General features: G+C 67.4%; 49 protein-coding genes (1 of these 49 running past the window's edge). 19 read left to right on the plus strand and 30 right to left on the minus strand.

Annotated features, from left to right (window positions below):
• Window positions 1–194, minus strand: a 194-nt coding sequence (locus tag ACXJKR_RS00005; RefSeq protein ID WP_457319681.1) for an NAD(P)H-dependent oxidoreductase, incomplete at its 3' end; no start/stop codon positions are given.
• 116 nt (window positions 195–310) lie between these two features.
• On the opposite strand from ACXJKR_RS00005, the gene ACXJKR_RS00010 reads away from it, so the two are divergent.
• Complete coding sequence (locus tag ACXJKR_RS00010) at window positions 311–1,225, plus strand: LysR family transcriptional regulator (RefSeq protein WP_056205262.1); 915 nt, start codon at window positions 311–313, stop codon at window positions 1,223–1,225.
• Here ACXJKR_RS00010 and ACXJKR_RS00015 read toward each other — a convergent pair.
• The 3 genes from ACXJKR_RS00015 to ACXJKR_RS00025 form a co-directional block, all read right to left on the minus strand.
• Complete coding sequence (locus ACXJKR_RS00015; RefSeq protein ID WP_056204665.1) at window positions 1,187–2,212, minus strand: SGNH/GDSL hydrolase family protein; 1,026 nt, start codon at window positions 2,210–2,212, stop codon at window positions 1,187–1,189. The two genes, ACXJKR_RS00010 and ACXJKR_RS00015, sit on opposite strands and share 39 nt — an antisense overlap.
• Before the next feature lie 99 nt (window positions 2,213–2,311).
• Window positions 2,312–3,073, minus strand: coding sequence for a TonB family protein (locus ACXJKR_RS00020; RefSeq protein WP_457319683.1), 762 nt, complete (start codon window positions 3,071–3,073; stop codon window positions 2,312–2,314).
• Between the two features lie 154 nt (window positions 3,074–3,227).
• Complete coding sequence (locus tag ACXJKR_RS00025) at window positions 3,228–3,629, minus strand: MerR family transcriptional regulator (protein ID WP_056204659.1); 402 nt, start codon at window positions 3,627–3,629, stop codon at window positions 3,228–3,230.
• Between the two features lie 40 nt (window positions 3,630–3,669).
• Between ACXJKR_RS00025 and ACXJKR_RS00030 the strand changes: the two genes are divergently transcribed.
• On the plus strand, window positions 3,670–4,728 hold the full coding sequence (locus ACXJKR_RS00030) for an MBL fold metallo-hydrolase (protein WP_457319685.1): 1,059 nt from the start codon (window positions 3,670–3,672) through the stop codon (window positions 4,726–4,728).
• A 335-nt stretch (window positions 4,729–5,063) separates the two neighbouring features.
• Here ACXJKR_RS00030 and ACXJKR_RS00035 read toward each other — a convergent pair whose 3' ends face one another.
• The 7 genes from ACXJKR_RS00035 to ACXJKR_RS00065 form a co-directional block, all read right to left on the minus strand.
• Window positions 5,064–5,873: a M48 family metallopeptidase gene (locus ACXJKR_RS00035; protein ID WP_457319687.1), complete on the minus strand. Its 810-nt coding sequence runs from the start codon at window positions 5,871–5,873 to the stop codon at window positions 5,064–5,066.
• 5 nt (window positions 5,874–5,878) lie between these two features.
• Window positions 5,879–6,679, minus strand: a complete 801-nt coding sequence (locus tag ACXJKR_RS00040) for a lysophospholipid acyltransferase family protein (protein ID WP_457319689.1) — start codon at window positions 6,677–6,679, stop codon at window positions 5,879–5,881.
• A gap of 141 nt (window positions 6,680–6,820) precedes the next feature.
• A complete protein-coding gene (gmhB, locus tag ACXJKR_RS00045; protein ID WP_235532115.1) occupies window positions 6,821–7,465 on the minus strand; it encodes a D-glycero-beta-D-manno-heptose 1,7-bisphosphate 7-phosphatase in 645 nt (214 codons plus the stop codon).
• Window positions 7,466–7,472: 7 nt separating this feature from the next.
• Window positions 7,473–9,602: a glycine--tRNA ligase subunit beta gene (gene glyS, locus ACXJKR_RS00050; protein WP_457319691.1), complete on the minus strand. Its 2,130-nt coding sequence runs from the start codon at window positions 9,600–9,602 to the stop codon at window positions 7,473–7,475.
• A complete protein-coding gene (gene glyQ, locus ACXJKR_RS00055) occupies window positions 9,602–10,534 on the minus strand; it encodes a glycine--tRNA ligase subunit alpha (RefSeq protein WP_056204643.1) in 933 nt (310 codons plus the stop codon). The genes glyS and glyQ overlap by 1 nt, the downstream gene beginning before the upstream one ends.
• 29 nt (window positions 10,535–10,563) lie before the next feature.
• Complete coding sequence (gene lnt / locus ACXJKR_RS00060; RefSeq protein ID WP_457319693.1) at window positions 10,564–12,006, minus strand: apolipoprotein N-acyltransferase; 1,443 nt, start codon at window positions 12,004–12,006, stop codon at window positions 10,564–10,566.
• Window positions 12,003–12,884 (minus strand): HlyC/CorC family transporter, encoded by an 882-nt coding sequence (locus tag ACXJKR_RS00065; RefSeq protein WP_056204638.1) that lies wholly within the window; start codon window positions 12,882–12,884, stop codon window positions 12,003–12,005. The genes lnt and ACXJKR_RS00065 overlap by 4 nt, the downstream gene beginning before the upstream one ends.
• 114 nt (window positions 12,885–12,998) lie before the next feature.
• Between ACXJKR_RS00065 and ACXJKR_RS00070 the strand changes: the two genes are divergently transcribed.
• From ACXJKR_RS00070 to hslU, 5 genes are all read left to right on the plus strand, one after another.
• Window positions 12,999–14,051, plus strand: a complete 1,053-nt coding sequence (locus ACXJKR_RS00070; RefSeq protein ID WP_056204635.1) for a CobW family GTP-binding protein — start codon at window positions 12,999–13,001, stop codon at window positions 14,049–14,051.
• Between the two features lie 157 nt (window positions 14,052–14,208).
• Entirely contained in the window at window positions 14,209–14,844 is a 636-nt protein-coding gene (dksA, locus tag ACXJKR_RS00075) for an RNA polymerase-binding protein DksA (protein ID WP_235532114.1), read from the plus strand.
• A gap of 168 nt (window positions 14,845–15,012) precedes the next feature.
• Window positions 15,013–16,770, plus strand: coding sequence for a hypothetical protein (locus ACXJKR_RS00080; protein ID WP_457319696.1), 1,758 nt, complete (start codon window positions 15,013–15,015; stop codon window positions 16,768–16,770).
• Window positions 16,771–16,827: 57 nt separating this feature from the next.
• A complete protein-coding gene (gene hslV, locus ACXJKR_RS00085) occupies window positions 16,828–17,391 on the plus strand; it encodes an ATP-dependent protease subunit HslV (protein ID WP_057296634.1) in 564 nt (187 codons plus the stop codon).
• Window positions 17,388–18,713 carry an ATP-dependent protease ATPase subunit HslU gene (gene hslU / locus ACXJKR_RS00090; protein ID WP_457319698.1) on the plus strand — a complete coding sequence of 442 codons (1,326 nt, stop codon included), beginning with the start codon at window positions 17,388–17,390 and terminating at the stop codon, window positions 18,711–18,713. The genes hslV and hslU overlap by 4 nt, the downstream gene beginning before the upstream one ends.
• Before the next feature lie 5 nt (window positions 18,714–18,718).
• On the opposite strand, the gene ACXJKR_RS00095 is transcribed toward hslU, so the two are convergent.
• Window positions 18,719–19,348 carry a helix-turn-helix transcriptional regulator gene (locus ACXJKR_RS00095; RefSeq protein ID WP_457319700.1) on the minus strand — a complete coding sequence of 210 codons (630 nt, stop codon included), beginning with the start codon at window positions 19,346–19,348 and terminating at the stop codon, window positions 18,719–18,721.
• A gap of 205 nt (window positions 19,349–19,553) precedes the next feature.
• Between ACXJKR_RS00095 and ACXJKR_RS00100 the strand changes: the two genes are divergently transcribed.
• Complete coding sequence (locus ACXJKR_RS00100; RefSeq protein ID WP_457319702.1) at window positions 19,554–20,282, plus strand: response regulator; 729 nt, start codon at window positions 19,554–19,556, stop codon at window positions 20,280–20,282.
• Here the strand turns inward: ACXJKR_RS00100 and ACXJKR_RS00105 are convergent.
• Both ACXJKR_RS00105 and ACXJKR_RS00110 read right to left on the minus strand, forming a co-directional pair.
• Window positions 20,228–22,543: a hybrid sensor histidine kinase/response regulator gene (locus ACXJKR_RS00105; RefSeq protein WP_457319704.1), complete on the minus strand. Its 2,316-nt coding sequence runs from the start codon at window positions 22,541–22,543 to the stop codon at window positions 20,228–20,230. The two genes, ACXJKR_RS00100 and ACXJKR_RS00105, sit on opposite strands and share 55 nt — an antisense overlap.
• Window positions 22,544–22,563: 20 nt before the next feature.
• Window positions 22,564–23,490 (minus strand): ABC transporter substrate binding protein, encoded by a 927-nt coding sequence (locus ACXJKR_RS00110; protein ID WP_457319706.1) that lies wholly within the window; start codon window positions 23,488–23,490, stop codon window positions 22,564–22,566.
• 463 nt (window positions 23,491–23,953) lie between these two features.
• Between ACXJKR_RS00110 and ACXJKR_RS00115 the strand changes: the two genes are divergently transcribed.
• A complete protein-coding gene (locus ACXJKR_RS00115) occupies window positions 23,954–24,637 on the plus strand; it encodes a phosphatase PAP2 family protein (protein ID WP_457319707.1) in 684 nt (227 codons plus the stop codon).
• A 312-nt stretch (window positions 24,638–24,949) separates the two neighbouring features.
• Here ACXJKR_RS00115 and ACXJKR_RS00120 read toward each other — a convergent pair whose 3' ends face one another.
• Window positions 24,950–25,714, minus strand: a complete 765-nt coding sequence (locus tag ACXJKR_RS00120; protein WP_457319709.1) for a type III pantothenate kinase — start codon at window positions 25,712–25,714, stop codon at window positions 24,950–24,952.
• Between the two features lie 118 nt (window positions 25,715–25,832).
• On the opposite strand from ACXJKR_RS00120, the gene ACXJKR_RS00125 reads away from it, so the two are divergent.
• Window positions 25,833–27,383 carry a methyl-accepting chemotaxis protein gene (locus ACXJKR_RS00125; protein WP_457319711.1) on the plus strand — a complete coding sequence of 517 codons (1,551 nt, stop codon included), beginning with the start codon at window positions 25,833–25,835 and terminating at the stop codon, window positions 27,381–27,383.
• Window positions 27,384–27,605: 222 nt separating this feature from the next.
• Here the strand turns inward: ACXJKR_RS00125 and ACXJKR_RS00130 are convergent, their stop codons facing one another.
• Window positions 27,606–28,088 (minus strand): GreA/GreB family elongation factor, encoded by a 483-nt coding sequence (locus ACXJKR_RS00130; RefSeq protein WP_457319712.1) that lies wholly within the window; start codon window positions 28,086–28,088, stop codon window positions 27,606–27,608.
• A 223-nt stretch (window positions 28,089–28,311) separates the two neighbouring features.
• On the opposite strand from ACXJKR_RS00130, the gene ACXJKR_RS00135 reads away from it, so the two are divergent.
• The gene (locus tag ACXJKR_RS00135) at window positions 28,312–29,001 is read left to right on the plus strand and encodes a glutathione S-transferase (protein WP_457319714.1); all 690 of its coding nucleotides are present in this window, start codon (window positions 28,312–28,314) and stop codon (window positions 28,999–29,001) included.
• 128 nt (window positions 29,002–29,129) lie between these two features.
• Here the strand turns inward: ACXJKR_RS00135 and ACXJKR_RS00140 are convergent, their stop codons facing one another.
• The 8 genes from ACXJKR_RS00140 to nirB form a co-directional block, all read right to left on the minus strand.
• Window positions 29,130–32,006 carry a TIM-barrel domain-containing protein gene (locus tag ACXJKR_RS00140; protein ID WP_457319716.1) on the minus strand — a complete coding sequence of 959 codons (2,877 nt, stop codon included), beginning with the start codon at window positions 32,004–32,006 and terminating at the stop codon, window positions 29,130–29,132.
• A 5-nt stretch (window positions 32,007–32,011) separates the two neighbouring features.
• Complete coding sequence (locus ACXJKR_RS00145; RefSeq protein ID WP_457319718.1) at window positions 32,012–34,402, minus strand: glycoside hydrolase family 3 N-terminal domain-containing protein; 2,391 nt, start codon at window positions 34,400–34,402, stop codon at window positions 32,012–32,014.
• 499 nt (window positions 34,403–34,901) lie between these two features.
• Window positions 34,902–35,651: a uroporphyrinogen-III C-methyltransferase gene (gene cobA / locus ACXJKR_RS00150; protein ID WP_457319719.1), complete on the minus strand. Its 750-nt coding sequence runs from the start codon at window positions 35,649–35,651 to the stop codon at window positions 34,902–34,904.
• A complete protein-coding gene (locus ACXJKR_RS00155) occupies window positions 35,648–38,389 on the minus strand; it encodes a nitrate reductase (protein WP_457319721.1) in 2,742 nt (913 codons plus the stop codon). Before ACXJKR_RS00155 ends, cobA begins: the two co-directional genes overlap by 4 nt.
• 2 nt (window positions 38,390–38,391) lie before the next feature.
• Window positions 38,392–38,535: a hypothetical protein gene (locus ACXJKR_RS00160; RefSeq protein ID WP_457319723.1), complete on the minus strand. Its 144-nt coding sequence runs from the start codon at window positions 38,533–38,535 to the stop codon at window positions 38,392–38,394.
• 29 nt (window positions 38,536–38,564) lie between these two features.
• Window positions 38,565–38,948 (minus strand): nitrite reductase small subunit NirD, encoded by a 384-nt coding sequence (gene nirD, locus ACXJKR_RS00165; RefSeq protein ID WP_056204572.1) that lies wholly within the window; start codon window positions 38,946–38,948, stop codon window positions 38,565–38,567.
• Window positions 38,949–39,203: 255 nt separating this feature from the next.
• The gene (locus ACXJKR_RS00170; protein WP_457319725.1) at window positions 39,204–39,977 is read right to left on the minus strand and encodes a type IV pili methyl-accepting chemotaxis transducer N-terminal domain-containing protein; all 774 of its coding nucleotides are present in this window, start codon (window positions 39,975–39,977) and stop codon (window positions 39,204–39,206) included.
• Complete coding sequence (nirB, locus tag ACXJKR_RS00175) at window positions 39,977–42,427, minus strand: nitrite reductase large subunit NirB (RefSeq protein ID WP_457319727.1); 2,451 nt, start codon at window positions 42,425–42,427, stop codon at window positions 39,977–39,979. Before nirB ends, ACXJKR_RS00170 begins: the two co-directional genes overlap by 1 nt.
• A 340-nt stretch (window positions 42,428–42,767) precedes the next feature.
• Here nirB and ACXJKR_RS00180 point away from each other — a divergent pair, with 340 nt between their 5' ends.
• Entirely contained in the window at window positions 42,768–44,516 is a 1,749-nt protein-coding gene (locus tag ACXJKR_RS00180) for a bifunctional protein-serine/threonine kinase/phosphatase (RefSeq protein WP_457319728.1), read from the plus strand.
• A gap of 55 nt (window positions 44,517–44,571) precedes the next feature.
• Here ACXJKR_RS00180 and ACXJKR_RS00185 read toward each other — a convergent pair whose 3' ends face one another.
• Both ACXJKR_RS00185 and ACXJKR_RS00190 read right to left on the minus strand, forming a co-directional pair.
• Window positions 44,572–45,036, minus strand: a complete 465-nt coding sequence (locus ACXJKR_RS00185) for a hypothetical protein (RefSeq protein ID WP_457319730.1) — start codon at window positions 45,034–45,036, stop codon at window positions 44,572–44,574.
• Window positions 45,037–45,096: 60 nt separating this feature from the next.
• Window positions 45,097–46,356, minus strand: a complete 1,260-nt coding sequence (locus ACXJKR_RS00190) for an MFS transporter (RefSeq protein ID WP_056204558.1) — start codon at window positions 46,354–46,356, stop codon at window positions 45,097–45,099.
• A 195-nt stretch (window positions 46,357–46,551) separates the two neighbouring features.
• Here ACXJKR_RS00190 and ACXJKR_RS00195 point away from each other — a divergent pair, with 195 nt between their 5' ends.
• The 4 genes from ACXJKR_RS00195 (at window position 46,552) to ACXJKR_RS00210 (ending at window position 51,314) form a co-directional block, all read left to right on the plus strand.
• Window positions 46,552–47,808: an ANTAR domain-containing response regulator gene (locus ACXJKR_RS00195; RefSeq protein ID WP_457319733.1), complete on the plus strand. Its 1,257-nt coding sequence runs from the start codon at window positions 46,552–46,554 to the stop codon at window positions 47,806–47,808.
• Window positions 47,809–48,495: 687 nt separating this feature from the next.
• On the plus strand, window positions 48,496–49,401 hold the full coding sequence (locus tag ACXJKR_RS00200) for an intradiol ring-cleavage dioxygenase (protein WP_457319735.1): 906 nt from the start codon (window positions 48,496–48,498) through the stop codon (window positions 49,399–49,401).
• Between the two features lie 84 nt (window positions 49,402–49,485).
• On the plus strand, window positions 49,486–50,193 hold the full coding sequence (locus ACXJKR_RS00205) for a response regulator (RefSeq protein ID WP_457319737.1): 708 nt from the start codon (window positions 49,486–49,488) through the stop codon (window positions 50,191–50,193).
• The gene (locus ACXJKR_RS00210; RefSeq protein WP_457319739.1) at window positions 50,187–51,314 is read left to right on the plus strand and encodes an ATP-binding protein; all 1,128 of its coding nucleotides are present in this window, start codon (window positions 50,187–50,189) and stop codon (window positions 51,312–51,314) included. Before ACXJKR_RS00205 ends, ACXJKR_RS00210 begins: the two co-directional genes overlap by 7 nt.
• On the opposite strand, the gene ACXJKR_RS00215 is transcribed toward ACXJKR_RS00210, so the two are convergent.
• Entirely contained in the window at window positions 51,311–52,207 is an 897-nt protein-coding gene (locus ACXJKR_RS00215; RefSeq protein ID WP_457319741.1) for an AraC family transcriptional regulator, read from the minus strand. The two genes, ACXJKR_RS00210 and ACXJKR_RS00215, sit on opposite strands and share 4 nt — an antisense overlap.
• 97 nt (window positions 52,208–52,304) lie before the next feature.
• Here ACXJKR_RS00215 and ACXJKR_RS00220 point away from each other — a divergent pair, with 97 nt between their 5' ends.
• Window positions 52,305–53,048, plus strand: a complete 744-nt coding sequence (locus ACXJKR_RS00220; RefSeq protein ID WP_457319743.1) for an SDR family oxidoreductase — start codon at window positions 52,305–52,307, stop codon at window positions 53,046–53,048.
• 4 nt (window positions 53,049–53,052) lie between these two features.
• Here the strand turns inward: ACXJKR_RS00220 and ACXJKR_RS00225 are convergent, their stop codons facing one another.
• Entirely contained in the window at window positions 53,053–53,541 is a 489-nt protein-coding gene (locus ACXJKR_RS00225; RefSeq protein WP_457319745.1) for a cupin domain-containing protein, read from the minus strand.
• Between the two features lie 76 nt (window positions 53,542–53,617).
• On the opposite strand from ACXJKR_RS00225, the gene pdxR reads away from it, so the two are divergent.
• Both pdxR and ACXJKR_RS00235 read left to right on the plus strand, forming a co-directional pair.
• Entirely contained in the window at window positions 53,618–55,063 is a 1,446-nt protein-coding gene (pdxR, locus tag ACXJKR_RS00230) for a MocR-like pyridoxine biosynthesis transcription factor PdxR (protein ID WP_457319746.1), read from the plus strand.
• A gap of 74 nt (window positions 55,064–55,137) precedes the next feature.
• Window positions 55,138–55,932, plus strand: a complete 795-nt coding sequence (locus ACXJKR_RS00235) for a hypothetical protein (RefSeq protein WP_457319748.1) — start codon at window positions 55,138–55,140, stop codon at window positions 55,930–55,932.
• A gap of 654 nt (window positions 55,933–56,586) precedes the next feature.
• Here the strand turns inward: ACXJKR_RS00235 and ACXJKR_RS00240 are convergent.
• Window positions 56,587–57,384, minus strand: a complete 798-nt coding sequence (locus ACXJKR_RS00240; RefSeq protein ID WP_457319750.1) for an ABC transporter ATP-binding protein — start codon at window positions 57,382–57,384, stop codon at window positions 56,587–56,589.
• A 4-nt stretch (window positions 57,385–57,388) separates the two neighbouring features.
• Window positions 57,389–57,671, minus strand: partial view of a nitrate ABC transporter permease gene (gene ntrB, locus ACXJKR_RS00245; RefSeq protein ID WP_457319752.1) — the final stretch only. 623 nt of this gene lie beyond the right edge of the window; 283 of the gene's 906 nt are visible here — the last part of the coding sequence; its start codon lies beyond the right edge, outside the window; its stop codon occupies window positions 57,389–57,391.

Raw genomic sequence — 57,671 nt, forward strand, 5'->3', positions numbered from 1 at the left:
GGCGTGAACAGGGCGCCCAGCGCGGCTTCGTCGAGCACAGGTTGGGGTGTCAGCGTCAGATCGCGCACGGTGGTCGTGGCGCCAGGGTTGGCGGCGCGCAGGCCGGCGGTCAGTTCGCTGGCCAGGCGGGTGGAGACCGAGCCTTGGTCATCGGTGGCACGACGGGCGCTGGCGTTGATTTGCAGGATGTTCATTCGGGAGCTCCTGAAGGGGCGGTTGCGATGGAATGAACTCTAGGATTAGCCAATCGACTCCAGAAGACGACGATTTGCATAAGATTGTTCTACCAGTGGATCAATGGGGCCAAAAGATGGAATCAGACGCCGACGACCTGCTGCTGTTTGCCCGCGTCATGGAGGCTGGCAGCTTCAGCCGCGCCGCCGAGCGGGTGCACTGGCCCAAGAGCACGGTGTCGCGGCGCATCGGCGCGCTGGAGACCCGGCTGGGCGAGAAGCTGCTGCAGCGCACGACGCGCAAGTTGACACTGACCGACTTCGGCGCCGGCGTGCTGGAGCACGCGCGAGCAGTCGCTTCAGAGGTGGATGGCGCGCTGGCGCTGGCCCTGCACCGCCAGCAAAAACCCAGCGGCCGGTTGCGCGTCAGCATGCCGGCGGACTTCGCCCAGGAGGTGGCGGCCGGCATGCTGGCCGAATTCGCGCTGGCCTACCCGGAGGTGCAGCTGGAGCTGGACCTGACGCCGCGGCGCGTGGACCTGATCGGCGAGGGCTTCGACCTTGCCATCCGCATGGGATCGATGGACGAGGACAGCCAGCTCGCTGCGCGCAAGCTGGCGACGACGCATTGGGGCCTGTACGCGTCACCGGGCTACCTGGAGCGGGTCGGCGAGCCGTTGTTGCCGCAGGCCTTGGACACCATGCATGGGCTGATGCTGCTGACCCGCCACGGCGAGCCCGTGCCCTGGCGGCTGCAGCGCGAGGGGGCCGAGCCCCACCTCGCCCGGCCGGCGCAGCGCACGTTGGCCAATGCGCCCAGCCTGCTGGCTCAGCTGGCGCAAAGCGGCGTTGGCATCGCCGGCATTGACCGCCTCATCGTCAGGGATGCGCTGGCGCTGGGCCGGCTGCAGCGCCTGCTGCCGGACTGGCACCTGCCGGGCTCGAGCTGCTGGGCGGTGTTCCCGGAGCGCCGGCTGATGCCGTTGCGCACCCGGGTGTTTCTGGAGGCGATGTCAGCCCTGCTGGACAACTGCCCGGCGCCGGGCCCTTGAGCCCGCCAGCGCCACGACGACGAGGCCAACGGCCAGCAGCGCGGCCATGTCGGGCTCAGGCACGGCCACCGCGAACACGGCTGCAGCGAGCTGCTGGTGCGCCAGGGTCGTGGGGTGGATGCCGTCCCAGAACAGCGCGGTGCTGAGATCGCAGCTGCTGGTGGTTGCTGCGCAGGCATTGGTCCAGTTGCTGAAGCCCAGCTGCGAGGCATTGTCCACGGCGCTCGTCATGAAGCCGTACATGTCGAAGACCTGTGCGCCGCTGCCAGCCAGCGCGCCGGTGAGGGCGGTGTCCATGGCGAAGCTCAGCGCCGAGGCCTGGCCGCTGGCGCCCATCGCGTTGGCCAGCGGCGTGAGGCCGAAGTTGGGCGTGTTCAGCACCAGCACATGCTGGGCGCCGGCGAGCTTGAGGCTGCCAACGATGCCGGCCATGTCGGCGGCGTAGCTGGCCACTGTCGCGGCAGCCGTGGCGTCAGCGTCGGCACCCATGGCGATCGCTTCCAATGCGACACGGATGTTATTGCCGCCGCCGGCCACCACGTAAAGAGCGTTCGGATCGGCGAGGTTGCCGGTGGCGCCCAGATACATGCCAAGCTGGGTTTGCATGCTGTACGGGAAGCCCGGCAACTGCGGAATCTCGCCACCGTTCAGACTGGTCTGTGCACCACCGAAGGCGAAGTTATTGCCGCCGGCCAGTGAGGGCGATAGCGCCACGCCGAGCGATTGCGCGAAGTACTGCGTCCAGACCCAGCCATTGGAATACGTGCCCGCCGTCGACGGGATCTTGCTGTAGTAGCCGTCGCCCGGAATGTTGACGGGCGGCAGCCCACCGGGGCCCTGAGACAGCAGCAAAGCGTTGTTGCCGCTGTCGGACAGGCTGTCGCCGAAAACGACGAGTCCGGAATACGGGCCGGTGGCCGAGGCTGCGAAGGCGGCAGCACAAAGACCAATGCCCGCGAGCATGCGGGCGAGCAGACGGATGGACATGGAAACTCCCTGATTTGTGGCCGCAGGACTTCTAACGGCTCGACAACAGCATCTCCGCCCGTTGGCTCAGCGTCAACCCGGGGACGCCCGAGACTGAAATCAGTCGGTGTCGCTCTTGAAGGCGACTTCGACAGCGGCCTCGCGGGCCTTGCGGATGGGAGCGAAGCGCCATTGCTTGACGGCCTCGACGGCCGCCGTGCCCAACCGCGAATGGCTGGCCTTGATGACCGAGGCCTGCTGGACCGCGCCGTCGGGCCCGACCGTGAACTGCACCTGGGCAAAACCGTTGCGGAAGGTGCTCTGCTGCTGCATCTGGCGCGGGATGGCCGGTTCGACCTTGGCCAGCAGTTTCAGCGGCTCCTCGGCCTCTTCCTCGGCCGGCTTGGGCGGCGGCTCCGCGGCCCGTGCCGCGGCGGCCATCGGGGCAGCGGGGGCGGGCGTCGGCGCCGCAGAGGCGAGCAGCACGGGCGTGCGCTCAACTTCAGGTTCAGGCTCGGGCGCCGCCTGCGGCGCGGTAGCAACGGTGGTCGGGGGCGCAACAGCTGTGGCAGCGGTCGGTGCGGGTGCCGTGCCGGGCGTTGGGGCAGGCGCGGGCCGGGGCGCGGCCGCCACGGGAGCCGGAGCCGGCTTGCGCGGCGCGGCGGCTGGCGCCGGCGCTGGTGCGGGCGCCTGACGGTTGGCGCCCTTGTCGGCGTTGAGCTTGATCCAGTGGAAGACGGCGTCGGCCGCCTTCTGCGCACGCTCGAGGCTCTCGGCCTTGGGTGCTTCTTGTTGGGCGCTGGCCGCTTGGGCCAGCATCAGCAGGGCGCCCGCGATGGCGGGCAGGGCAAGCGCCAGGGTACGGCGCGGTCCGAGTGTCATGACAGCTCCACAAAGACATTTCGGCCGGTGGCAAATGCCACCTCGGTCGAGGGGCGGACTCTAGTCAGACTGTGGGATGGCGTCAGCGGGGTTTGTCCCGCATGCGACGCAATTTGAAGCCGCTCCCGGCAAAGCGTCACGCTTGGCCGATGGTTCAAGACCCCAGCAAGGCGCGGCAACGCTTCTCGTGCTGCTGGATCTCGGCCAGCGTGACTTCGATGTCGTGGCGCTGCTGTTCGAGCTGCTGGCGGTGCTGCGCCAGGATGGTGAGGAAGGCCCGCAACTGGGGCGCGGCGCTGGCCTGGCTGTCATACATGTCGACGAGCTGCTTGATCTCCTGCAGGGCCAGGCCCAGGCGTTTGCCGCGCAGCGTGAGCTTCAGCCGGGTGCGGTCGCGCGGCGTGTAGACGCGGTTGCGGCCCTTGCGGCCAGGCTCCAGCAGGCCCATGTCCTCGTAGAAGCGGATCGCACGCGGCGTGATGTCGAACTCGGCGGCGAGTTCAGTGATCGTGTAGGTCGTTTCGGTCGCGGCGGGGACAGGTCGGCGGGAGGGCATGGCTACACTCAATTGACGTAAACGTCAGTCTAGAGCGGTCATGGCCAATCCACGCGAATCCGAACTGCATTACCCCCTGGGCGATACCCTGCCCCAACCCGGCGAGGCGCTGGACCTGGCACCCGGCGTGCGCTGGGTGCGCATGGGCCTGCCCTTTGCGCTGGACCACATCAACCTGTGGCTGCTGCGTGACCGTCTCGATGGTCGCGAGGGCTGGACCATCGTCGACTGCGGCATCGCCAGCGACGACACACGCGCCAACTGGGAGCAGGTGTTTGCCGCGCACCTGGACGGTTTGCCCGTGCTGCGTGTCATTGCGACGCACTTCCACCCTGACCACCTCGGGCTCGGGCACTGGCTGACCGAGAAATGGAACTGCCGGTTGTGGATGAGCGCGACCGACTACAACCTCGCCCGCCTGGCCAGTGGCTCGACGGTGGGCATGGGCGGCGCTTCGGCAGCGGCCTTCTTTGGCAGCCATGGCCTGACCGACCCGGAGTCGCTGGAGAAGATCCGCGCCCGTGCCGACTACTACCCCAAGATGGTGCCGGTCGTGCCGGCCAGCTACCGGCGGCTGATGGATGGCAGCGAGATCGACATCGGCGGGCGCACCTGGCGCTGCATCGCCGGCTACGGCCACGCGCCCGAGCACATCAGCCTGTTCTGCGAAGAAGCCAAGCTGCTGATCAGTGGCGACATGGTGCTGCCGCGCATTTCGACGAATGTTTCCGTCGTCGACGTCGAGCCCGAGGCCGACCCGCTGACGCTCTATCTGGACTCACTCAAGCGCTACCTGGAACTGCCGGCCGACACGCTGGTGCTGCCCTCGCACGGCAAGCCCTTCACCGGCCTGCATGAGCGCATCGACCAGTTGCAGGAGCACCATGACGAGCGCCTCGCCGAGGTCATCGCCGCCTGCCGCGCCGAACCGACGCATGCGGCCGGCCTGCTGCCCGTGCTGTTCAAACGCAAGCTCGACCTGCACCAGACGACGTTCGCGATGGGCGAGGCGATCGCTCACCTGCACGCGTTGTGGCTCAAGGGCGAGCTGAAGCGCGAACTGGGCGCCGACGGCGTCTACCGCTTCTTGCCCGGCTGACGCCAGCGCCAAAGAGAAACGCCGCCGACGATCAAGATCGTGCGGCGGCGGTCCGGCTTAGCGCGGTACCTTCACTCCCTCCGGCTGGGCCGGCTGCGGGTACCTGTGTGACAGCGTCAGACGAAGTGTTGCGCTTTGTGAAGGCGGCAGGGTGACCGTGGCTCGGTAGTATTCACATGCAAGCCATTGCGGCGTCTTTCGGGCCGAGTGCCGGGCCGCCCCAAGCCGGCCCGCCTTGGCGATGTGCTTGCAGCTCAATGCTGCAAGCATCGCCGTCCCCCAGGGGGACCGGCCAGGTTGGCCGGCGTTCAGCCGGGCCAGACTGGACGAGGGGCCTACTGAACCACGATGGATTCCTCGCGCAGTGCATCGCGCGAGCGCTCGAAATCGGGCAGCACCGAGCGCACCGTGTCCCAGAACGCCGGGCTGTGGTTCATCTCGCGCAGATGGGCCAGTTCATGGGCGACGACGTAGTCGATGATGGCCGGCGCGAAATGGATGAGGCGCCAGTTCAGGCGTATGGAGCCGTCGGCGCTGGCGCTGCCCCAGCGCGTCTGCGCCGAGGACAGTCGCAGCGACTTCATGGCCACGCCGAGCTGGTCGGCGAACTGGCGGCAGCGCGGCAGGAAGTCCTCGCGCGCGCGGGCCTGCAGCCAGGACTGGGCCAGGTCGCGGATCTGCTCTGCCGAGGCGCCCAAGGGCAAGGGCAGGCGCAATTGGCGCGCGGCGGCATCCCACACCACCTCGCGCTCGGCAGGTGCCAGCACCAGCGTCAACGCTTCGCCGAGATAGGGCAGGCGGCCGCCGTCCAGCCACTCGATGCGCGACGCCTGGATGCGCTGCTGGCGTTCGCGCTGCTCGACGAGCTTGCGCAGGATCCAATCGCCCTTGTGATGCAGGGCGCGTTCGATCTCGTTGATGGGCACCCAGCGCGGTGCGCTGACGCGCAGGCCCTGCGGCCCGACGACGAAGCCGATCGAGCGCCGGCGCGCCCGCTTGAGTTCATAGCCGATGCGATGCTGGCCCAGCAGCAGCTCACGCCGCGCGCGCGGCGCGCCGGGCTCGGCTGGCGTGATCTCCGGCTCCACGTCGAACAGTGACAGCTGGCTGTCCTGCAGGAGTGGGGCCGGGCGCTTGGCGGGCATGGTGATCAGCGTTGGTTCGCCGCCGCGTCGCCGGCGACGCCGGCGGACGGAGGGTTGGCATAGGCCTCGGGGTCGAGGCGGCGCATCTCGGATTCGATCCAGTCCTTGACCTCGTTCATCAGCTCGGCTGGCGAGCGGCCTTCGGGTCGGATCTGCCGGCCGATGGAGATGTCCACCACGCCCGGACGCAGCAGGAAGCTCTTGCGTGGCCAGCAGCGCGCCGCCGTCGCGGCGATGGGCACGACGGGCAGGCCGGCCTCGATGGCCAGGCGGGTGCCGCCGGTCTTGTAGTCGCCGACCTGGCCGCGCGGGATGCGCGTGCCTTCGGGGAACATGATGACCCAGTTGCCCTGGCCACCGAGGCGTTTGCCCTGGCTGAGCACCTTGTTCCAGGCCTCCGTGCGGCGGCCACGGTCGATGTGGATCATGTCCATGCGCGCCATCGCCCAGCCGAAGAAGGGCACGTAGAGCAGTTCGCGCTTGAAGACATAGGCCAGCGGATGGCTGAGCAGGGCCGGGTAGGCAAAGGTCTCCCACGTGCTCTGGTGCTTGGACAGCAGCACGACGCCGGCGCGGCGGTCCGAAGCCGACGGCAGGTTCTCCATGCCCTGGATGCGCCAGCGGATGCCACAGATGAGGCGCGCGCTCCAGATGGCGACCTTGAGCCAGCCGGCACAAGCCCAGTAGACCGGGTCGCCGCGGCGGAAGATGGACAGGATGACGACACCGGTCGCCCAGGGGATGACGGTGACGACGAGAACCAGGACAAAGATCAGCGAGCGGATAGCGCTCAATAGCGTTGCCATCAGGACTTCCGAATCAATAGGTGCGCAACGGTGGCGCCAGAGTGCATGGCCAAGCGGATGCCGCAGAACCGGCTTTGCCGGGCTGCTGGCATCGCCCCCTTGAGGGGGCCGGCGAAGCCGGTAGGGGGTGGGCTCATCACTTCAGTTCAGGTCTCCGGCCTGGGTGTCGGGGGTCAGAACCTGGCCGCGCTGCACGGCAACGCGGCGGCGCTCCTCCTGGATGATGGCTTCGGCAAAGCTCATCAGGTCGTCGTGCACGCGGGCCGTGGGCACCTGCACGAGCAGGTTGGCGAGCTCGTTGGTGCCGAGGCTGCCGAAGGGGCCGGTCAGCACGAGGTGGGGCATGCAGCCGGCGTTCTGCGCCGTCAGCAGGTCGGTCAGCGACGCGCCGACCATGTGGATGGTGGCGAGCGCAACGTCGAAGCGCTCGCCGATCTGCTGGATGAGGCCGGGCAGGGGCTTGCGGCAGTCGCAGCCTTCTTCGGGCGTGTGCGGGCAGAAGAACGCCGCGTCCAGGCGCCCGCCCTTTTCGGCCAGCAACTGGTTCAGGCGGATGTGCACGGCATTCAGCGAGGCCATGTCCAGCAGGCCGCGGCCAATGCCGGCCTGGTTGGTCGCCAGCACCGTGTGCCAGCCGGCGTGATTCAGGCGCGCGACGGCCTCCAGCGCCCCCGGCAGCGGGTCGAGTTCCTCCGGCGCCTTGACGTGGTCGTCGCGGTAGCGGTTGATCGTGCCGTCCCGCCCGAGGATGACGAGCTTCATGCCGTGGGCGTGGTCGGCGCGCATGGAGGCTTTAGGCAAGGCGCGACAGGTCGGCGACCCGGTTCATGGCGGCGTGCAGGCGGCCCAGCAGGGCCAGCCGGTTGGCGCGGAGCAGCGGGTCCTCGGCGTTGACCATCACGTCGTCGAAGAAGGCGTCGACCGGGCCCTTGAGCGCGGCCAGGGCCTTCAACGAACCGGTGTAGTCATGCTGCTCGAACAGCAGGTCGGCAGTGGGTTGGACTTCGGCAATCGCGGCGGCCAGGGCCTGCTCGGCGGCTTCCTTCAGCAGCGCATCGTTGATGGCGTGGGGCAGTTCGCCTTCGACCTTCTTCAGGATGTTGCCGACGCGCTTGTTGGCAGCCGCGAGCGACGCCGCTTCGGCCAGGGCGGCAAAGGCACGCACGGCTTCGAGACGGCGCGGCACGTCACCCAGGCGAGCGGGGTTCAGCGCCAGCACGGCGTCGACTTCCTGGGCGCTGTAACCCTGGTCACGCAAGCTGACCGCGAGGCGGTCGGCAAAGAAGGAAAGCAGCGCCTCACGTGGGTTCTCGATGAGCTCGCCGAAGGCCGGCACGGCCGCGTCGATCAGCGCCGGCAGGTCCAGCGGCAGGTTCTTCTCGACGAGGATGCGGATGACGCCCAGCGCATGGCGGCGCAGTGCGAACGGGTCCTTGTCGCCGGTGGGCAGTTGGCCGATGCCGAACAGGCCCACCAGCGTCTCCAGCTTGTCGGCCAGCGCCACGACGGTGCCGGTATGGTTGCGTGGCAGCGCGTCGCCGGCGAAGCGCGGTTTGTAGTGGTCCTCGATGGCGATGGCGACGCCGTCGCGCAGGCCTTCGTGGCGGGCGTAGTAGCCGCCCATGATGCCCTGCAGCTCAGGGAATTCGCCGACCATGTCGGTCAGCAGGTCGCACTTGGCGAGCTGGCTGGCCTGCTGCACCTTGCTGTCCAGCACCTTGAACTCGTCGTCGGCGTCGACCGTGTAGGGCAGGGTCGCCATGCTCAGCTGGTTGACGATGGCATGCGCGATCGACCTGACGCGCTCGGCGCGCTCGCCCTGGCTGCCCAGCTTGCCGTGGTACACGACCTTGGCCAGGCCCGGCAGGCGGTCTTCGAGCTTCTTCTTGCGGTCCTGGTCGAAGAAGAACTTGGCGTCGGCCAGGCGCGGGCGCACGACGCGCTCGTTGCCCTGCACGACGGCGCCGGCGTCGGCGGGCGCGATGTTGCTGACGACCAGGAAGTGGCGGGTCAGCTTGCCGTGAGAGTCCAGCAGCGGGAAGTACTTCTGGTTGGCCTTCATCGTCAGGATGAGGCACTCCTGCGGCACGGCCAGGAACTCGGCCTCGAACGCACAGGTCAGCACATTGGGGCGCTCGACGAGGGCGGTGACTTCGTCGAGCAGGGCCGCGTCATCGATGGGCGTGAGGCTCAGCGCATCGGCCGCACCCTTGAGTTGGCGCGCGATCTCGGCGCGGCGCTCGGCAAAACCGGCGATGACGGCGCCCTGGTCACGCAGTTGCGTGGCATAGCTGTCGGCCGATTCAATGCTGACCGTGGGCTGGGCGGCTTCAAAGCGATGGCCGCAGGTCGTGCGGCCGGCAGTCAGGCCCAGGGCCTGGACGGGCACGATCTCGCTGCCGTGCAGCGCGACGAGGCCATGGGCCGGGCGCACGAACTTCACGTCGGTCCAGCCGTCTTCGAGCTGATAGCTCATGACCTTGGGGATGGGCAGCTTGGCGAGGGTTTCATCCAGCGCCTTCTGCAGGCCCTGCGCGAGCGTGGCGCCGGCTTGCATGCTGTCCCAGAACAACGCCTCGGCCTTGCCGTCGGGCAAGCGCTTGAGTTGCGGCACGACTTCGGGGCCGGCGCCGATGGAGGCCAGCTTCTTCAGCAGCGCGGGCGTGGCCTGGCCATCAGCGGTGAGGGCGACGGCGACCGGCATCAGCTTCTGCTGCACGGCCTTGTCGGCGGCCTTGGCGGCGACGTTGGCCACATGCACGCCGAGGCGGCGCGGCGACGCGAACGACGTGACGGCGGCGTCCGCAGCGGCGAGGCCCTGGGCCTTCAGGCTGTCGGCCAACACGCTGGCGAAGGACTCGCCGAGCTTCTTCAGCGCCTTGGGCGGCAGCTCTTCGACAAACAGTTCAACGAGCAGATTCATCAAGCGGCCGCCTTCTTGCTGTTCTTCAGTTCGATCTGCGCGACGACTTCATCCGCCCAGGCCTTGGGGGCCATCGGGAAGCCGAGGCGCGCGCGGCTGTCCAGATAGCTCTGCGCAACGGCGCGGGCCAGGTTGCGGATGCGGCCGATGTAGGCCGCGCGCTCGGTCACGCTGATGGCGCCGCGGGCATCCAGCAGATTGAAGCTGTGGGCGGCCTTCAGCAGCTGCTCGTAGGCGGGCAGGGCTAGCTTCTCGACCATCAGCTCCTGGCTCTTCCTTTCATGCGCGGCAAAGGCCGACAGCAGGAAGTCCACATCGCTGTGCTCGAAGTTGTAGGTCGACTGCTCCACCTCGTTCTGGTGGAACACGTCGCCATAAGTCAGGCCGTCGGTGTAGACCAGGTCATAGACCGATTCCTTGCCCTGCAAGTACATCGCCAGGCGCTCCAGGCCGTAGGTGATCTCGCCGGTGATGGGCTTGCAGTCGATGCCGCCGACCTGCTGGAAATAGGTGAACTGCGTGACCTCCATGCCGTTCAGCCACACCTCCCAACCCAGGCCCCAGCAGCCGAGCGTCGGGTTCTCCCAGTCGTCCTCGACGAAGCGTACGTCGTTCTTCTTCAGGTCGAAGCCCAGCGCCTCCAGCGAGCCGAGATAGAGCTCCAGGATGTTGGCCGGCGCGGGCTTCAGGACGACCTGGTACTGGTAGTAATGCTGCAGCCGATTCGGGTTGTCGCCGTAGCGGCCGTCCTTGGGGCGGCGGCTGGGCTGCACATACCCGGCCTTCCAGGGCTCGGGGCCGAGGGCGCGCAGGAAGGTGGCGGTGTGGCTGGTGCCGGCGCCAACTTCCATGTCGTAGGGCTGGAGCAGGGCGCAGCCTTGCTTGGACCAATAGTCCTGCAAGGTCAGGATGATTTGCTGGAAGGTCAGCATGAGGCGAGGGGGAGAGGGGGTGGCCGATTCTATGAGGCCGCCCTGCGCACGCCCGCCAGGGCCAACAGGGACAAAAGCCAGAGCGGCCAAAGCCCCAGCGCGGCCAGCCAGCGGGCATAGGGCGTGGAGCCGCTGCGGCCGTCGACTTCGACCTCCAGCACGCCGCGCTGCAGGGCGGGCAGCCGGGCGGTGATGTGGCCGTGATGATCAACAAGGGCAGTGGCGCCAGTGTTGGTCGAGCGCGCGACGGGGCGCTGGAACTCGAGGGCGCGCATCTGCGAGAACTGCAGATGCTGGTCCTGGATCATGACGGTGCCGAACCAGGCCAGGTTGCTGACGTTGACGAAGGCGGTCGCCGCGTCGGGCCCGACGGCGCTCTGCACGAAGTCCTCGCCGAACAGATCCTCGTAGCAGATCAGCGGCCGCAGCCTCTGGCCGGCGACGGCCCAGGGGCGCTGGTGGTCGCCGCGGGCCTGGTCGTCCAGCGGGATGTTCATGGCATGCACGAACCAGCCAAAGCCCGGCGGGATGAACTCGCCGAAAGGCAGCAGATGGCGCTTGCCGTAGTGGTAGTCGCTGCCCAGGGCGACGACGGAATTGACGAAGCCCTCGTCGGCATTGCCGAGGAAGGCGCCGAGCAGTGCGGGGCGTTCGGGGCGGGCCAGGCGCACGAGGGTGGCGCGGTCCAGTTCGGCCAGCGGCAGCGGCACGACGGACTCGGGTGTGATGACGACCTGGCCGCGCGCCGACTCGATGAGCCGGGCCAGCAACTCCAGATTGGCGGCGAAGCGGGCCGGGTCGAACTTCTGGTCCTGCGGGATGCTGGGCTGGACCAGGGAGAGGGCCAGGCGGCCCGTGGAGGTCGTGAAGTCCTGCGGCAGCAGCAGGCCGGCCAGCGGGATCAGGAGCGCAGGCGCGGCCCAGGCAACGGCACCGCGCCTTAGCCATACCAGGCCGGCGGCCGCCAGCGCTGCCAGCGCGGAGATGCCGTAGACCCCCACCCAGGGCGCCCAGCCCGCCAGCGGGCCGACGGTGTGGGCATAACCCGCCGCGATCCACGGGAAGCCGCTGAGCCAGGTCGCCCGTGCCAGCTCGGCCAGCAGCCAGGCCGGCACCAGCGCCATCAGCCGCCAGCGGCCCGGCGCGATCCAGCGCGCGGTCAGGCCCAGGGCCAGCGCGTAGAAGCCGCTGAGAAAGGCCGCCAGCAATGCCACCGCCAGCGCGGCCAGCAGCCAGGGGATGCCGCCGAACTGGTGCATGCTGATATGCAGCCACCACAGGCCCGAGGCCAGCCAGCCAAAGCCGAACAGCGCGCCGACGAGGGACGCAAACCGGGGTGTGGCCTGCTCGACGGTGGCGAACAGCAGCGCCAGCGCGATGGGCTGCAGATACCAGGCGCCGGTGGGCGCGAATGAGGCCGTGTGCAGCAGGCCTGCGGCCAGTGCGACAGCCGCAGCCCTCGCGCCCTTCACGCCTCGGTCTCGTCTTCGGGGGCGCGCGTGACCTTGAACCAGCGCACCGCGCCGCCGCGGGTCAGCATGACGGCGAAGTTCAGGCCGCCCACCTGCACGGTCTCGCCGCGGCGCGGCACGCGGCCGTGCTCATGGGCGATGAGGCCGCCGATGGTGTCGAAGTCGTTGTCCGGCAAGGCCAGGTTGAAGCTGCCGTTGACGGCCGCGATGGTCGCGTCGCCGGCGATGCGCTGGCTGCCGTCGGCCAGGGTGTAGATGCCGGATTCGCCATCCTTGTCGTCGAACTCGTCCTCGATCTCGCCGACGATTTCTTCGAGCACGTCTTCGATGGTGATGAGGCCGGCGGTGTTGCCGAACTCGTCGATGACGATGGCCAGGTGGTTGCGGTTGGAGCGGAAGTCGCGCAGCAGCTCGTTCAGGCCCTTGCTCTCGGGCACGAAGACCGTCGGGCGCAGCAGGGCGCGCAGGTTCAGCTCAGGCGCGCGCTGCATCTTGAGCAGGTCCTTGGCAAGCAGGATGCCCATGATGTTGTCGCGGCTGCCCTCGAAGACGGGGAAGCGCGAATGGCCGGTGTCGATGACGAGACCAAGCAGCTCGTCATAGGGCGCGTCGATGTCCAGCAGGTCCATGCGCGGTGCGGCCACCATGGCGTCGCCGGCCGACAGCTCGGCCATGCGCAGCACGCCTTCCAGCATCTGGCGCGACTCGGGCTCGATCAGCTCGCGCTGCTCGGCGTCGGCCAGGGTATCGATCAGTTCGCTCTTGGAGTCGGGGCCGGGGTGCAGGAACTCCAGCATGCGCTCCAGCAGGCCACGGGCCTCGGGCGGGTGTTTGGCGGCCCCGCGAACTGGGGGCCTGCCTGAATGCGGTTCGCTCAAGGGGAGCTGTCAGGGTATTGCGGAAGGGACAGAATAGCCGATTGATTTGACAAAACCTTGTGCTGGGCCTCCCAGCCCCCATATCTGCCGCCTTCGACRAAAACGGTTCCCATCATGTCCAAGCCCCAAGGCCTCATTCCCGCCACCATCCTGACCGGCTTCCTCGGTGCCGGCAAAACCACGCTGCTCAAGCGGGTGCTGACCGAGGCCCATGGCCAGAAGATCGCCGTCATCGAGAACGAGTTCGGCGAAGAGAACATCGACAACGACATCCTGGTGTCCGACACCAACGAGCAGATCATCCAGATGAACAACGGCTGCGTCTGCTGCACCATCCGCGAGGACCTGCGTACGACCCTGTCCGATCTGGCCGCCAAGCGCCGCAAGGGCGAGCTGGACTTCGAGCGCGTCGTCATCGAGACCACCGGCCTGGCCGACCCCGGCCCCGTCGCCCAGACCTTTTTCATGGACGACGAGATCGCCGAGAGCTATCTGCTGGACTCGGTGCTGACGCTGGTGGACGCCAAGCACGCCGAGGAGCAGCTCAACAGTCGCCAGGAAGCGCGCATGCAGGTGGGTTTTGCCGACCAGATCTTCATCAGCAAGGCCGATCTGGTCGAGCCGGCGGCCGTCGAGGCCTTGGTGCACCGCATCAAGCACATGAACCCGCGGGCACCCATCCAGACCGCCCATTTCGGCGAGGTGGCCCTGGCCAAGGTGTTCGACCTGCGCGGTTTCAATCTGAACGCCAAGCTGGAGATCGACCCGGATTTCCTCAAAGCGGACGCTCACGACCACGGCCATCATCACCATGATCACGATCATGAACATGGCGAGCATTGCGACCATCCCCACCACCATGCCCATGATGACGACGTGAAAAGCTTCGTCTTTCGTGCCGACAAGCCTTTCAACCCGGCCAAGCTGGAGGACTTTCTGGGCGCCATCGTGCAGGTCTACGGTCCCAAGATGCTCAGATACAAGGGTGTCCTACACATGAAAGGCACGGACAAGAAGGTCATCTTCCAGGGCGTGCATCAGATGATGGGCTCCGATCTCGGCCCGAAGTGGATGCCGGGAGAGAAAAAGCAGAGCAAGATGGTGTTCATTGGTATCGACCTGCCAAAAGAGGTACTGATGCAAGGCTTGGAAGGCTGCTTGGCGTGATGTTTTTTTGCCCCGGGAGCACCGTTTCCCGGGGGGTGAAGGCTGAAGATTCCCTGTGGCTACAATCCGCCGCGCTCAAAATTGGGCAGCCGGCTGAAAAGCAGTGGGATCAAGGTCTGACACCGCGCYGATGCAAGCCCTGAGCGAGGAGAAGACAGTGAGCAAGACCCCGGCCCCCAAAACCGCCCCCAAGGGCGCCAAGAAGACTGACCCCGGCGCCGACGTCGCGATGCTCGAGGCGCCCGCGCCAGCCAACCGGTTCGCCGACCGGTTCGCTCCGCCCAAGCCCCCCGTGCGTGGCGCTGGCCATGTCGACGAGACGCCGCGCGTGGCCGCCAAAGGCGACCCCAAGCTGGTCAACGCCTGGAAGACCAAATCGGGCGCCGAGCTGACGGACGCCGAGGTGCTGGCCATGCCGGACTCGGAGTACATGAACGCGAAGCAGATCGAGTTCTTTCGCGCCAAGCTGACCGAGCTGAAGGACGGCGTGCTGTCCAATGCGGGCGAGACGACCGAGCATCTGCGCGAGGACACGACCATCGTCCCCGATCCGGCCGACCGCGCCACGATCGAGGAAGAACACGCCCTGGAGCTGCGCACCCGTGACCGCGAGCGCAAGCTGCTGAAGAAGATCGTGCAATCCATCGCGCGCCTGGACACCGGCGAGTACGGCTACTGCGACGAGACCGGCGAGCCCATTGGCCTGGGCCGCCTCATCGCCCGCCCGACGGCCACGCTGTCGCTCGAAGCGCAGCAGCGCCGCGAGCTCAAGCAAAAAATGTTCGGGGACTGAATGGAGCCCCTCGTCCAAGGTGAACCTTGGCCGGTCCCCCGAGGGGACGGCGATGCTTGCGGCGTTGAGCCGCAAGCACATCACCTGGGCGGGCCGGCTTGGGAGCGGCCCGGCGCTCGGCCCGTGGGTCGCTGACACCCGTTCGTTTCCACGAGGCATAGTCCAGACATGTCCGAATCCAAGCCCGCAGACCCGAAGGAAGGCGACAGCTTCTTCCGCAAGGTGGCGCGCTTCGTGGCCAACCCCACGACGGACTGGGCCGAGATCAATTCGCGCCAGGACGACCCCGAGGGCGATCTTGCCAAGGCCGAACTGCGTGCGATGGTGGAGCGCAAGCGCCGCAACGATTTCGTGCGCAAGCGCGAGCTCGACATGCTGCGCCGCATCCGCCGCGAAGGCCTGACACCTGAGCAGCTCGCGGCCCTGGCCTCGTCGCCGTCCCGGATGGGCGACGACGAGCGCATCAGCGAGCCCAATTCCAAGATCGATCTGGGCGTGAAAGCCAAGATCGACGAGATCGAGCAGCAGATGGTGGGCGAGAGCTTTGCGACGACGCAGGCTGTGCCCAAGCAGCAGCCCGGGTTCTTCGACACCAGCACGCGGCCGGTGGCCTTCTCGTCCTCCGTCGCGACGCCGTCGCCTGCCGAGGCCAACGGCGGCCGGGTCAGCGAGTTCTCGACGCCGCGTGAGGTGCAGCGCCTGCAGGCGCCGACGCCGCCGGCTGCCGTGACCATGGGCGCGGCCATCCCGCCGCTGTCCGACTCGCCGCCCAGCCGCCTGCCCGACCTGCCGCCGCTGGACATGCCGCTGTCCTTCACGCTGGCCGAATCCACGCCCGATGTCGAGGTGCAGGAGGTCGTGCACGACCCCGAGCTCGACGAGGCAGTCATCGCCTTTGCGAACGCCGACTACGAGAACAGCGAGCGTGCCCTGACCGAGCTCGTGCGCCCGGGCGGCAGCCGCAATCTGCACGGCGAGACCTGGCTGGTGCTGTTCGACCACTACCGCGCCACCGGCGCCCAGGGCAAGTTCGAGGCGCTGGCCGTCGAGTACGCCCAGCAGTTCGGCCTGTCGGCACCRCAGTGGTTCTCCATGCCCAAGCTGGTGGCCGAATCGACACGCCAGTCCAACCGCTCGCCCATGGCCAAGGCCAGCCAGGTCAGCTGGACGGCGCCCTCCACCGTGAGAGCCGAGGATGTGACGCTGCTGCAAAAGCGCAGCGAGACCCTGCCCATGCCTTGGGTCTTCGACTGGGGCCCGCTGGAAGAGATCGAGATCGAGGCCGCCATCCAGATGCGCCAGCTGTTTCGGGTCTGGGCCCAGCAGCAGGTCGACCAGCGATGGGTGGGCGGCGACCGCTTCCTGAACCAGCTCAAGGAGCTGGCGCCAGTGGGCGAACGCGACACCGACCCGGTGCTCTGGATGCTGCGGCTGGAAGCGTTGCGCCTGGCCAACCGACCCGATCAGTTCGACGAGGCCGCCATCGACTACTGCGTGACCTACGAGGTCTCGCCGCCGTCCTGGGAGCGCGCCAAGTGCCGCGTGCGCATCGGCGGCGAAGGCTCGTCGACCAACAGCCCGGCCACGAGCTCGATGCAGAGCGAGGCGCAGTCGACCTTCCTCGACACGAGCGTTGCCGAGGCCAGCCTGGCCCAGCTCGAATTGATGGGCCAGATGAGCGGCGATATCTCCGACAGCCTGCGCACGCTGTCCACCGAGGTCGGCGACGCGAGCATCATCAACATCTCCTGCACCAAGCTGATCCGGCTGGACTTCATGGCCGCCGGCGACCTGTTGAACTGGGTGCTGCAGCGCCGGACCGAGAACCGCATGGTCGTCTTCACCGACGCCCACCGGCTGGTCGCGCTGTTTTTCGGCGCGATGGGCATCAACGAGCATGCCAAGGTCAAGGTGCGGATCAACTGATCCCGCGGCCGCGGCCGACCTTGCGAAACCGCGGCTGAACCTCAACTGGGACGGCCTATGTCTTCAGAATCTTCTGCCGTCTATCACGGCACCACCATCGTTTCAGTGCGCCGCCAGACGCCCACCGGCTGGCAGGTCGCCATCGGCGGCGATGGCCAGGTGACCCTGGGCAACATCGTCGTCAAGGCCAGCGCGCGCAAAGTGCGCAAGCTCTACCGTGACCAGGTCCTGGCGGGCTTCGCGGGTGCCACGGCGGATGCCTTCACGCTGTTCGAACGTTTCGAGGCCAAGCTGGAAAAGCACCAGGGCCACCTGGTGCGCGCGGCGGTCGAGCTGACGCGTGACTGGCGCACCGACCGCGTGCTGCGCCGGCTGGAAGCCATGCTGGCCGTGGCTGACAAGACCGCGTCGCTGATCATCACCGGCAACGGCGATGTGCTGGAGCCCGAGCAGGGCATCGTCGCCATCGGCTCTGGCGGCGCCTACGCCCAGGCCGCCGCCAAGGCCTTGCTGGCGCACACCGATTTGAGCGCGTCAGACATCGTCAAGCGCTCGCTCGAGATTGCCGGCGAGATCTGCATCTACACCAACCAGAATCACACCCTCGAGGTGCTTGAATGAGTTCGATGACCCCTCAGGAAATCGTCTCCGAGCTGGACCGCCACATCGTCGGCCAGCAGGCMGCCAAGCGCGCCGTCGCCATCGCGATGCGCAACCRCTGGCGCCGCCAGCAGGTCGACGAGAAGCTGCGCGGCGAGATCACGCCCAAGAACATCCTGATGATCGGCCCGACCGGCGTCGGCAAGACCGAGATCGCCCGCCGCCTGGCCAAACTGGCCGGCGCGCCCTTCATCAAGGTCGAGGCGACCAAGTTCACCGAGGTCGGCTATGTCGGCAAGGACGTGGACTCCATCATTCGTGACCTCATCGAGGTCGCCGTAAAGCAGGAGCGCGAGGGGGCCATGCGCCGCTGCCAGACGCGCGCCGAGGACGCCGCCGAGGAGCGCATCCTGCAGATACTGTTGCCGGGCAGCCCGAGCTCGCAGGACGGAGACAACGCGACGCGCCAGACCCTGCGCAAGCGCCTGCGCGAGGGCCAGCTCGACGACAAGGACATCGAGCTCGACCTGCTCGCCCCCAGGCCCACGATGGAAGTGCTCGGCCCCTTCGGCAACCAGCCAGGCATGGAGGACATGGCCGAACAACTGAAGGGCATGTTCAGCCAGTTCGGCGGCACTCAGAAGAAGACGCGCAAGCTCAAGGTCGCCGAAGCGATGAGGCTGCTCATCGAAGAGGAAGCGGCCAAGCTCGTCAACGAGGAGGAGATCCGCGCCGCGGCGCTGGCCAATGCCCAGGAGATGGGCATCGTCTTCATCGACGAGATCGACAAGGTGGCATCGCGCAACGAACACGGTGGCGCCGAGGTCTCGCGCCAGGGCGTGCAGCGCGATCTGCTGCCGTTGGTCGAAGGCACGACGGTGTCGACCAAATACGGCCTGGTGAGGACCGACCACATCCTCTTCATCGCCAGCGGCGCCTTCCACCTGGCCAAACCCAGCGACCTCATCCCCGAGTTGCAGGGCCGCCTGCCCATCCGCGTCGAGCTGGATTCGTTGTCGGTCTCTGACTTCGAAGCCATCCTGACCAGCACCCACGCCAGCCTCGTCAAGCAGTACCAGGCCCTGCTCGCCACCGAGGGTGTCACGCTGGACCTGCAGCAAGGCGCCATCCGCCGCCTTGCGGAGATCGCCTTCGAGGTCAATGAGCGTACGGAGAACATCGGCGCGCGCCGGCTGGCGACGGTGATGGAGAGGCTGCTCGACGAGATCAGTTTCGATGCGCCGCGCAATGCGGGTCAGACCGTGTCGCTCGATGCGGCGGCGGTCGACGCCAAGCTGGCGGCGCTGGCAGCGAACGAGGACTTGAGCCGCTTCATCCTGTAGCGGCGTCAGTGCGGCAGCGCCTGCGCGCTGCCTGTCCAGCGCAGCAGTTGCATCAGGGTAGGCGCCTGCGTCTTGCCAAGCAGGTTGCGCACATGGCTGCGCACGGTGCTCACGCACAGGCCGAGATGACGCGAAGTGGCATCCACCGGTTCGCCGTCGGCCAGCAGCAGCAGCACATGACGCTCGGCCTGGCTGAGGCGGAATTGGCGTGTCAACGCGTCGATGCGSGCSGCCTGGGTCAGCGCCGGCTGGTCCAGATAGATGGCGAGCAGGATGCTGCGCTCCGGCCAACCGGAAGCCCCCGCAATGGGCGGCGCCAGCGGCGCGGCATGCAGCCAGCCCGTCGTCAGTCCGGGAGCGAACCACAGTCCCTTGCGCGACGACGACCCTGCGGCGGCCAGGGCCAGCAGATCCTCCAGGTGCGAGGCGTCGAGTTGCCCCAGGCTCATCAGGTGATCGCAGCGGGACTGCCACAAGCCTTCGGCCACCAGGTGTTCGGCGCTCGTGTTGGCAAACAGTACGCGCCGGTCCGGCAGCACCACCAGCAGTGGCTGGGGAAGGGCGCCGAGCACCTGTCGCGGGTTGGCGTCAAGAACCGGGCGTTCCTGCGATGAGATGGAAGCGGTTGGCAGCATGATGATCTCCCTGAGCCTCTGCGGCGCGACGACGCCGTCTGATGTCATCAAGTTTGGTGAGTGCCATGCATCTGCACCATTGCCGAGAAGTACATGGCCGGTCGGTCTTGTGCATAGGCCATTGGACCAAGCCAAAAGGCTGCCCCCGGCCCCGTGCGGGGAGTGATGCGCGCCGATACCATCCGGCCCAGCAGGGAGACTGCCCATGAAGATTCTGTTGATCGATGACCACCCCTTGTTCCGTGAGGGCGTGGCGCTGCTGTTGAAGCCGCTGGTGGAGGCGCTTGAAACCTGGGAGGCGGGCAGTTGCGAGGAGGCCTTTGCGGTGCTTGCCGAGCGCGGCGACGCCGATCTGGTCATGATCGACCTCGGCCTGCCAGGGCTGTCTGGCCTCGAGGGCCTGGGCCGGCTGCGGCGTGATCATCCTGAGGTGCCGGTCGTCGTGATGTCCTCGGCCGATGACAAGGACACGGTGCTTGCCGTGCTCGATGCGGGTGCGATGGGCTTCATTCCCAAGAGCTCGACGTCGCAGGTCATGCTGGGTGCGCTGCGCCTCATCCTTGCCAAGGGCATCTACCTGCCGTCGTCGGTGTTCCTCGGCGGCCGGGCGCTGACTCCCACCATGCCTGCACCGCTGGCACCGCCTGCGCAGGGGCGGCGCCCCGTCGAGCTGGGCCTGACACCGCGCCAGGCCGACGTGCTGCATCTGCTGCTGCAGGGCAAACCGGCCAAACTGATCGGTCGGCAGCTGAACCTGTCGCTCAGTACCGTCAAGGCGCACACCTCGTGCGTGCTGCGGGCATTGAACGTGACGACGCGCACCCAGGCCGTACTGGCTGCGAGTCGCATGGGACTGTGCTTCGAAGAGCCGGTGCCGGCTCAAGGCTCTGCCGTTGATGCCAATGATTCCCTCATGGCTTCCAGCAACCGCTGAAGCCCGATCGGTTTGTGCAGCAGTCGAGCGCCGCAGGCTTGAGCTTGCGGCTGCAGGGCGGCTTCCGTGTTGGCCGTCACGATGACGGCGCCAATGTCTTCGTCATAGTGTTGGCGCAGCCGCGCGATGACCTCGAAACCATCGCGCCCGGCGCCGAGCTGGTAGTCGGTGACGATGAGGTCCGGCACACGCAGGTGCTGCTGCAGCTGGGCCAACATGTCCTCGCAGGAGGCCGCTGCAACGACGTGGCAGCGCAGCGCGAGCAGGGCGTCGACCAGGGCCTGAGCATTCGTTTCTTCGTCATCGACGACGACGATGAAACGACCCTCGAGCGCTTGTTGGCTGGCCGCAAGCCTTGGCGAGACCTTCGCGGACCGCGTGGCGGGTCCGGCCAGCGGCATTTCGACGCGGAACACCGAGCCTTTGCCGACACGGCTGTGCACGCTGAGCCGGTAGCCCAGGATGTGGGCGCTGCGCTGCACGATGGACAGACCCAGCCCCAGGCCTTTCTCCTGGCCCGTGCCGGGCGCCTCGATGCGGAAGAACTCTTCGAAGATGGCTTCCTGGTAGCGGGGCTCGATGCCGGGCCCGCTGTCCCAGACCTCCAGTTCCACCCTGGCGCCGCGACGCCGACAGGCTACCAGCACGCCGCCTTCTCGCGTATAGCGGATGGCGTTGGCCACCAGATTGCCGGCGATGCGCGCCAGCAGCGCGGCGTCGCCCTTCACGACGACGTCACAGGGTCGCACGCGCAGCTTCAGGCCCTTCTCGGCCGCCTGCGGGGCCCAGATCTGTTCCAGCCCACGCAACAGCCAGGCCAGGTTCACATCCTCGATGTGGGCCTGCACCGTGCCGGCATCGAGCTTGGAGATGTCCAGCAGATTGCCGAACAGGTTCTCCATCGTTGCAACCGAGGACTGGATCTTGTCGGCCAGAGCCAGATGCTCGGAGCTGGACAGGCGTGCCTGCAGCACGCCCAGCAGCAGGCTGATCGAATGCATGGGTTGGCGCAAATCGTGGCTGGCGGCGGCGAGGAAGCGCGTCTTGGCGGCGTTGGCGCGCTCGGCTTCGTCCTTGAGCTGGGTGAGTTGCTCGGCGCGCGCGGAGAGGACGTCGCGGGCGTCGGACAACTCGGCGGTGCGCTCGGCGACTTTGGCTTCTAGGCTGGCGTAGGACTCGCGCAACTGGTCGACCATGCGATTGAAGTCATGGGCCAAAGCGCTGATCTCATCGGGCTGTTTTTCTGTGCCAGGGTTCAGTGCAGAGACAAGATCGCCCCCCGCGATGCGAGCGGTCGCCTGTCGAAGCGCAACGATGGGAGCAGCCATGCGGCGTGCAGAAATGGCGCTGACTACCAAAGCGAGTAGGGCGCCAAAGGCAAGTAAGACCGCTGAGCGCCGCAGCGCGGCCAGCACTGGAAGCAACGCTTCGCTGCGTGGTTGCTCGACGAACAGCCACCAGTCTGGTTCGTGCAGCCGGGCACTACTAACGATGACGGCCTGCCCTGTCAGGTCAGTCGTGTCCACGGCATTGAGATCGGTCGAAATCGACACTGCTTTTGCAAGCCTCATGGGCTCAAAGTTGCTCAGATCGCGTTGACGCAGTACCTCGCTCGGTTGAGGGTGTGCGATCAAGCGATGGGCCGCGTCAACAAGATAGGTGCGTCCGGCCTTGCCTACGTGCAGACCCGAAACCACGTCGGCCAGAAAGCGCAAATTGATCGTGGCCACCGCGACCGCTCCGCCCGGCTGGGGATCAGCAAGTGCCAGCCGTACAAGGGGATCTCCGCTGTCGGAATAGAAGGCGTGACCATAGCGAGAGGCGCCCTCCCGTAGTCCTGTGAGCAGGTCTGGTTCGGGTAACCGGTTCCCCGGCGCAAGCCGGTCTGGCGCGGCGCGCGAGATGCTGAGCTGCACCATTCCCTCAGCATCTAGCAGTTGCAGCTCTTGAACAGCAGGCAGTAGCACCATCAGACGATGCCATTCGTCGCGTCGCTCCTCGACGCCAAAACGCGGTTGCCCCCAAGGGAATTTGCTGGCGTCCCTCATCCCGCCTTCAAGGCTGCGCAAATATTGCTCGATCTCTCGGGTAGCAGCTGTCGCCTGTAGTCGCTGCAATTGCGCAATGTGCTCTCGGGCTTCTAGGTAGCCAAACAACATTTCCGTTGCCGTCGCTGCTGTCAGCAGCGCAAGCGTGACCATTCCCAGCGACGTCAAATATCGGCGGGCCAGCGAGCCAGGATTGAACGTGCGGGTGGGCATGAGTTGGCAAACAGCCCGAGTCAGACGACGCGATTTGCGCGGCGTAGTAGTCTGAGGCTAATGGGCTCTCCTCGAAAGCTCGCATCGGCCCGTGCCAATAGCCAATAACGGCGCGGCCGTTCGATGGGGATGCGGCCGGGATCTTCACCTTGCACTACCCGCGCCGCTAGCTCGGCCAGTTTGGGGTAGACGAAGCTGGCATCCGCCACATATGCGAGCGCGCCACCTCGCCGCACCTCTCGCTCGGTGCTGAACATGCCCGGCACGCCTAGGCGTTTCAGGTGCGCAGCGATTTGCACCTCACCGATGTAAGCCAGATTGGTTGGAAGCACCAGCCACGCATCCTGCGCAGCGGCGGTAGGGCTTCTCATCAGCCGGTCAATATCGGAGGCGACCGTGCCGTAGTACATCGTGGCGTGCAGTTGTAAGGCGGCCGCATCGCGTAGCACCCTCGCCTCCCCGTCGTAGTGCTCGGCCCATGAGGGATCCGCTAGTACGCCAACACGTCGGATCGTCGGAAACGCATCGCGCAGGAGTTGCAGGCGTTTGGCGTCCAGCCAGTCGGCCAACGAAATCCCCGTAACCCGTCCCCCGGGTAGCCGATCAGAGCGTGCCAAACCCGCGCGTATCGGATCGATGAAGCTGGCGAACACCACCGACCCACGACCGGCAGCTGCCGCCATCAAGGCCGAGTTGCCGGTAGGCGCCACCAGTACGGCGGCACTTTGCCACGCTGCTTTAACAATCAAGGCTCGTTTTGCTGCCAGGTCTTGCTGCGGCGTCGCTAGGTAGGCAAGCCGCGCTGGCATCGCGTCTGAACTCTGCTGTTCGGCCCATGCCTGCCGAAATTTCTGCCAGGGTTCGAAAAGCTCTGCGGAGCCGTCACCGATAAAGATGACGAGGTTCGACGTGGTCGGCGGCGAACAAGCGGCGAGAGGCAAAGCCAACAGGTGCCGGCGGGGTAGAACCAAAGCATTAACCCTAGTGGCCATAGCGCTGAATGTTGCCAGTTGTTAGCCTTGTGTTGGAACTTGTGAGTCACATGACCATCGAATGGCGCCCCTGACTCCTTAGTCCACCCGTTCTCTGACCAACTTGAAGGAGCTATCACATGAGTTCTGCTGTACTCGTCCGCCTTGCATCTCACTACTGGGTCAAGGTCACTAGCAAGACACCCCTCGAGGCATCAGCCATCGAGGTGAAGTCGGCTGATCGCCCGCCGAAGCTCGCGAGCGTGTCTACGGCTTTGTCCGTTCAAGTGAGTCAGGGGAGGCATGTTGCCTTTTCCCCGGGGGTCGATACGCCAAAAGATGCTGAAGATTGGCTAAGTAAGAATCCGGACTGGGCGAAAGACGCAGATTCCCTACATCTAATTCAGGCCGTTGCAGGACTACCTATCTAGGAGGCGGTATGCATACTTGCGATAACAGCCCTGATTGCGCCGCCTTTTCCGACGAGGAATGGGCTCCAGAGTTGCTCAAGGCCGCAAATGCTGCGGCGCCCGACCTTGCGACGGATTGGCGCGCTCGCATTGCGTTGCCACCCCCGCCAGTTTCACGGCGCCATGCTGAATGCGCTTACTTGCGCCTGCTGCGACAAGAACGCCCGGCAAGGGATTCTCAGATTCGAGCGCAGGCCACTGCCGTATGGCGCGACGTTCAACGTGTCTTGGGGCCGCTGGCTAGCCATCCGGAAACTGAGGCAGTCTTGGTCACGTTATGGTGCAACTTGGGAGCTCCGCTCTTCTACTTCAAGCGCAAGTTTGCACGCGGGCGCCCTGCCATTTGCTGCGAGGACCTCAACTGCATGTTCCCGAAAGGTGACGACTTCTATCCGGCTCACCCAGCTTATCCGAGTGGGCATTCGATGCAGGCTCACGCGCTGGCTTATTTCTACGCCCAACTGTTTCCGAGCTTGACGGATCGATTGATGGCGGCCGCCGCAGACATCGCGCGAAATCGTGAAGTGGCGGGATTGCACTATCCGAGTGACAGCCAAGCTGGAAAGCTGCTTGCGAGCCAAGTGGTCGACATGCTGTTTCAGTCGCCCAGTTTTTGTCATGCCGCCAAATTGGCTGCTGCTGAATGGCCGTGAGCGCCTGATCGACAGCCCCTGAGGCCGCTTCGAGTTCAGCACTCGGCGCCTGGACGCGGTCGACGGTGCGGCACCGAGCTGGACCTATGTGGAGCTGCGCTGCTCCGAACCGCGCGAGCTGGGTAACGAGCGCCTGCTGCAGGGCTGCGAGCTGCCCAGTGACTAGGCCCGCCTTGGTGCGGCTGCTGCGAGGACAGGCTCAGGCCGAGGTCGCGCAGCGCCTGAACATTGCGCCCAGCACCGTCGTCGACCACACCCGCAAGCTCTACCAGCGCCCGGACGTGCGCTCGGCGCGCGAGTTTGTGGAGCGGCTCAAGTCCGCGCCGAATCGATCGCCAGCAACCCATCGAAGATCAACCCTTCGATGAGCTCATGAGGCGCGTCAAGCGCCGGGGCCACCTTCCAGCCAGCGCCGCCCGTCATCAGCAGCAGAGGCTCACAACCCTCGCGCTTGGCCAACAGCCGGAACATGCGTTCGATGGCGCCGGTGATGGCGAAGGTGCCGCCCGTCGTCAGCGCGTCGCTGGTGTTGGTCGGGAAGTCGCGCACCTCGCCCGTCGGCACACGCAGGCCGGCGGTGCCGCCTTCCAGCGCGCGCAGCATGATGCCGTGGCCGGGCAGGATGAGGCCGCCCAGGAACTCGCCGTCGGTGGACAGCGCGTCCACCGTCACCGCCGTACCCACCATGACCACCAGCACCGGGCCTTCGAAGCCGCGCTTCTTGGCGTGCGCATGGGCGCCAATGACGGCCACCCAGCGGTCGGCGCCCAGGCGCGTCGGGTGGTCGTAGCCGTTTCTCACACCGGCCGCCTCGGCGGCGGGCACGACCCAGCGGGGCACCAGGTCCCAGTGCTCCATCTGCTCCTCGACACGGCGGCGCACCGCGTCGCCGGCCACGTTGCTGCCCAGAATGCGTGACGGCGGGGCCAGGGCTTGCCAAGCCTCGTCCGCGAGGCGGTCGATGTTCTCCAGGAAAACGGCACCGTGCTGCGTCGGCGGGCTGCCAGGTTCGGCGCCGTCTTCATAGACGGCCCACTTGAGCCGGGTGTTGCCGATGTCGATGGCCAAAAAGCTCATGGTGGGCTGTGCCGTGAACGATGCCGCGAGCCTACCAGCGCATTTGTATCTGCCCGTGCGGGTTTCTGCTTCAATCAGCGGCTATTTCTGATCGCCCTTTCCCACGAGGAGAACCGCCATGCTGCGACGCCTGCGTATCCAAGCCCGCCTCTGGCTGGCCTTCGCCATCATCCTGGCGATGACGGCGCTGCTGGTGGCCGTCGGTGGCTTTGGCCTGAACGAGTCGCAGAAGGCCATCCAGGGCATCACGCAGAAGCTCATCCCGACGTCCAACATCACCGTTGCGGCCCGCGGCCACCTGTTGCAGAGCAAGACGGCCACATCGACGCTGGTGGCCTCCATCTTCAACAAGGAAGGMATGGCGCGGGCCCGCAAGGAGTGGGATGGCGCCCAGGCGGGCCTGGACAAGGCGATGGACGACTTCGGCAAGATGACGACCGAAGACAAGGGTCGCGAGGCGCTGGCGAAGTTCCGTGTGCTGATGGCCGACTACCGCAAGGCCGTCAAGCCGGTGGCCGACAAGATCAGCGCAGATGGTTTCGCTGACGCCCAGTCGGCCTTCGAGGAGATGAAGGCTGCGGACGTCGCCTATGAGCCGGCGCTGTCCATGCTCAACAACATCGAGGCCGACCTGAAGAAGCGGGGCGATGACATCTTTGCGACGGTGGACAAGCTGGTGGGCAACGTCTTCGTCGGCTTCATCGTCGCCTTCGTCGTCTGCGTCATCGTGGGCGGCGCGCTGGCCGTGCTGATCTCGCGCTCCATCATCGGCCCGCTGGTGGCAGCCAAGCGCTTTGCCGAACGCATGGCCGGCGGTGACCTGTCGCGTGCTCCCGAGGCCAGCGGCACGGACGAGTCCGCCGAGATGATGCAGGCCCTGGCCGCCATGCAGAAGTCGCTGTCCGAGATCGTCGGCCAGGTGCGCGAGTCGGCCGAGAGCATCCAGGTCGCCTCCAGCGAGGTGGCCAGCGGCAACATGGACCTGTCGCAGCGCACCGAGCAGACGGCGTCCAACCTTCAGCAGGCCTCCAGCTCGATGACGCAGTTGACCGGTACCGTCAGTCAGAGCGCCGACTCGGCCATGACGGCCAAGCAGCTCGCCGGCGCGGCGGCCGAGACGGCCGGCCGCGGTGGCGAGGTCGTGTCGCGCGTCGTCAGCACCATGGGTGAGATCAACAACGCCAGCCGCAAAATCGCCGACATCATCGGCACCATCGACGGCATTGCCTTCCAGACCAACATCCTGGCGCTGAACGCCGCGGTGGAAGCGGCCCGCGCGGGCGAGCAGGGCCGCGGCTTCGCGGTCGTCGCCGGCGAGGTGCGCTCGCTGGCCCAGCGCTCTGCGGAAGCGGCCCGCGAGATCAAGGCGCTGATCGGCGCCAGCGTCGAGCGCGTCGAAGCCGGCACGCATCTCGTCAACGACGCCGGCACGACCATGACCGACATCGTCGGCTCCGTGCAGCGTGTGACCGACATCATTGGCGAGATCAGCGCCGCCGCCGTCGAGCAGAGCCAGGGGCTGCGCCAGGTCAACGGCACCGTGACGGAGCTGGACCAGATGACGCAGCAGAACGCAGCGCTGGTGGAAGAGTCCGCCGCGGCGGCTCAGTCGCTGAAGGAACAGGCCGTGCGGCTGGCGGGGCTGGTGAGCAGCTTCAAGCTGAGCTGACCGGGACTGCCGGCAAGCGGCCGTCGCTGCTGCCGCGTCGACGGGTGAGCCGATGACGGCAACCTCTACAAGCCTTGCAGTCAGTGCCACCGAAGTGAATTGATGTGCGCGAGGCCGAGAGCCCGAACGAACTCCGCATAGCTCGCCAGGAGTTGTGCGGAGCTTCCTGAAGGGGTTGGGGCGATTAATTTCTGATCAAGTCGCCGTGAACTTGCTTGCGGCTCAATGAACCCGCAGCACCTCAAACCGCTGTCGGATCAGAGCCGCCTGTATCGACACCTCGTCACCCTCACATTTGCCCAGCATGGCCTTGCCCAACGGGGATTCGCTGCTGATGACCTGAATGGTCTGAGCGCCGCTGACCAACTTCATGCTGCCCCCAGCCGGGCCGAGAAAGAGCTGTTGCTGCTTGTCGTCGGCATCGACCAAGCAAACCAGCGCGCCGAGCTGTATGCCTTTGCTGGCGTCGTAGGGGCGCGGGCGGAATAGGCGCCAATTGGCCATCGCCTGGCGGATGGCTTCGGCGCGACGAGCTTGGCCGGTGGCCAGGTAGGCCGCTTCGAGACCCAATGTGTCGTATTTGTTCTCGGCGATATTTTCTTCGTGAGTTGCCGTTTCATGGGCCGCCCGCGCTGCCTGTTCGGCTTGCAGCAGGTCTTCGGCGAGCCGTTCCAACACCTGCTGCTGCAGCAAGAATTTATCCATGATGAAAGGTAGACATCTCGAACAAGCGGGCGCGGATCGTGATTGTGAAGGGCTCCACCAGCTTTCGAGGCTTCTGTTGACTGCAGCCACACTTCGGCCTTGGTCGAATGATGCTGGTCACGGGCCTCTGGCGAGGCCCCGCGGTGCGACCATTGGCCACCCTGCCTCCAGTGACCTGGGGCTGCGATCCAGATCGACGTGCGTAGCTGCACAGACCTTACCCATGCACGCATCGACCCTGACACCGCACGCACCACTCACCACCCCAGGTCCACAGTTGCCGCGGCTCTACACCTTTCGCCGCTGCCCCTACGCCATGCGAGCACGGATGGCGCTGCTGCAGGCCGGGCGGGCCTTCGAGGCGGTGGAGGTCAGCTTGCGCGACAAGCCAGCAGGCTTGCTGGCCCTATCGCCCAAGGCTACGGTGCCAGTGCTGCAGTTGCCCGATGGCAGYGTGATCGAGGAGAGTTGGGACATCATGCGCTGGGCACTGGCTGCGCCCGATGCGCAGGGCTGGTGGGCGCGGGCGCAGTCGCCTGCGAACCTTGACCTGGTACAGCGAAACGACGGCGACTTCAAGCATCACCTGGACCGCTGGAAGTACCCCCAGCGCTACGCGAGTGAGACCCTCACGCCAGACGCACACCGCGACAGGGCGCTAGATGTGCTTCTGCGACCGCTAGAGGCACGGCTGCAAAGCGCGCCCTGCCTGGGCGGCGCCACGCCATGCGCCACCGACTTGGCAGTGTTGCCCTTCGTCCGCCAGTTCGCCTCGGTGGAGCCGGGATGGTTTGCAACGCTGAACCTGCCATCGGTATGTTCCTGGCTGAACGGCTGGCTCGTCAGCCCGCTATTCGTTGCGTGCATGTACAAGTTACCCGCGGAAGGTGCGATTCGCTTTCCGTCGCTCTAACGCTTGCTTGGCCGTCGATCAAGCGATCGGTCGCCGCTCGGCATCGTTGGCCTCATCACAAATCGCGTCGATCTGTTCAAGCCGTGACGCGGCGCCTTCTGCCGTGTTCCCATTCGCCGACGGTGCCCTTACAGCGCCTTGATGACGATACGGTCTCCTGAATAGGTCACGGGAATAGCAGGCGCATCGAAGTCGACGGTGCGGTCGCCGGGCTTGAGGAAGCGGATGTTGAAGGTTCTCTTCGTCACCATGCCCGCATAGCCCCCGGAGCGCGGCCCGATGGTGACTTCGGCGCGCTTGTCGTCATAGACAAACGGGATGCGCGTGTACTGGCCGGCCTGGTACGAGTTTGAGATGCCGTCGTCTTCGTAGAGGCTGTAGCTTCCATCGGCACCGGTATAGACGTGGATGGTCAACGGCGCGTCGGGCTTCTCGTCCACATATTGCGTGGCGGGCCCCATCGGCACGATGGCGCCCGCCTTGACGAAGAGAGGTATCTGGTCCAGCGGGGCGGCCACAGTTCGCGTCTGGCCCCCCTTGACCGTCTCACCCGTCCAGATGTCGTACCAGGTCGACGTGCCAGGGAAGTAGACCGTGCGGGACGTCGCGCCATACCGCGTCACCGGCGCCACCAGCATCGATTTGCCGAACAGGTATTGGTCGGCGATCTTCTTGGCCGTGGCGTCTGCCGGGAAGTCGAGTGCCAGGCCGCGCATGATGGGTGCGCCCTCGTAGTGGCTGTCAGCGGCGGCCGTGTAGATATAGGGCATCAATCGGTAGCGCAGCTCCAGGAACCACACCAAGTTGGCCCGCATGGCGGACCCCTCGGGCGAGATCTCGTGGATCTCGCGCTTCACGCCTTCGCCGTGGCTGCGCATCAAGGGTGACAAGGTGCCGAACTGCCACCAGCGCTGATTCAGCTCCTGCCACTCCTTCAGGTCTTCGGCGGTACGCACGCCGCCTGCCACGCGGTTCTCCTGAAGCCCCGCGACCGACTTGTCCTGGAACCGGGCTTCCTGGGAATAGCCGCCGATGTCGTGCGTCCAGTTGGGCACGCCTGAAAACCCGGTCTGCACTCCTGCCGAGATCTGCTTGTACAGGTTGTCCCAGGTGCCGACGACATCCCCCGACCACACGGCCGCCGCGTTTCGCTGCACGCCCGCGAAGCCGGAGCGGGTCAGGATGAAATGGCGCACGTCCGGGCGGTCCCGCTGCAGGCCGTCGTGAACGGCCTGGGTGCTCATGGTGGAGTAGGCGTTGGTCACCAGCGCACCCGGCCCCATCTGCGTCGGCGTGATCAGTTCGGCGAGTTCTTCCGGGCTGGCGTTGGAGCGCACGTCGGGTTCGGTGTTGTCCATCCACCAGGCATCGAAGCCGAGGTCGACCAGGGGCTTCTTCATCTGGCGGTAGAAGATGTCCCGCGCTTCCTGGTTGTAGGGCGAAAAGTGGCTGTTGAGATGGCCCGCGCCGACCCAATCCTTCATGCCCAGYTCGACATTGCGGCGCCACATATAGCCCTTCGCGTCCAGTTCCTTGTAGTTGGCGGTGTTGGGATAGAACTTGCCCCAGATCGAAATCATGATCCTGGCGTGCTGGCGATGCACTTCATCGACCATGCCCTTGGGATCGGGGAAGCGTGCCGCATCGAAGGCATGGCTGCCCCACTGGTCCTCCGGCCAGTAGAACCAGTCCTGCACGATGTTGTCGATGGGCCAGCGGTTGGCGCGGTAGGTCTTGAGCACGCCGAGCAACTCGGCCTGGGTGCGGTAGCGCTGGCGGGACTGCCAGAAGCCGTAGGCCCATTTCGGCATCATCGGCGGGATGCCGGTGACCTGGTGGTAGCCGCGGATGACGCCCTGGATGGAATCGGCGCCGATGAAGTAGTAGCTCAGGCCGGTGCCGGCTTCGGACGCAAAGCGCAGCGAATGCCTGTCGGCGGCCGGCTCGGGGTCGGAGTGGTGCAGCGAGATGAGACCRCTCGTCGGCCGCCATTCGACATGCAGGCTGACCGGCTTGCCTGGGCTGAACGGCTGCTCGAAATTGTTGTACCAGCCGTTCCAATTCGCGCGCCAGATGCCATGGTCGAAGAGGGTCTTGCCGTCGACCTTCAGCGTCACGTAGTCCGAAGCGAACAGGCGCATCTTGTGCAGCCCCGGCTTGTCGGAAGTGGCCGTGCCCTCCCAGACGACCCTGACCTTCCTGCCGCGGGTGGCGGCCTTGCTCAGCGCGGMGTCCGTGGGCCAGTAGTTGCGGACATCGCTGAGGAACTGATAGYGGATGTCGGGCTCCACGCGGGTCAGGACGAGTTGATCGTCGACGTAGTACTTCGCGGTCAGGCCGCTGGAGCCGTCCAGCGCGGTGAGCTTCAGGTCACGGCTGGCCAGCCCGAAGCGCTGCGGGTTGCCGAAGCGCGTGATGGAGGCGTTGTCCCAGAGCACGCCGTAGTTCCTGTCGGACACGACGAACGGGATGGCGATGTCCATGTTGTGCTGGCGCAGCTCGACATCCTCGCCGTTCAAGTCCATCTGCGCGTTCTGGTGCTGCCCCAGGCCGTAGAACGCCTCGGTCGTGCTCCGGTTGAACTGAGCGGAAGGCGCCACAAACGACCGGCCCTCGACCATGACCGGCTGGAGGTCGGCCCGCTCAGTCGTCAGCACGGCGACACCCTTGGCGTCAAGGAAGGTGACCCGGCCGTCCTTCAGCGACACCTGCGCCGACGCCTTGCCTGCATCGAGCGTCACCGCGTCGGGGCCGGCCTTCACGGTGAAGCGCCCGCTTGGTTTCGCAACGGCCATCAGCGACTCGAGTTGCGGACGCGCCGGATCATCGACGCCGATGACCTGGATGATTGATTCGGTGATGGCGTTGAGGCGAAGCTCCTTCACGCTGCCCATATCGGGCTTCACCACCACGCCCGTGGGCGTTTGCTGGTAGGTGCCGGCGAAGGAAGCCGTCGTCGCCAGCAACGTCGTGGCGAGCACGGAAAGCGAGAGTGATGGCGTCATGTCGTTCAGGCCGCAGCAACCGTCAACGTGGTGGTCTTCAGGTCGACGCTGTTGGGGCCGGCCATGATGGTGAAGCTGCCGGGCTCGACGACGCGCTTCATGTCCATGCCGTAGAACTGGAGTTCTGCTGGCGTGATCGTGAGGGTGACGGTCCGCTTCTCGCCCGGAGCTAGCGTGACCCGCGCGAAGCCCTTGAGTTCCTTGACGGGCCGGGTCACTGAAGAAATGTCGTCGCGGATGTACAGCTGCACCACCTCGTCGCCCGCGCGCTTGCCGGTATTGGTGACGTCCACCGAGACCGTCACGCTGTCCGCCGACCCGATGGTTGCCTTGGACAGGCGCGGCTCCGACAGGGTGAACGTCGTGTAGCTGAGACCGAAACCGAAGGGATAGAGCGGTGTGTTATCAGCGCCGAGGTAGCCGCGGCTGGCCGTTGGCTTGGCGTTGTAGTACACGGGCAGTTGCCCCACGTTGCGGGGGAAGCTGATCGGCAGCTTGCCGCCCGGGTTGGCGCGGCCGAACAGGATGTCGGCCACCGCGTGGCCGGTTTCCTGGCCGAGGTACCAGCCTTCGATGATGGCGCTGGCCTTGGCCTGCAGCAGGTTGATCGCCAGCGGTTTGCCGTTGAGGAGGAAGACGACCGTCGGCTTGTTCAACGCGAAGATGGCGGCCGCCAGGTCGTTCTGCTGGCCGATCAGTTCCAGCGAGTCGCGGTCGCCCAGATGGGTGTCCGACCACGCCTCGCGGGTGGTCTGTTCGTTGTCGCCCAGCACCATCACGATCGTGTCTGCCGCCTTGGCCGCCTCGACGGCCTCCGCGATCAGGCGGGCATTGACCGCCGGGGCGATGAAACGCACTTCGTCTTCCGTCCACTCGCGCTTCTCGGTCAAGCGCACGGCTTCCCGGTACTCGAAGGCGAAGCCCTGCGACTTCGCTTCGCTGGCCAGTGCGTCGTGGATGGACACCACATGGCGGGGAATGTCGGAGTAGCCGCCGATGGGCGTGTCCTTGGCATGCGTGCCCAGCAGCAGCAGCTTGCCGACCTCTTTGCCGTCGAGCGGCAGCACCCCGTCGTTCTTCAGCAGCACGACCGACCGCACCGCCGCTTCGCGCGCCAGGGCCACCGCGTCCGGTGTGGCGGTCAGGCCGTCCGCCTTGCCGGCGTCGACGTAGGGGTCTTCGAACAGTCCGGCGAGGAACTTCAGCTCCAGGATGCGACGCACGACCACGTCGATCTCGGCCTCCTTGATGCGGCCGGTCTTCACAAGGCCGACAAGTTGGGGGAAGCCACCCTCGTCCGGCGTTTCTATGTCGACTCCGGCGGTGAAGGCGCGATAAGCCGCCTCCTTCATGTCAGGCACCAGCCGGTGGCGCGACACCAGATCCCCGATCGCGAAGTAGTCCGAGACCGTCAGGCCCTTGAAGCCCCATTCGCCGCGMAGGATGGTCTTCAGCAGCCACGGGCTGGCATGTGAAGGGATGCCGTCGATCTCGTTGTACGACGGCATGACGGCCGCGATGGGCGTCTCGCGGATGATCTTCTCGAACGGCGGGAAGAAGACTTCGCGCAGCACCCGCTCGGAGATCTGCGCCGGCGCGGTGTTGATGCCGCGCTCGGGCTGGCCATGGCCGGTCATGTGCTTGAGCGTCGCCATCACCTTGGCCGGCGCCAGCTTGCGCTCTGTGCCGGAGAAGCCAATGACGGCCGCCTTGCCCAGCACGCCCGTCAGGTAGGGGTCTTCGCCCAAGGTTTCCTCGACACGCCCCCAGCGCGGATCGCGGCAGACATCGACGACCGGCGCCAAGGCGAGGTTGGCACCCCGCGCCCGCATCTCCCGCGCGCAGACCGAATAGATCCGCTCGATCAGCGCCGGGTCGAAGGAGGACGCCAGGCCGATCGCCTGCGGGAAGCAGGTCGCGTCGCGCGCAGCGTAGCCATGCAGGCTTTCCTCGTGCATGAACAGCGGAATGCCCAGCCGCGTGCGTTGCACGGCCCAGGCCTGGGCGGCATTGACATAGGCCGCCGTCTCGGCCGCCGTGCGGTTGGCCATATTGGCATCTGCGCCGGCGTTGGTGTTGTCCACGCCCTTGCGGTCACTCGGGCGGGCCAGCATGCCCAAGCCGTGCGGCAGCGCCTGCGCGGCCTGCGCCGCGTCGAAGTCGCCGCGTTCGTTCTGCACGCGGTTCTTGCCGATCCAGATGCACATGGTCTGGGCCACCTTCTCCTCCAGCGTCATGCGGGAAAGCAGGTCCTTGACGCGCACCGCCACGCCTGCGGACGCCTGCTTGTAGAGCGGCTGATCGGACTGAGCCGCCACCGCATGGCCTGCCGTGGCAAGCCCGACGGCACCGACACCTTGGACAAAATTGCGACGTGTCACACCGGCAGTACTCATGGGTCTCCTTCGTAGGCGGTTCAGTCTGGGCGCGCACCCTAACGCATGGCGGCGCATGGCGGCAGGCACTGGCGGGAAAGGGGGCTCACCCGCGCGGGGCAGAGTATTGCAACCCGCCAGTCGGCGCGCGATGCCTAAGCACGCTTGCGGCCGCAGTGTCACATCCACGTCTTGGACGGCTGCGCCGCCCGCTAACCGCGAACGTTGAATGCCAGCTTTACGGCCCTCAACGGGCCTGGTGCGAACTCCGGTTCGGGTCGGTTCCGCCAGCTCGTCGACCACGATAGCTGTCGTTGACCCACCCGGCGCCCCGGGTCACGGTCGTCTCAAGCGCGAGCGTCGGTGAATGGCCGGTCCCGGTGGTCCGGCAGTCGCTCAGTCGGCAACCCGTTCAATGACCGTTGCCGCCGACAGCGACCATCAGGTCGCGAAATCTGGGTGGCAGCGTTCAGCCTGGAGCTGCTCTCGCCGCGGTCGGGATCAGTGCCGAGCGGGCTCCTCAGCCGACCTTGCGTTGGCCATGCTGCACCGCATCGAGCGCCGCATGCGCAGCCACCTCGCCGATCACCAATAAAGCCGGGCTCTTCAACCCCTCGCGCTCGATGCAGTCGGGCAGCTCGGCCAGCGTCGTCACCGCGTGGCGCTGTTGTGCCGTGTGCGCCGCGCTGACGATGGCGGCCGGCAGATCCGGGCGCAGACCGGCACCCAGCAACTTGGCCGTGATGTCGGCCGCGCGGGCCACACCCATATAGATGACCAGGGTCAGGCCCGTGCGGGCCAGGGCTGCCCAGTCGGGCTCGGCACGTCCTTCGCCGGGGTGGCCGGTGACGAGGATGACGCCGGGCGAGGCGCGACGGTCCGTCACCGGGATGCCGACGGCGGCGGGGCCGGCGATACCGCTGGTCAGGCCGCTGACCACTTCGACGTCGAGGCCGGCCTCGCGCAGCGCGTCGACCTCCTCGCCGCCACGACCGAAGACGAAGGGGTCACCGCCCTTGAGGCGCACGACGCGGTGGCCGGCGCGGGCCTCGCGAATCATCAGCGCGTGGATGAAGTGCTGGTCGGTACTGATGCAGCCGCCGCGCTTGCCGACGCGTAGCAGTCGGCCCTTCACAAGGGCCAGCACGCGTGGGTCGATGAGGTCGTCGGCGAGGACGACATCGGCCGCCTCGATACGTTTCAAGGCGCGGACGGTCAGCAGTTCCGGGTCGCCAGGGCCGGCGCCGACAAGGGAGACGGTGTGGTTCATGCCGGAACTTCCTCAGGCGTTGTGTTGACGAGGCGGCGCAGCGCCGGCAGGCAGGAGCCGCACTGGGTGCCGCAGCGCTTTTCGCCCTGCAGCTGCGACAGGCGCTCGGCCGGGCTGCCGCTGCAGCGGGTCAGGGTCAGGCGGATGACGTCCTCGCGCACGTCAAAGCAGTTGCAGACCTGCGGGCTGGCGGCCACGGTGTTGGTGGGCGGCGTGCCGGGCGACAGAAGCCAGCGGCCAACCGTCGATGCCGCAGTGCGCTCGCGCCAGAGGTCGACCAGCCAGGCGCCTTCGTCGTGCTGGCCAACACGCAGCAGGGCCTGCAACGGCGCGGCCTGCAGATCGTCGCCGTCCAGGTTCAGCAGGCGCAGGCGGCCGCGCTGGGCATCGGCATAGCGCAGCACGGCGGGGCTGTTCAGGCCCAGCACGGCGGCGAGTTCATCGACTAGCTCGGGCGCCGGCGCTTCGGCGCAGGCGGCTTCGAAGGCCCAGCCCACTTGTTCACCCTTCGCCGGTTCGGGCAGGCAGTGTGCGTAGCCGAAGCGGGGCATCAGCGCGCGCAGCTGCTCGCGCAGGCGAGGGCCGTCTGCGGGTGCGACCCAGGCGCAGGCGCTGAGGCGCCAGGGCAGGTCGGCCGGCTCGATGGCGACGGCACTGAACTTCAGCTCGGGCTGCTTGGAGTCGGGGCAGAAGGCGCCCTGCGTCACGGCGTTGACACCGAGCTGGGCGCCGATGAACTCGTCGCCCCAGTGCATGGCGACGTCGGCGCCGGCCAGGGGCACGTTCTCATCGAGCTTGAGTTGCAGCACGACTTCGCCGCGGCGCGAGCGCACGTGCACGAGTTCGCCGTCGGCCAGCTTGCGGCGCGCGGCGTCGCTGGGGTGGATGCGCACCAGCGGTTTGCCTTCGTGGGCAAACAGGCGCGGCACGCTGCCGCTGCGGCTCATGCCGTGCCACTGGTCGCGCATGCGGCCGGTCGTCAGCGCGAAGGGGTGCTTGGGGCTGGCGGTTTCGGCAGTGGCTTGATACGGCTTGGTGATGAAGCGGGCGCGGCCGTCGGCGGTGGCGAAGCGGCCATCGGTGTAGAGCCGTGCCGTCGGGCCGGTGACGAAGGGCCACTGCTGCGGGCCTTCGGTGTCCAGCGTGACCCAGGACAGGCCGGTGATGTCGAGGTCGCGGCCGCGCGTGGCCTCGCGGTGTTCCAGCCAGAGGTCTTCCGGCGTCGTGGCCGTCAGGCGAGGCTGCCGGCCCAGGCCGGCGTCGATCAGCCCGGCGATGTCGCTCACGATGCGCCAGTCGGCACGGGACTCGCCGGCCGCCGGCACGGCCGGGCGCACGCGGCTGATGCGACGCTCGCTGTTGGTGACCGTGCCTTCCTTCTCTCCCCAGGTGGAGGCCGGCAGCAGATAGTCGGCGTAGCGCGCCGTGGCCGTGTGGGCGAAGGCTTCCTGCAGGATGACCAGCTCGCAGCGCTCCAGTGCCTGGCGCACGGTGGCCTGGTCGGGCATGGACTGGGCGGGGTTGGTGCAGGCAATCCACAGCGCCTTGATCTCGCCGCGGGCTGCGGCCTCGAACATTTCCACGGCCGTGTGGCCGCGCTTGCCGGGCAGGTCAGGCACACCCCACAGCGAGGCGATCTCGGCCCAGTCCTCGGCCTTGCCCGGGTCGCGGTGGCCCGGCAGCAGCGTGGCCATGCCACCGCTCTCACGGCCGCCCATGGCGTTGGGTTGGCCGGTCAGCGAGAAGGGGCCGGCGCCGGGCTTGCCGATCTGGCCGGTGGCCAGGTGCAGGTTGATCAGGGCCGTGTTCTTGGCGGTGCCGCTGCTGCTCTGATTGAGGCCCTGGCAGTAGAGGCTGAGCGAACTCGGCGAGGTCGCGAACCACTCGGCGGCCTGCCAGATATCGGCCTCCTTGACGCCGCAGACCTGGGCCGCGCGGGAAGGCGCCCAGTCGCGCACCAGTTCCTTCAGCGCGTCGAAGCCTTCGGTGGATTGGGCGATGAAGTCACCCGCCGTCCAGCCCTGCCAGATGACGGCATGCAGCAGGCCGTGGCACAGCGCCACGTCGGTGCCGGGGCGGATCTGCAGGTACAGGTCGGCGAGCTCGGCCGTCTCGGTGCGGCGCGGGTCGATGACGATCAGCTTGTGTGCGGGCTTGTTGGCGCGCGCTGCTTCGAGGCGGCGGAACAGGATGGGGTGGGCCCAGGCCGGGTTGGCGCCGCTGATCAGCACGCAATCGGCCAGCTCGATGTCCTCGTAGCTGCAGGGCGGCGCGTCGGCGCCCAGGGCCTGCTTGTAGCCGACCACGGCCGAACTCATGCACAGCCGCGAGTTGGAGTCGATGTGCGGCGTGCCAATGACGGCGCGGGCCAGCTTGTTGAAGGCGTGATAGTCCTCGGTCAGCAGCTGGCCGGAGATGTAGACGCCGATGGACTCCGGACCATGCTCGGCGCGGATGGCCAGCAGCTTGTCGGCAATCTCGCGGTTGGCCTGATCCCAGCTGATGATCGCGGGCTGGGCCCCACGCTCGGCGCGACGGGCGGGCTCGCGCAGGCGCTGGTGCTGGATGACGACCGGCGTGGCCGTCAGGTGCAGGTTGGTGCCCTTGGTGCACAGCCGGCCGAAGTTGGCCGGGTGGTCGGGGTCACCGCGCACGCCGGTGATTTGGGTGTCGTCATGCTCGATCACGACACCACAGCCGACGCCGCAGTAAGGGCACGTGGATTTGGTTTCGCGCATGGTCATACCCGCCCTCGGCTGTGGAGCCCCTCGCTTGGCGAGGGGATGAGAGGGGAGTGCGCCGTGTCACCGCAATGCGGATCGCGCTTCCGCGCGTATCCGCAGCCGACGCCACAGTAGGGGCAGGTGGACTTTGTCTCGCTCATGTTCTTCTAGCCAGGCAGGTCTTCGCCGCTCAAGCCACCGCAATCGAAATCTTCGGGCCTGCGACAGGGGCAGGAAGGTCCAAGGCCAGCGTGGCCAGTTCCGTCTGCAGCAGGAAGACTTCACCGCCCTCCAGCTTCACGCGGAAGCTCGGCGTGCAGCCCTCATCGGGTTCGCGGGCCGTGCCGTCATTCAGGCCGATCGTCCAGTTGTGCAGCGGGCAGGCCACGCTCTTGCCGAAGACGATGCCCTGGCTCAAGGGGCCGCCCTTGTGGGGGCAGCGGTCCAGCAGCGCGAAGACCTCGTCGTCGGCGTTGCGGAACAGCGCCACGTCGATGCCGGCGGTGCGCTGCACACGGCGCGAGCCCAGCACGGGGATGTCCTGCAGGGCGCAGATGCGGGTCCAGTCGTCCATAGCGTCTACCTCAGTTGTCCAATCCGAACCTGACGGGCCGAGCGACGGGCCGCTCCCTAGCCGGCCCGCGCTGGCGATGTGCTTGCCGGTCGATCCGGCAAGCATCGCCGTCCCCGCGGGGGCTGAGGCCGGACACAAGGCGCCCAGTGGGCGGCTTGTGCCTGCCGAAGGGCTGCGGCGCGAGCAGCAGCGCGGTCTGCAAGACCGACTGGACTCGCTCGCGTTCAGCGACGCGAGGCTGGGCGAGGGGCAGATTCATGCCAGTTGGCGGGCAAACTGCCCGGTCACGGTTTCCATCACGGCGAGCAGGTTCTCGCTCGCCACGAAGACGTTGCTGGCCGTTTCCGGCCCCTGGCTTTCGCCGGCCAGTGCCGACTGCAGGAAGACCCATTGGTTGCGTGCAAGGTCCAGGTTGTCGCGGATGGCGGGCGTTCCTTCAGGGGCCGAAGCCAGCACGCGCATGGCGGTCTCGAACTCGGCGCGAGCCTTGATTGTTTCCTTGCTCACGACGTCGGATCGAGCGCCCTGCTGGCCGGCCATGAAGAACAGGGCCAGTCGCTGCGACAGCATGCGCTGCCGGCCCGACATGTTGACCAGCATCGCGGTCGCCGTGGTGGAGCGCTGCTGCAGTTGGCCGGTGGCGACATGGGCCAGGCTGAGCATCTCACCCGAGGTTTGCAGCAGCTCGTCGACGCGCTCGCGGCTGGGCTTGCTCTGCAGCAAGGCGCGGTAGTCGCCAAAGCGGTGCTGCATGGCCTTGTAGCTGCCGGCGATCTCGGGCGTGGGCGCAAAGGCGAGGAGCTCGCCGAGCTGGCGTTCGAAGCGAGCCTCGCTGGCCTCCAGCACCTGGCGCGCACGCGGCGCCAGCTCGGGACGCAGCTGGCCAAGCCAGGCCTTGCCCATGCGCTGGCTGAGCATGCGCTGGGCGCCGGCCTTGTCGATGGCTTCGCCGAGCTGGCTGATGCGGTTCTGAGCCAGGGCAGGCCCGGAGGCCAGGCTCGCGAGAAGAATGACGCGGCGGTTCAGCATCAGACGGCCACCTTGTCGAACTGGCGCAGGTCCACGTGGGCCTTGTCGAAGTCGAACCAGGGGTCGGGCTCACCGTCCAGGCTGAACTGCAACTGCGCCCACAGCGCCTTGCGGTTGTCGGCGTCCTCGAGGACCTTCTTCTTGACGTGGTCCAGGCCGACCCGGGCGACGTAATGCACTGTGCGCTCGAGATACCAGCCCTCCAGCCGGTAGAGCTGCAGGAAGGCGCCGCTGTACTCCAGCACCTCTTCGGGCGTCTTCAGCTTGCAGAAGAACTCGGCCACCTCGGTCTTGATGCCGCCGTTGCCGGCAACGTAGATTTCCCAACCCGAGTCGACGCCGATGACGCCGACGTCCTTGATGCCGGCCTCCGCGCAGTTGCGCGGGCAGCCCGACACGGCGATCTTGACCTTGTGCGGCGCGTACATGCGCCACAGCGCCCGCTCCAGGTCTTTGCCCATCTGCGTCGAGTCCTGCGTGCCGAAGCGGCACCATTCGCTGCCCACGCAGGTCTTCACCGTGCGCAGCGCCTTGGCATAGGCATGGCCCGAGGGCATGCCGATGTCCTTCCAGACGTTGACGAGGTCTTCCTTCTTCACGCCCAGCAGGTCGATGCGCTGGCCGCCGGTGACCTTGACGGTCGGGATCTGGTACTTGTCCACCGCGTCGGCAATGCGGCGCAGCTCCGAGCTCGTCGTCTCGCCGCCCCACATGCGCGGGATGACCGAGTAGCGGCCGTCCTTCTGGATGTTGGCGTGCGAACGCTCGTTGATGTAGCGGCTCTGCGGATCGTCGACGGCCTCCTTGGGCCAGGTCGAGATCAGGTAGTAGTTGACGGCCGGGCGACAGGTGGCGCAGCCATTGGGCGTCTTCCAGTCCAGCGCGCGGAACACCTCGGCCGAGGTCAGCAAGTGCGCCAGGCGAATCGTGTCGCGGGCGTCCTGGTGGCTGGCGTCGGTGCAGGCGCAGATGGCTTTTTTCTTGGGCGTGGCCGAGTAGTCGCCRCCGGCCGTGAACATGATGAGCTGTTCGACCAGGCCGGTGCAGGAGCCGCACGACGCGGAGGCCTTGGTGTGCTTGCGCACCTCGTCCAGCGTGAACAGGCCCTTGTCGCGGATGGCCTTGCAGATGGTGCCCTTGGCGACGCCGTTGCAGCCACAGACCTCGTCCGTGTCGGCCATCGCGGCCGCGCGGCTGACGCCCTGGTGGCCGACGTCGCCGATGTTGGCCCCCGCCTCGCCGAACATCAGCTTGTCGCGGATGTCGCCGATCTTGCGGCCCTCACGCAGCAGCTTGAAGTACCAGCCGCCGTCCACCGTGTCGCCGTACAGGCAGGCGCCGACGAGCTGGTCGTTCTGGATGACGAGCTTCTTGTAGACGCCGGCGAAGGGGTCGCTCATGACGATCTCCTCCGTGCCCGCCCCGCCGGTGAAGTTGCCGGCGCTGAAGAGGTCGATGCCCGTCACCTTGAGCTTGGTGCTGACCGACGAGCCGAGGTAGCGGCCGATGCCGAACTGGGCCAGGTGGGTGGCGCAGACCTTGCCCTGCTCGAACAGTGGCGCCACCAGACCGTAGGCGATGCCGCGGTGGGCCGCGCATTCGCCGACCGAGTAGACGCGCGGGTCGGTAACGGTCTGCATCGTGTCGGTGACGACGATGCCGCGGCTGCAATGCAAGCCTGCTTTCTCGGCCAACGCRGTGTTGGGGCGAATGCCGGCGGCCATGACGACGAGGTCGGCCGGTACGTCGATGACCTGACCGTCCTTGCCCTTGAGCTTGATGGCCTGGACCCGGCCCGAGGGGCCGGCCACCAGTTCCTGCGTCTGCGCGCCCAGCATGAAGGTCAGGCCGCGGTCGACCAGCGACTTGCGCAGCAGGTCGCCGGCGACGCCGTCGAGCTGGCGCTCCATCAGCGTGTCGACCAGGTGCACGACCGTGACCTGCATGCCGCGCAGCATCAGCCCGTTGGCGGCTTCCAGGCCGAGCAGGCCACCGCCGATGACGACGGCATGCTTGTATTTCGTCGCCGCGTCGATCATGGCGTTGGTGTCGGCAATGTCGCGGTAGGCGATGACGCCATCCAGATCCTTGCCAGGCACCGGCAGCACGAAGGGATTCGAGCCGGTGGCGATCAGCAGGCGGTCGTATTCCGCCGTCGTGCCGTCGGCCGCGATGACGCGGCGGCGCACGCGATCGATCTCGGTGACCGTCTTGCCCAGGTGCAGCGTGATGCCGTTCTCCTCATACCAGGAGAGCGGGTTCAGGATGATCTCTTCGATCGTCTGCTCGCCGGCCAGCACAGGGCTGAGCAGGATGCGGTTGTAGTTGGGGTGCGGCTCGGCACCGAATACGGTGATGTCGTAGAGATCCGGCGTGATCTTCAGCAGCTCCTCCAGCGTGCGCACGCCGGCCATGCCGTTGCCCACCATCACGAGCTTCATCTTCTTCATGCCGGACTCCATACAACAAAGCTGGTCTGCCCTTTGCTTTGCAAGGCATGTGCCAGCGATGAAGCTGGCCTTCAGACCTGCCGCAGCGTGAGAAATCAACCTCAAACGCCCAGCGACGCCCCACGCCGAAGCGTTTGCTAGCCCRGTGCGGGTGCACTCATCCCTGAAACTGCACCAAGATGAAGCCCCTCGTCCAAGGCCTTGCCTTGGTCGGTCCCCCCGAGGGGACGGCGATGCTTGCCGGCTCGACCGGCAAGCACATCGCCAGACGGGCCGGCTTGGGAGCGGCCCGGCGCTCGGCCCGCAATACCAACCGCTCACCTGACAACGACTCACGCGCATGCGCTTCGAACTCGATACCGGCCTGTCCAGCCTGCAGGGCAAGCGTCCTCGCAACGAGGACTTCGCCGGCGTGCAGGCGCCGGCTGCGCACGAGGCCGAGCGCGGCTGGGTCGCCGCCCTGGCTGATGGCGTCAGCGGGGGTGAGCATTCCAACGGCGATGGCCTGATGGCTGCCCAGACCTCGGTCATGAGCCTGCTGCGCGACTTCCACGGCGTGCCCGCCGACTGGGACACGAGCGTGGCGCTGGACCGCCTGCTCAGCCACCAGAACGCTTGGCTCGCCTCGCACAACCGCCGCCCCGGGCCGGACGGTCAGCCGCGCGAGGCGCTGACGACGCTGACGGCCATCGCACTGCGCGGTCGCCGCTACGCGTTGGCCCATGTGGGTGACAGCCGCGCCTGGCTGCTGCGCGACGGCCAATGCCTGCTGCTGACCCAGGACCACCGCATGGAGCGCCGTGACTTCGCCGGCCTCACGCGCGCCCTGGGCCTGGACGATGCGCTGCGCCTGGACCACAGCGCCGGCGAGCTCAAGGTGGGGGACCGCCTGCTGCTGACCAGCGATGGCGTGCACGGCTCCCTGCGCAGCCGCCAGATCGCCGACCTGTTGCGCACCACGCCCGGCGCACAGGCGGCGGCCGATGCGCTGACCGCTGCGGCACTGGCGGCTGGCAGCCACGACAACGCGACCGCCCTCGTCCTCGACGTCAAGGACCTGGCCGACCCGGGCCTGAACGACCTCGCGGCATTGGGCCGAACCTTGCCCAGCCCCGGGCCGCTCGGTGTCGGCGCGACGCTGGACGGCTACCAGGTCACCGCCGTCGTCGCCGACAACGGCGTGCACCGCCTTTTGCAGGCGCGCGAGCTTGCCACCGGGCGCCTCGTGGCCCTGAAGATGCTGCGCCCCGGCCGCGCCGACGATCCTGAAGAGCGCGCCATGCTGGCCCACGAGATCTGGCTGGGCCTGCGCCTGGCCGAGGCGCCCCGGCACCGTCKGCGTGGGGGTGAGAGCGGTTTTGTGCGCGTTCATGCGCCGGCCGATGGTGCCACCCACTTCTACGCCGTGTTCGACTGGCATGGCGGCCACACGCTGGAGCAACTGCTCGCCAAAGGCCCGCTGGATACGGTCCAGGCTCTGGGCCTGGCCAGCGCCGTCGCGCGCTCATTGAGCCTGCTGCATGCCGCCGGCGTCGTGCACCGCGACATCAAGCCGGCCAATCTGCATCTGGGTGAAGATGGCCAGTGGCGCGTGCTGGACCTGGGCGTCGCCCTGAGCCCACGCGCGCCCGCGGCCTCGCACGAGCTGCATGCCGGCACGCCCAGCTATATCAACCCCGAGCAATGGCAGGATCCGCCGACCCCGGCCGACGCGGGTTCTGACTTGTTTGCGCTGGGCGTGACCCTCTACCAGGCGCTGACGGGCCGCCTGCCCTATGGCGAGATCGAACCCTATCAACTGGCCCGCTATCGTCGCGAGCCGGCCAGCGTCAGCCGGCTGCAGCCCAGCGTGCCCATGCCGCTGGACCGTCTCGTCATGCGCGCCGTCGCTCGCGAGGCCAAGGCGCGTTTCGAGACGGCCGACGAGTTGCTGCTGGCGCTCGAGCGGCTGGCCGCGCGCGACCAGCCCGCCTCCGCGCGCCCGCCCAAGGCCGCGCGCGAGGCGGTGAGCGTCTGGCAGGTCGGCCTGGGCCTGTCCGTGCTGCTCAACCTGCTGCTGATTGCCTGGCTGGCCTTCCTGCCGCGCTAGGGCCTGTTAACGCTACGGCAACGCGACCCCTTGCCGTAGCGTTAACAGGCCCTATTCAGAGCCCGAGGCGGTCGCGGTTGATGCCCTTGACCTCGACATCAAACGTGCAGGAGCCGCTGGCCTGGCCGGTCGTGAACTCGACAGTGCCTGCCGCATGGCCGACCGTGTCTTTCATCTCGAAGCGCGTGAAGTGGAATTTGCCGGCCGTCACGCGCTGGCTCTTGCCTTGCACGCGGATGACCGAGCGCCACAGCGACTCCATGGACAGCGTGTAGTCGCCTGGGCCCGTGATGTCGACGGTCTTCAGCTCGACGTTGCTGGTCGGGGCTTCGCCGCCGTCCAGCGTCATCAGCCGAAAGCGCGACAGCCTGCCCGTCGCGCCCGCCTTGCCGCTGGGCGAGTAGTTGAAGTCGGCGTAGCTGTCGGAGACGCGGATGTCGGCGCCGGCAATCTTGCAGCTGGTGGCGGCCTGGGCGCCGGCGGCCAGACCGACGAGGGTGAGGGCGATGAGGGTCTTCATGCGCCCAGTGTGCCGAGCGTTGCGCGTCGGGCTGTCCCTCGCGCGAGGGGCAGCCGCGACTCAGATGCGTTGGTAATGCACCGGATCGGCGTCCTGGCCGGCCGTGGCGGCTTGGCGTGCGCGGCCACCTTTCTCGGCCCAGGTGCGCGTCCAGCGGATCTGCATGACGCGCATGACGCCCAGCATCAAAACAGCCAACACCGCGAAGACGACAAAACCCCACATATAAGTGCCCGCATGCTGCTTGGACATGCCCATCAGATTGGGCACYAGGCCGCCGCCCAGGGCGCCGATCTCGCCGATCATCGAGCCGGCCACGGCCGTGGCCGCGGGCCAGCGCAGCGGCACCAACTGGAAGAGGGCGCCATTGCCCGCGCCCAGGGCCGCGAAGCAGACGATGAGCAGCAGCGTCGTCAGCACGAGGGACCCGCTGCTCATGCCGATCAGGGCCAGCGTGATCGCGACGACGACCAGCACGAAGGTCAGCATGTTGACGCCGCCCCAGCGGTCCGACAGCCAGCCGCCCACCACGCGCACCGCCGCGCCCATGAAGGCCGCCAGCATGGTCAGCTGGCCGGCCTGCACCTTGGAGACGCCGAACTGGTCGTAGTAGTAGGTGGGCAGGAAGGTGGTGAGGCCGATGAAGCCGCCGAAGGTCACGCCGTAGATCAGGCTGAAGGCCCAGCCATCCTTCTCGAACAGGCAGGCGACGTGCTCGCGCAGCGAGGCATGCGCGTCGACATCGGGCGGCTCCTTGGCGAAGACGATCATGACCAGCATTGGCACYAGGATGGCGGCCGCCGCGAAGGCATAGACCGTCTGCCAGCCATAGGCCTGGGCCAGCGGCGGCGCGACGAGCACCGACACCGCCGTGCCGACATTGCCCGCGCCCACCAGGCCCATGGCCAGGCCCTTGTACTGCGGCGGGAACCAGCCCGAGCCCAGGCTCAGCGCCACGCCGAAGCTGGCGCCGGCAATGCCCAGCAGCACGCCCATGGCCAGCAGGTCGTCATAGCTCTTCACCATGAAGAAGCCATACAGCATGGCCACGGCGATCATGCCCATCTCGACCAGCGTCGCGTTCTTGCGGCCGATGTATTGCGACAGCAGACCGAGCGGGAAGCGCATCAGCGCGCCGGCCATGATCGGGATCGACAGCATCAGCCCCTTCTGGGCCGGTGTCAGGTGATAGGTCTCGCTGATGAAGGGCGCCAGCGCGCCATTGAGCACCCAGATGCAGCAGGAGAACGCGAAGTAAAGGAAGGCGGCGAACAGCGTGGGGCTGTGGCCGGCTCGTTTGAAGTTCTGGAATGCGGACATCTTGGGCTCTATCGTGCTGGCTGCACGCGCCCACGCCAACCCACCGGTCGCGTGCCAGGGCGGCAAGGACGTGCAGCGGGAGGGTTTCCGCACCATTGCGGGAACCACGGCCGATACTTGCAAGCCTCATGCCCACCCGCCGGCAACGTCGCTGGCCTGTTTCTTGCGCCGTTTTGGGGCGTGAAGCCTGAAGCCATGCCTGATACCGCCGCTCCTACCTCGCTGCCCCTGCTGCCCTCGCTGATCTGCAGCCCTGAAMCGCCGCCCCAGGTGGCCGCTTTGCAGGCCCTGGGCTGGTCTGTGTGCACCGTTTCGGAGCTTGCGCCGCCCGCCGACGGTCCGGCCGTCGGGCTGCTCTGGTGCCCGGACCGCACCGCCTTGGCGCAGCTTCTGCACTCGGAGCGGGCTTTCGGCTTGCCCGTGGTGCTGCTGTCGCCGCCGCCTCAGGGGCCCGAGCGGCAGGCTGCGCTGGCCCGCGGTGCCGTGCAATGGCTGCCGGCCGATGTGGATGCCAGCGTGCTGGGCGAGGCCTTGCTGTGGGCGCGTGATCTGACTGCCCAGCAGCAGGCCCGCGAGCTCGCCGCCCAGGCCAAGCTGGACGAGCGCAAGTGGACAGAACGTGCCAAGGGCCTGTTGATGCAGGCCCGCGGCATCGACGAGGCGGCCGCCTTCGCGCTGTTGCGCAATACCGCGATGCAGACCCAGTCCAAGTTGCCCGAGGTGGCGCGTGGTGTCGTGCACACGAGCGAGCTGGCCGAAGCGCTGGAGCGCGCCGGCGCCCAGCGCATGCTGAGCCAGCGCCTCGTCAAGCTGCAGGCCCTGCGCCAGTGGCCGCGCCTCACGCCGCCCGAGCGCCGCGAGGCCCAGGCCCTGCTGGACGCGTCGGCCGAACGCGTGGCGGCCAATCTCGCCCGGCTGGCCGAGCTGCTGCGCCACGATCTGGCCGAGGAGTTGTCTGCCGTATCGGCCGCCTGGGCTCAGCTGGACGCCGCGCTGGCCAACCGCCAGCCCGACCTCGGCCGCAGCGACCGGGCAGCCCAGCGCCTGCTGGAAAGCAGCGAGACGCTGGTCGCCCGCCTGTCCGAACGCGCCGGCCAGCGCCCGGTCGGCCTGTTGGCTCAGGTCACGCGGCTGCGCTTGTTGAGCCAGCGCCTGGCCAAGGAGGGCCTGCTCGCCCAGGTCATGCCAGGCCACGACGCCAGCGGCCTCGCCGCGGGGCTCGATGAATTCATCAAGGCCTATGACGGCGTGCGCGCCGCGCCACTCGCAGGCCCGACGCTGCAACCAGCCTTCAAGGACGTGGACGAGGCCTGGCTGCTGCTGCTGCGTGGCCTGCGCGTCGAGCAGGGCGACGCGGTGCAGCGCATGCACCAAGGCAGCGAGAGGCTGCTGCAGGCGCTGGAGGCGTTGATTCAGGCGTTGCAGGGGTCGTTGCAGTTGATCTTGGGGTGAGGTGGGGTTTTGGATTGGATGCTTTTGCCCGGCGTGCGTTTGCTCGCTGCATTGCCGGGAGTCCGTCCCGGCGGCCGGGTAACTTTCTTCTGCGGCGCCAGAAGAAAGTCACCAAAGAAGAGGCGCTGAACCGCACACGATCGCGACGCCGCCAAGAGCGGCGCGCGAAAACGCCCGATGACATTGCRCCCAGACGCGACCCGCTGAGCTCTCGCTGCTGTCCCTATGACGAGCACCAAGCATCGCCTCTTCAAGCCGCTTAACGCCGGCTGCACGCCGGGCTCATCAGGAAATGCAGCGTCGCCCGAGCGACGCTGCATTCGGACTTCTCGTGAGCACGGCGTGCAGCCGCGCGTCGGACGGCCGATCGGTGCGATAAGACGGACTGGTGATAAGTCAGACGCGAGAGCGCAGCGGCTCGCTTCGGGGTGCGGCACGATTCGAGCAACGCGAGCGCCTGATCCCGCTCGAGTGCGGATTGCATTGAGCGCTCCTCTTTTGGTGACTTTTCTCTGGCGCGTCAGAGAAAAGTTACCCGCCCTCGCGGGGCGGATTCCCGCGGCAATGCACCGGGTCGGAAGGCTCCTCGCAAAAGCAACCTCCGTATTTCGACCCCGACACAATCTGCCGATCCGCCCGATACATCGCGGCGATGCAATGCCTTCATCCGACACAGAAGGAGCTGCGATGCACCACGACCACGATCACGACGCCAAGCATGACCACGACCTGGGCCTGGCCCACGACCTGAGCCGCCTGCACCAGCAGGCCTTCGAGCGGCGGACCGCGCTGCGCTGGCTGCTCGGCGCGGGCGCCGTGTCGCTCAGCGGCGCCGGCGCGATGGCGTTGACCGGCTGCGGCGGTGGCGGCAGCAGCGCGACGAGCGACTCATCGTCCTCTTCTTCATCGGGCTCCTCCGGCGGCAGTTCCGGCACAACGACCAGCAGCTGCTCCGTCATTCCCAGCGAGACCGAAGGCCCCTACCCGGGCGACGGTTCCAACACCGCCAACGGCAGCGTCGCCAACGCGCTGGCCCTGTCGGGCATCGTGCGCAGCGACATCCGCGCCAGCATCGCCGGCGCCAGCGGCATCGCCACGGGCGTGCCGCTTCAGGTCATCATCGAGCTTGTGAACACCAATGCCTCCTGCGCCGACCTGTCTGGCTATGCCGTCTACCTCTGGCATTGCGATGCGCTGGGTCGCTATTCGATGTACTCCAGCGGCGTGACGGGCGAGAACTACCTTCGCGGCGTGCAGGCCACCGCCACTGACGGCACGGCCACCTTCCAGACCATCTACCCGGGCTGCTACTCGGGCCGCGTGCCCCACATCCACTTCGAGGTCTACCGCAGCACGACGACGGCGACCAACTGGAACAACAAGCTGCGCACCTCGCAGCTGTGCTTCCCGTCGGACTCGAACACCGCCGTCTACGCCACCAGCGGCTATGGCAACAGCGCGGCCAACAACAATGCCATCAGCCTGTCCAGCGACGGCATCTTCAGCGACGGTTATTCGACGCAGCTCGCGACGATGACGGGCTCGGTCAGTGCCGGTTATGTGGCCCGTTTGAAAGTAGGTATTGCCGCATGAGTGGAATCGAGCGCCGGGCCGCCCCTCGCCGAGCCGCATCCCCTCGAGGGATCGGTCGGTGTACCCACCGGACGAGGGGCTGACATGCATTGCCTCGTTGTCGACGATGACGCCGAGATCCGCACCAGCCTGACGGTCTATCTGGAAGGCTTTGGCTGGCGGGTCAGTGCGGCGGCCGACGGACGGGGCATGCGCCAGCAGCTGACGAGCGACCAGGTCGATGTCATCGTGCTCGATCTGATGCTGCCCGGCGAAGACGGCCTGGCGCTGCTGCGCTGGCTGTCCACGCAGGCCGATGCGCCGCCGGTGCTGATGCTGACCGCACGCGGCGACACCATGAGCCGCGTCGTCGGCCTGGAGCTCGGCGCCGACGACTACCTCGCCAAGCCCTTCGAGCCGCGCGAATTGGTCGCGCGCTTGCAGGCCCTGGTGAGGCGGGCCAACAAGGGCGGCCAGACCCTGGCCGAAGACACACGCCTGCTGCGCTTCGGCCGCTGGCGCTTCGACCGCATGACGCGCCAGCTCATCAATGCCGACGACGTCGGCATTGCCCTCTCCAGCGCCGAGTTCCGGCTCCTCGGCGCCTTCGTGCAGCGACCGGGCCGCGTGCTCAGCCGTGACCAGCTCATCGAGCTGACCCGCGCACCCGGCGTCGAGGTCAACGACCGCAGCATTGACCTGGCCGTGTCGCGCCTGCGTGCCAAGCTCGGCGACACGGCGCGCGAGCCGTCGCTGATCCGCACCGTGCGCGGCGAGGGCTATCTTTTTGATGCCGAGGTGAGCCCGTGCTGAAGCCATGGAAAGACTGGGATCGCCTGGGTCTGCGGCTGTTCCTTTTGATGTGGGCCGCGTTGGCGCTGAGCCATCTGGCGGCCTGGAGCCTCGTGGCGCAGACGCTGCACGGGCCGGGCATGGACGGGCGTCCCGGGCCACCCCCGATGCATGCCAACAGAGGCCCGATTTCTCCGCCGGCTGGTGGCTTTGACGACGCCGGCCCGCCACCGCGCGGTGAACACGTCGCCCGCGTGCCCACCTTCCCGTCGCTGCCGCCCAGCTTGCCCTGGCGCTCCAGCCTGCTGGATTACGGTGTGCGCCTGCTCGTCATCGCGTTGGCGGCTTGGTGGGGTTCGCGCTGGCTGGCCCAGCCTGTGCGCCGCCTCGTTGCCGCGGCGCAGGGGCTGACGCCGGCGCTCGCCCAGGGCCGCCCGGCGCCCGCGCTCGATGAGGCAGACGGCACGCGCGAGGTGCGTGACGCCGCGGCCGTGTTCAACCGCATGGCGGCCGAGCTGAGCGGCCAGTTCGAGGAACGCGGCCTGATGATCGCGGCCATCTCCCACGACCTGCGCACGCCGCTGACGCGCATGCGGCTGCGGCTGGAGACGGGCGAGGTGGAAGCCGGCGTGCGCGAGCGCTGCGTGGAGGACATCCGCGAGATGAACCGGCTGGTGGAGAGCGTCATCGAGGTGTTCCGTCCCGCCGAGGCGGCCGAGGCCCAGCGCGTCGATCTGTCGGCCCTGGCCCAGTCCGCTGTCGACGACCTGGCCGAGACGGGCGCCACTGTCAGTTTCACCGGCCCGCCGGCTGTCGTGCGAGCCGATCCGGTCGCCCTGCGTCGCGTGGTCGACAACCTCGTCGGCAATGCGCTGCGCTATGCCGGCCAGGCTGAGGTCAGCGTCGATCTGTCGGCCGGTGTGACGCGGCTGGTGGTGGAAGACAACGGCCCCGGCATCCCGGAAGCCGAGCTGGAGCGCGTGCGCCAGCCCTTCCGCCGCGTCGAGGGCTCGCGCAATCGCCAAACCGGCGGCACGGGGCTGGGCCTGTACATCGCTCAGCAACTGGTGCGCCGGCAGGGCGCATTGCTGGTGCTCAGCAACCGGCCAGAAGGTGGGTTGCGCGTGGAAGTCGTCTTCTAGGCGCCTCGCGCATAGCGCGCCGGTGGCTGGCCCACGTGGCGCGTGAAGGCCACGCTGAAGGTGCTGGCCGAGCTGTAGCCGACGCGCTCGGCCACGTCGGCCACGCCCAGGCTCTCGTCGCGCAGCAGCCGCCGCGCCAGAGCCATGCGCCAGGCCAGCAGATAGCTCATCGGCGCGACGCCCACCGCGCGGTTGAAGCGTTCGAAGAAGGCTGAGCGCGACAGGGCCGCCTCCCTGGCCAGTGAGGTGACGGTCCAGGGCTGGGCCGGCGCTTCGTGCAATCGGCGCAGCGCGGCGGCCAGGCGCACGTCGGCCAGGCCGCGCACCAGGCCCGGCGACGCGGCGGTGCCGGCCGCACAGCGCAGGGCCTCGATGAGCAACACCTCCAGCAGCCGCGCCAGCACCTCGTCGCGCGCCGGCCGCTCGGCGCCGGTTTCGTCGATGAGCAGCCGTACCAGCGCCGTCAACCGCGGCTCGCCGCGCACATGCATCAGCTGGGGAAGCAGCGGGACCAGCAAGGCCGCATCCGGCGAGCCGAAGCTGCAATGCCCCACCAGCAGCCGCACGTCGGCTGGGACGTCCGCGTTGCCGACGCGGTAGCTGCCGTCCGCCAGCCGCTCGGGCAGTGTCAGGGGCAAGTCCGCCGCCGCCGGGCCGGCGCTGCTGGTCGTGAAGGGCAGCGCTGCGGGCACGAGGGCGAAGTCGCCGGCTTGCAGGTCCAGCGGCGGTTGCCCGTCGACCGTGAGGCGGCACGCGCCTTCCAGCACGACGGCATAGAAAGGCAGGCCGGCGTCCGTGCGGCGCACCCGCCAGTCGCCCGCACCGGCAACCACCTTGGAAAAGCGTGCGCCGGGCTGCAGGAGACCGACGACTTCGGCGAGGGGATCGGTCACGACAGGACGTTTGCCAATGTTTTGCGGACTTTTGATTGTAGGCAGTCCTGCTGCGTCGCCCTATCGTGGCGCATCCCCCAACCCCCAGGAGTTCCCCATGAAAACCGTGCTCATCACCGGCTGCTCGTCCGGCTTTGGCCTCGAAACCGCACGCCATTTCATCGACCAGGGCTGGCAGGTCATCGCGACGATGCGCACGCCGCGCGACGATCTGCTGCCGCGCAGCGAACGCCTGCGCGTGCTGCCTCTGGACGTGACCGACGCCGCCAGCATCCGCTACTGCGTGGACGCGGCGGGTCCCATCGACGTGCTGGTCAACAACGCCGGCATCGGCCTGCTGGGCGCGCTGGAAGGCATCCCGATGGCACAGGTGCGCGAGATCTTCGAGGCCAATACCTTCGGCACGATGGCGATGACTCAAGCCCTGTTGCCGCAGATGCGCCAGCGCCGCTCGGGCGTCGTCATCAACGTCACGTCCAGCGTGACGCTGAAGGCGTTGCCGCTACTGGCCGTCTACACGGCGAGCAAGGCGGCGGTGAATGCGTTCACCGAGTCGCTGGCGCTGGAGCTGCATCCCTTCGGCATCCGCGCCTGCGTCGTGCTGCCGGGCCGCTCGCCCACCACCCGTTTCGCCGAGAACGCGCGCTCGCGCATGCAGGGCAGCATTCCCGAGGCCTATGCGGAGCTGGCCGAGCGTGTGTTTGCCAGCTGGGCGCAACAGCCGGCGGGCGAGGTCACGCATGGGCAGGATGTGGCCCTGGCTGTGTGGCGCGCGGCCACGGACCCCAGCTGCCCGATGCGCCTGCCCGCAGGTGCCGACGCGGTGGCGTTGGCGGCCTGACGGCTCAGGCGGCCGGGGCGAGGCGCGGCGTCAGGCCTCGCGACGCGCAGAAGTCACGGTAGCCGGCGATCACGTCGGCCGTCGTGATGTGCCGTTGCACCGTGCCGTCGGCCGCCACGTAGTCCACGTCGCCACGCACGATGACATGCAGCACCAGCACCTCGTYGCCGACCGCCTCCCAGCTGTCGACATTGCCGACGGGCTCGAAGACATAGTCGCCGGCGCCGATGACGCGGCCGTCGTCCAGGCGGCGCTGGCCCTGCAGGTTCAGGCCGTGCACCTCGCCGTGGTGGCGGTGCAGCGTCAACTTCGTTCCAGGCGTGAGCCGCATCAGCTCCACCCAGCCGCCATCGGCAAGGAATTGCAGCGGCAGCGACCACTTGCCCGGGCCTTCGGGGATCCAGGCGTCCAGGCCGGCGCGCTGCAATGCTGCGTCGACATGGGGCCGGACATGGGGTTGCAGGCCGTCGAAGGGTGTCGTCATCGCGCTCATGGCAATCTCCTGTGTTGCAGGGCGCTAGAGTGCCGGCTTGCATGGCTCTACAAAAGAGCCAAATTGAAGAGAAGACATGGAGCCAAGCCTGGAACTCGATCTGCAGCTCGCCGCGCGCGGTTCGCGCCTGGCCAGCCTGCATGCGGCGCTGCGTGACGCCATCGCCAGCGGGCGCCTTGCACCTGGGCTGCGCCTGCCGTCGTCACGCGAGCTGGCGGCGCAGGTGGGCGTGTCACGCAACACCGCGGTGGCCGCCTATGAGTTGCTGGCGTCCGAGGGCTGGCTGGAGTCGCGCGGCGCGGGCGGCAGCTTTGTGGCCGAGCTGCCGCGGGCCGCGGTGGGCGTTTCGGACCGCGCCAGCGTCGCGCCCTGGGCCGACAGCCGCTGGCTGCGCGGCGAGAGTGGCGGGTGGCCGGCAGCGCTCACCAGCGGCCCGGCACCGGCCTATCACTTCAAGACCGGCATGCCGGACACGGCGAGCTTTCCTTTTGACGTGCTGCGCCGCCTGCAGACGCGCACGCTGCAGGCCGCCGCGCGCGAGCCGGCAAGCTACCCGCCGGCGCAGGGCCTGCCGGCGCTGCGGGCCGCCATCGCGGGCCATGTGTCGTCGTCCCGCGCGGTGGCTTGCACGGCGGACGACGTGGTCATCACGGCCGGGGCGCAGCAGGCCTTCGACCTGATCGCGCGCGTGCTGGTCACGCCGGGTCAGACGCTGGCCGCTGTCGAGAACCCAGGCTACCCGCCGCTGCGCGCGGCCCTGCTGGCTGCGGGGGCGAGGCTCGCGCCGATACCGCTGGACGCTGAAGGGCTGGTCGTGAGCGCCCTGCCGACGGAGACACGCATCGTCTGCGTGACGCCGTCGCACCAGGCGCCGCTGGGCATGGCGATGTCGCTGCCGCGCCGGCGCGACCTGCTGAACTGGGCCGCCGGGCACCACGCCGTCGTCATCGAGGACGACTACGACGGCGAGTTCCGCTTCACGTCGCGGCCCTTGGACGCGCTGAAGACCCTGGACCGGGATGGCCGCGTCTTCTATGTCGGCACCCTGTCCAAGAGCATGCTGCCGGCGCTGCGCCTGGGCTATGTCGTTGCACCGGCCTGGGCGCGCGAGGCGCTGGTGGCGGCCAAGCATGCGGCGGGCTTTGGCACGCCGGCGCTGACCCAGGCCGCCGTGGCCGACTTCATCGTCGAGGGCCATCTGCTGCGGCATGTGCGCCGCATGCGGGGCGAGTACGCCGAGCGGCGCCGTGTGTTGGAGCAGATGCTGAAGCGCCATCTGGGCGATCGGGTGGAAATCTTCTCCGCCATTGCGGGCCTGCACCTGGCGGTGGCGCTGCCCGGCGTCGATGCCGACGAGCTGACGCGTCGCGCCTGGGCCGCCGGCGTCGGCGTCGAGCCGCTGAGCCGCTACTGGCTGGGCGCGGGCGGTGTGCAGGGGCTGGTGCTGGGCTACGGCAGCGTCACGGCGGCGCGCATTCCCGAGGCCGTGCGGCGCCTCGCAAAAGCGCTTGGCACCCTCTGAATCGCTGAACTTGGCTCTGTGACCGGGCGACCGGACTGCCTAGGCTGCAGGCCTGGCAAATCACGGAGCACACGATGGCCCACTTCATGTGCCGCACCTGCGGCACCGAACACGACGACAGCGCCCAGCCGCCGGGGCTGTGCCGCATCTGCAGCGACGAGCGTCAGTACGTCGGCTGGCAAGGGCAGGCCTGGACGACCCATGACGAGCTGGCCACCCTCCATCGCAACCGGCTGGAGATGGATCACACGCTGTTCGGCATCGGTGTCACGCCGGGCTTCGCGATTCCGCAGCGGGCGCTGCACCTGCCCGACGCAGGTGTGTTGTGGGAGAGCACGGCCCTCGTCACAGAAGAGGCGGTGGCTGAGCTGAAGCGGCGCGGTGGTGTGGAGCGCATCGCGATCTCCCACCCGCACTTCTATTCGGCCATGGTGCGCTGGAGCGAGGCGTTGGGCGGCGTGCCGATTTTCGTGCACGAGAACGACCGGGAGTGGGTGGCGCGCTGTTCGCGCTGGGTGGAGTTTTGGCGCGGCGACACGCTGGACCTGGGCCGCGGCGCGACGCTGTTGCGTTGCCCGGGGCACTTCCCGGGCAGCACGGTGCTGCACTGGTCTGGTGGCGGAAAGTCGCTGTTGCTGGCGGGTGATGCGCTGCATGTGGCGCAGGACCGGCGGCATGTCAGCTTCATGTACAGCGTGCCCAACCATGTGCCGGCAAGGCCGGCGTTGGTGAGGGAGACGCAGGCGAGGCTGCGGGGTGTTCAGTTTGACGACGTGTATGGGTTCACGTGGGGGCTGAACATCATTGGCGGCGCGAGGGCGGCGGTGGATGCGTCGTTTGAGCGGTACTTTGAAGTGGTAGGTGGGTAGGTAGTTGGTTGGATGCTTTGCGCAGCGGGTGTTTGCTCGGTGCATTGCCGGGAGTCCCGCCCGGCAGCGGGGTACCTTTCTTCTGCGGGGCCAGAAGAAAGTCACCAAAGAAGAGGCCCTGAACCGCATACGAGCACCACACCGCCAGGATCGGCGCGCGAAAACTCTCACTTCCATTTCGGGCAGACGCGACCCGCTGCGCTCTCGCTGCTGTCCCTRTGACGAGCATCAAGGATCGCCCCTTCACGCCGSTTAACGTCGGCTGCACGCCGAACTCRTCARSGAATRCYGCGTCGCTSGGGCGACGCTTCAGCGGGTGGGCACGAGTCGCGTCGCCCGCGCGACGCTGTATTTGGTTTTSTGGTGAGCMCGGCGTGCAGCCGCGCGTTAAGCGGGCAGGTGGTGCGATGGATGGTGCTGGYGACAGGGACAGCAGCGAGAGCGCAGCGGGTCGCGTCGTCCCGCAACGCCATTGGGCGTTTTCGCGCGCCGCTGACGGCGGCGCCGCGATGGTGTGCGGTTCAGGGCCTCTTCTTTGGTGACTTTCTTCTGGCCCCGCAGAAGAAAGTTACCCGGCCGCCGGGACGGACTCCCGGCAATGCAGCGAGCAGACGCGCTCTGCGCAAAAGCAGCCCGCCCGCAGCCATCAAGCCATCAAGCCGCCTGCTCCACATGCGCATGCCTTGTGTACAGGAAGTCGATGACCTCCTTGCGCGCAGCCACATAGCGAGCGTCTTCCGCCAGCTCCACCCGCACCCGCGGCCGCGGGATGCCGACTTCCAGAATCTCGCCAATCGTCGCCGCCGGCCCGTTGGTCATCATGACGATGCGATCCGACAGCAGCACGGCTTCGTCCACGTCGTGGGTCACCATGACGACCGTGCTCTGCGTGCGCGCGACGATCTTCAGCAGCTCGTCCTGCAGCTTGGCGCGGGTCAGCGCGTCCAGCGCACCGAAGGGCTCGTCCATCAGCAGCACCTTGGGCTCCATGGCCAGGGCTCGGGCGATGCCGACGCGCTGCTTCATGCCGCCCGAGATTTCGTGCGGGCGCTTGTGCAGCGCGTGGCTCATGCCCACCAGCTCCAGCGCGGCGCGGGCGCGCACCTTGAGCTGGGCGGGGCTCTCCTTGCCGCTGAAGACGGACTCGACCGCCAGCAGCACGTTGTCCAGGCAGGAGAGCCAGGGCAGCAGCGAGTGGTTCTGGAAGACGACGGCACGCTCGGGCCCCGGTGCGGCGATCTCGCGGCCGTCGCAGATCAGCGCGCCCGAGGTTGGCGCCAGCAGGCCGGCGATCAGGTTCAGCAGCGTCGACTTGCCGCAGCCCGAGTGGCCGATCAACGTGATGAACTCGCCGCGCTGCACGTCGAGATTGACGTCCTGCAGCGCATGGAAGCGCCCCTTGCGGGTGGTGAAGACCATCTCGGCGGCTTGCACTTGGATGAAGGGCTTCATGGCATCAGTCCTCGAAGGTGAAGTGCTTGGCAAGAGACATCAGGAACCATTCGAGCAGCAGCCCGACGGTGCCGATGACGAAGATGGCGATGATGATGTGGGCGACGTTGAGGTTGTTCCATTCGTCCCAGACCCAGAAGCCGATGCCGACGCCGCCGGTCAGCATCTCGGCCGCGACGATGACGAGCCAGGCCGTGCCCACCGACAGGCGCACGCCGGTCAGCACATAGGGCAGCACCGCGGGCAGCAGGATGCGCGTGATGACCTTCCACTCGGACAGGCGCAGC

The sequence above is a fragment of the Roseateles sp. P5_E11 genome (assembly GCF_054049355.1).

Bases quoted from the DNA above. Each gene is read 5' to 3' on its own strand.
- ACXJKR_RS00205 (WP_457319737.1), top strand. From the start codon at position 49,486: ATGCATTGCCTCGTTGTCGACGATGACGCCGAGATCCGCACCAGCCTG.
- hslV (WP_057296634.1), top strand. From the start codon at position 16,828: ATGTCTTCAGAATCTTCTGCCGTCTATCACGGCACCACCATCGTTTCA.
- gmhB (WP_235532115.1), bottom strand. From the start codon at position 7,465: ATGCGCGCCGACCACGCCCACGGCATGAAGCTCGTCATCCTCGGGCGG.
- ACXJKR_RS00020 (WP_457319683.1), bottom strand. From the start codon at position 3,073: ATGACACTCGGACCGCGCCGTACCCTGGCGCTTGCCCTGCCCGCCATC.
- ACXJKR_RS00010 (WP_056205262.1), top strand. From the start codon at position 311: ATGGAATCAGACGCCGACGACCTGCTGCTGTTTGCCCGCGTCATGGAG.
- ACXJKR_RS00035 (WP_457319687.1), bottom strand. From the start codon at position 5,873: ATGCCCGCCAAGCGCCCGGCCCCACTCCTGCAGGACAGCCAGCTGTCA.
- ACXJKR_RS00115 (WP_457319707.1), top strand. From the start codon at position 23,954: ATGCATACTTGCGATAACAGCCCTGATTGCGCCGCCTTTTCCGACGAG.
- ACXJKR_RS00130 (WP_457319712.1), bottom strand. From the start codon at position 28,088: ATGGATAAATTCTTGCTGCAGCAGCAGGTGTTGGAACGGCTCGCCGAA.
- ACXJKR_RS00070 (WP_056204635.1), top strand. From the start codon at position 12,999: ATGTCCAAGCCCCAAGGCCTCATTCCCGCCACCATCCTGACCGGCTTC.
- glyS (WP_457319691.1), bottom strand. From the start codon at position 9,602: ATGAATCTGCTCGTTGAACTGTTTGTCGAAGAGCTGCCGCCCAAGGCG.
- ACXJKR_RS00030 (WP_457319685.1), top strand. From the start codon at position 3,670: ATGGCCAATCCACGCGAATCCGAACTGCATTACCCCCTGGGCGATACC.
- ACXJKR_RS00015 (WP_056204665.1), bottom strand. From the start codon at position 2,212: ATGTCCATCCGTCTGCTCGCCCGCATGCTCGCGGGCATTGGTCTTTGT.
- cobA (WP_457319719.1), bottom strand. From the start codon at position 35,651: ATGAACCACACCGTCTCCCTTGTCGGCGCCGGCCCTGGCGACCCGGAA.
- ACXJKR_RS00040 (WP_457319689.1), bottom strand. From the start codon at position 6,679: ATGGCAACGCTATTGAGCGCTATCCGCTCGCTGATCTTTGTCCTGGTT.
- ACXJKR_RS00185 (WP_457319730.1), bottom strand. From the start codon at position 45,036: ATGAAGACCCTCATCGCCCTCACCCTCGTCGGTCTGGCCGCCGGCGCC.
- pdxR (WP_457319746.1), top strand. From the start codon at position 53,618: ATGGAGCCAAGCCTGGAACTCGATCTGCAGCTCGCCGCGCGCGGTTCG.
- ACXJKR_RS00105 (WP_457319704.1), bottom strand. From the start codon at position 22,543: ATGCCCACCCGCACGTTCAATCCTGGCTCGCTGGCCCGCCGATATTTG.
- ACXJKR_RS00220 (WP_457319743.1), top strand. From the start codon at position 52,305: ATGAAAACCGTGCTCATCACCGGCTGCTCGTCCGGCTTTGGCCTCGAA.
- ACXJKR_RS00240 (WP_457319750.1), bottom strand. From the start codon at position 57,384: ATGAAGCCCTTCATCCAAGTGCAAGCCGCCGAGATGGTCTTCACCACC.
- ACXJKR_RS00160 (WP_457319723.1), bottom strand. From the start codon at position 38,535: ATGAGCGAGACAAAGTCCACCTGCCCCTACTGTGGCGTCGGCTGCGGA.
- glyQ (WP_056204643.1), bottom strand. From the start codon at position 10,534: ATGCTGACCTTCCAGCAAATCATCCTGACCTTGCAGGACTATTGGTCC.
- ACXJKR_RS00170 (WP_457319725.1), bottom strand. From the start codon at position 39,977: ATGCTGAACCGCCGCGTCATTCTTCTCGCGAGCCTGGCCTCCGGGCCT.
- nirD (WP_056204572.1), bottom strand. From the start codon at position 38,948: ATGGACGACTGGACCCGCATCTGCGCCCTGCAGGACATCCCCGTGCTG.
- ACXJKR_RS00200 (WP_457319735.1), top strand. From the start codon at position 48,496: ATGCACCACGACCACGATCACGACGCCAAGCATGACCACGACCTGGGC.
- ACXJKR_RS00025 (WP_056204659.1), bottom strand. From the start codon at position 3,629: ATGCCCTCCCGCCGACCTGTCCCCGCCGCGACCGAAACGACCTACACG.
- ACXJKR_RS00235 (WP_457319748.1), top strand. From the start codon at position 55,138: ATGGCCCACTTCATGTGCCGCACCTGCGGCACCGAACACGACGACAGC.
- ACXJKR_RS00100 (WP_457319702.1), top strand. From the start codon at position 19,554: ATGAAGATTCTGTTGATCGATGACCACCCCTTGTTCCGTGAGGGCGTG.
- ACXJKR_RS00155 (WP_457319721.1), bottom strand. From the start codon at position 38,389: ATGCGCGAAACCAAATCCACGTGCCCTTACTGCGGCGTCGGCTGTGGT.
- ACXJKR_RS00120 (WP_457319709.1), bottom strand. From the start codon at position 25,714: ATGAGCTTTTTGGCCATCGACATCGGCAACACCCGGCTCAAGTGGGCC.